General features: G+C 63.7%; 38 protein-coding genes. 27 read left to right on the top strand and 11 right to left on the bottom strand.

Annotation, left to right across the window (positions count from 1 at the left end):
* Positions 1-87 precede the first annotated feature (87 nt).
* From IAE40_RS23055 to edd, 4 genes are all read right to left on the bottom strand, one after another.
* Positions 88-1,554 (bottom strand): ATP-binding protein, encoded by a 1,467-nt coding sequence (locus tag IAE40_RS23055; RefSeq protein WP_269669785.1) that lies wholly within the window; start codon positions 1,552-1,554, stop codon positions 88-90.
* The gene (locus IAE40_RS23050; protein WP_232233528.1) at positions 1,535-2,233 is read right to left on the bottom strand and encodes a response regulator; all 699 of its coding nucleotides are present in this window, start codon (positions 2,231-2,233) and stop codon (positions 1,535-1,537) included. Before IAE40_RS23050 ends, IAE40_RS23055 begins: the two co-directional genes overlap by 20 nt.
* Before the next feature lie 168 nt (positions 2,234-2,401).
* Positions 2,402-3,361 carry a glucokinase gene (locus IAE40_RS23045; protein WP_153772645.1) on the bottom strand — a complete coding sequence of 320 codons (960 nt, stop codon included), beginning with the start codon at positions 3,359-3,361 and terminating at the stop codon, positions 2,402-2,404.
* Positions 3,358-5,184 carry a phosphogluconate dehydratase gene (gene edd, locus IAE40_RS23040; protein ID WP_153772646.1) on the bottom strand — a complete coding sequence of 609 codons (1,827 nt, stop codon included), beginning with the start codon at positions 5,182-5,184 and terminating at the stop codon, positions 3,358-3,360. Before edd ends, IAE40_RS23045 begins: the two co-directional genes overlap by 4 nt.
* Before the next feature lie 270 nt (positions 5,185-5,454).
* Here edd and gap point away from each other — a divergent pair, with 270 nt between their 5' ends.
* From gap to IAE40_RS23005, 7 genes are all read left to right on the top strand, one after another.
* The gene (gene gap / locus IAE40_RS23035) at positions 5,455-6,456 is read left to right on the top strand and encodes a type I glyceraldehyde-3-phosphate dehydrogenase (protein WP_200603926.1); all 1,002 of its coding nucleotides are present in this window, start codon (positions 5,455-5,457) and stop codon (positions 6,454-6,456) included.
* Between the two features lie 116 nt (positions 6,457-6,572).
* On the top strand, positions 6,573-7,085 hold the full coding sequence (locus IAE40_RS23030) for an RNA polymerase sigma factor (RefSeq protein WP_054895146.1): 513 nt from the start codon (positions 6,573-6,575) through the stop codon (positions 7,083-7,085).
* 148 nt (positions 7,086-7,233) lie between these two features.
* On the top strand, positions 7,234-8,136 hold the full coding sequence (locus IAE40_RS23025; protein ID WP_231100319.1) for a FecR family protein: 903 nt from the start codon (positions 7,234-7,236) through the stop codon (positions 8,134-8,136).
* A 184-nt stretch (positions 8,137-8,320) separates the two neighbouring features.
* Positions 8,321-10,909, top strand: a complete 2,589-nt coding sequence (locus IAE40_RS23020) for a TonB-dependent receptor (protein ID WP_153772648.1) — start codon at positions 8,321-8,323, stop codon at positions 10,907-10,909.
* Positions 10,910-11,058: 149 nt separating this feature from the next.
* Positions 11,059-11,664 (top strand): biliverdin-producing heme oxygenase, encoded by a 606-nt coding sequence (locus IAE40_RS23015; RefSeq protein ID WP_151925712.1) that lies wholly within the window; start codon positions 11,059-11,061, stop codon positions 11,662-11,664.
* A gap of 52 nt (positions 11,665-11,716) precedes the next feature.
* Positions 11,717-12,130 carry a YbaN family protein gene (locus IAE40_RS23010; RefSeq protein WP_054895168.1) on the top strand — a complete coding sequence of 138 codons (414 nt, stop codon included), beginning with the start codon at positions 11,717-11,719 and terminating at the stop codon, positions 12,128-12,130.
* Between the two features lie 57 nt (positions 12,131-12,187).
* Positions 12,188-13,537 (top strand): CoA transferase, encoded by a 1,350-nt coding sequence (locus IAE40_RS23005; protein ID WP_197892203.1) that lies wholly within the window; start codon positions 12,188-12,190, stop codon positions 13,535-13,537.
* 60 nt (positions 13,538-13,597) lie between these two features.
* On the opposite strand, the gene arcD (IAE40_RS23000) is transcribed toward IAE40_RS23005, so the two are convergent.
* Complete coding sequence (gene arcD / locus IAE40_RS23000) at positions 13,598-15,025, bottom strand: arginine-ornithine antiporter (protein ID WP_197892202.1); 1,428 nt, start codon at positions 15,023-15,025, stop codon at positions 13,598-13,600.
* Positions 15,026-15,458: 433 nt separating this feature from the next.
* Here arcD (IAE40_RS23000) and arcD (IAE40_RS22995) point away from each other — a divergent pair, with 433 nt between their 5' ends.
* From arcD (IAE40_RS22995) to IAE40_RS22935, 13 genes are all read left to right on the top strand, one after another.
* Entirely contained in the window at positions 15,459-16,886 is a 1,428-nt protein-coding gene (gene arcD / locus IAE40_RS22995; RefSeq protein WP_054925695.1) for an arginine-ornithine antiporter, read from the top strand.
* A 30-nt stretch (positions 16,887-16,916) separates the two neighbouring features.
* Positions 16,917-18,170 (top strand): arginine deiminase, encoded by a 1,254-nt coding sequence (gene arcA / locus IAE40_RS22990; protein ID WP_054895516.1) that lies wholly within the window; start codon positions 16,917-16,919, stop codon positions 18,168-18,170.
* Between the two features lie 68 nt (positions 18,171-18,238).
* Positions 18,239-19,249, top strand: a complete 1,011-nt coding sequence (locus IAE40_RS22985) for an ornithine carbamoyltransferase (RefSeq protein WP_054895515.1) — start codon at positions 18,239-18,241, stop codon at positions 19,247-19,249.
* A 154-nt stretch (positions 19,250-19,403) separates the two neighbouring features.
* Positions 19,404-20,333: a carbamate kinase gene (gene arcC, locus IAE40_RS22980; RefSeq protein WP_197892201.1), complete on the top strand. Its 930-nt coding sequence runs from the start codon at positions 19,404-19,406 to the stop codon at positions 20,331-20,333.
* Between the two features lie 56 nt (positions 20,334-20,389).
* On the top strand, positions 20,390-20,764 hold the full coding sequence (locus IAE40_RS22975; RefSeq protein WP_063543211.1) for a DUF5064 family protein: 375 nt from the start codon (positions 20,390-20,392) through the stop codon (positions 20,762-20,764).
* 147 nt (positions 20,765-20,911) lie between these two features.
* Positions 20,912-22,420 carry a sigma-54-dependent transcriptional regulator gene (locus IAE40_RS22970; protein ID WP_065863229.1) on the top strand — a complete coding sequence of 503 codons (1,509 nt, stop codon included), beginning with the start codon at positions 20,912-20,914 and terminating at the stop codon, positions 22,418-22,420.
* 187 nt (positions 22,421-22,607) lie between these two features.
* Positions 22,608-23,813 carry a sodium/glutamate symporter gene (gene gltS / locus IAE40_RS22965; protein ID WP_200603925.1) on the top strand — a complete coding sequence of 402 codons (1,206 nt, stop codon included), beginning with the start codon at positions 22,608-22,610 and terminating at the stop codon, positions 23,811-23,813.
* A 275-nt stretch (positions 23,814-24,088) separates the two neighbouring features.
* A complete protein-coding gene (gcvH, locus tag IAE40_RS22960; RefSeq protein ID WP_200603924.1) occupies positions 24,089-24,472 on the top strand; it encodes a glycine cleavage system protein GcvH in 384 nt (127 codons plus the stop codon).
* Between the two features lie 11 nt (positions 24,473-24,483).
* Positions 24,484-27,339 carry an aminomethyl-transferring glycine dehydrogenase gene (gene gcvP / locus IAE40_RS22955; RefSeq protein WP_200603923.1) on the top strand — a complete coding sequence of 952 codons (2,856 nt, stop codon included), beginning with the start codon at positions 24,484-24,486 and terminating at the stop codon, positions 27,337-27,339.
* Between the two features lie 127 nt (positions 27,340-27,466).
* Positions 27,467-28,843: an L-serine ammonia-lyase gene (locus IAE40_RS22950; protein ID WP_054895509.1), complete on the top strand. Its 1,377-nt coding sequence runs from the start codon at positions 27,467-27,469 to the stop codon at positions 28,841-28,843.
* Positions 28,844-28,869: 26 nt separating this feature from the next.
* Positions 28,870-29,991: a glycine cleavage system aminomethyltransferase GcvT gene (gcvT, locus tag IAE40_RS22945; protein ID WP_200603922.1), complete on the top strand. Its 1,122-nt coding sequence runs from the start codon at positions 28,870-28,872 to the stop codon at positions 29,989-29,991.
* A 343-nt stretch (positions 29,992-30,334) separates the two neighbouring features.
* A complete protein-coding gene (locus tag IAE40_RS22940) occupies positions 30,335-30,547 on the top strand; it encodes a cold-shock protein (protein ID WP_046854299.1) in 213 nt (70 codons plus the stop codon).
* A 92-nt stretch (positions 30,548-30,639) separates the two neighbouring features.
* Positions 30,640-31,128, top strand: coding sequence for an RDD family protein (locus IAE40_RS22935; protein WP_153772658.1), 489 nt, complete (start codon positions 30,640-30,642; stop codon positions 31,126-31,128).
* A gap of 79 nt (positions 31,129-31,207) precedes the next feature.
* Here IAE40_RS22935 and lptG read toward each other — a convergent pair whose 3' ends face one another.
* Positions 31,208-32,269: an LPS export ABC transporter permease LptG gene (gene lptG / locus IAE40_RS22930; RefSeq protein WP_054895506.1), complete on the bottom strand. Its 1,062-nt coding sequence runs from the start codon at positions 32,267-32,269 to the stop codon at positions 31,208-31,210.
* The gene (lptF, locus tag IAE40_RS22925; RefSeq protein ID WP_153772659.1) at positions 32,262-33,377 is read right to left on the bottom strand and encodes an LPS export ABC transporter permease LptF; all 1,116 of its coding nucleotides are present in this window, start codon (positions 33,375-33,377) and stop codon (positions 32,262-32,264) included. Before lptF ends, lptG begins: the two co-directional genes overlap by 8 nt.
* A gap of 354 nt (positions 33,378-33,731) precedes the next feature.
* Between lptF and IAE40_RS22920 the strand changes: the two genes are divergently transcribed.
* The 5 genes from IAE40_RS22920 (at position 33,732) to rlmF (ending at position 40,370) form a co-directional block, all read left to right on the top strand.
* Positions 33,732-35,225, top strand: a complete 1,494-nt coding sequence (locus IAE40_RS22920) for a leucyl aminopeptidase (RefSeq protein ID WP_197892182.1) — start codon at positions 33,732-33,734, stop codon at positions 35,223-35,225.
* Positions 35,226-35,362: 137 nt separating this feature from the next.
* The gene (locus IAE40_RS22915; protein ID WP_054895503.1) at positions 35,363-35,791 is read left to right on the top strand and encodes a DNA polymerase III subunit chi; all 429 of its coding nucleotides are present in this window, start codon (positions 35,363-35,365) and stop codon (positions 35,789-35,791) included.
* A gap of 5 nt (positions 35,792-35,796) precedes the next feature.
* Positions 35,797-36,165, top strand: a complete 369-nt coding sequence (locus IAE40_RS22910) for a DNA polymerase III subunit chi (RefSeq protein WP_065863236.1) — start codon at positions 35,797-35,799, stop codon at positions 36,163-36,165.
* Positions 36,166-36,397: 232 nt separating this feature from the next.
* Complete coding sequence (locus IAE40_RS22905) at positions 36,398-39,244, top strand: valine--tRNA ligase (RefSeq protein ID WP_200603921.1); 2,847 nt, start codon at positions 36,398-36,400, stop codon at positions 39,242-39,244.
* A gap of 169 nt (positions 39,245-39,413) precedes the next feature.
* Complete coding sequence (rlmF, locus tag IAE40_RS22900) at positions 39,414-40,370, top strand: 23S rRNA (adenine(1618)-N(6))-methyltransferase RlmF (RefSeq protein WP_063543193.1); 957 nt, start codon at positions 39,414-39,416, stop codon at positions 40,368-40,370.
* A 50-nt stretch (positions 40,371-40,420) separates the two neighbouring features.
* Here the strand turns inward: rlmF and IAE40_RS22895 are convergent, their stop codons facing one another.
* Both IAE40_RS22895 and IAE40_RS22890 read right to left on the bottom strand, forming a co-directional pair.
* A complete protein-coding gene (locus IAE40_RS22895) occupies positions 40,421-40,702 on the bottom strand; it encodes an HU family DNA-binding protein (protein WP_054894359.1) in 282 nt (93 codons plus the stop codon).
* 23 nt (positions 40,703-40,725) lie between these two features.
* Positions 40,726-41,007 (bottom strand): hypothetical protein, encoded by a 282-nt coding sequence (locus IAE40_RS22890; protein WP_151925722.1) that lies wholly within the window; start codon positions 41,005-41,007, stop codon positions 40,726-40,728.
* A gap of 85 nt (positions 41,008-41,092) precedes the next feature.
* On the opposite strand from IAE40_RS22890, the gene yejK reads away from it, so the two are divergent.
* Complete coding sequence (gene yejK, locus IAE40_RS22885; RefSeq protein ID WP_063543191.1) at positions 41,093-42,100, top strand: nucleoid-associated protein YejK; 1,008 nt, start codon at positions 41,093-41,095, stop codon at positions 42,098-42,100.
* Here yejK and IAE40_RS22880 read toward each other — a convergent pair.
* Positions 42,081-42,419 (bottom strand): GIY-YIG nuclease family protein, encoded by a 339-nt coding sequence (locus IAE40_RS22880; protein ID WP_054894361.1) that lies wholly within the window; start codon positions 42,417-42,419, stop codon positions 42,081-42,083. The two genes, yejK and IAE40_RS22880, sit on opposite strands and share 20 nt — an antisense overlap.
* 36 nt (positions 42,420-42,455) lie before the next feature.
* Here IAE40_RS22880 and IAE40_RS22875 point away from each other — a divergent pair, with 36 nt between their 5' ends.
* Positions 42,456-43,325, top strand: coding sequence for a hypothetical protein (locus IAE40_RS22875; RefSeq protein WP_200603920.1), 870 nt, complete (start codon positions 42,456-42,458; stop codon positions 43,323-43,325).
* An 8-nt stretch (positions 43,326-43,333) separates the two neighbouring features.
* Here IAE40_RS22875 and IAE40_RS22870 read toward each other — a convergent pair whose 3' ends face one another.
* Positions 43,334-43,801 carry a nuclear transport factor 2 family protein gene (locus IAE40_RS22870; protein ID WP_200603919.1) on the bottom strand — a complete coding sequence of 156 codons (468 nt, stop codon included), beginning with the start codon at positions 43,799-43,801 and terminating at the stop codon, positions 43,334-43,336.
* Positions 43,802-43,977 lie beyond the last annotated feature (176 nt).

Below are 43,977 nucleotides of genomic sequence, written 5' to 3'. Positions count from 1 at the left end.
ACGTACGGCGCCCCCCGGGGGGGGGGCGGGGGGGGGGGGCCCCCCCCGGGGGGGGGGGGGGCGCCCCCCGCGATAGGGCTGGCCCAATCAATCGATATTCCGGGGCAGGAACAAGGTCACCCTCAACCCACCCTCACGCAGGTTCAACAAACTCACCTCCCCACCATGGCTGTGGGCGATGTTACGCGCAATCCCCAGCCCCAGCCCATACCCCTGCTGCTGCCCCGCCAGGCGGAAATGCGGCTCGAACACCTGCTCCAGGCGCTGCTCCGGCACGCCGGGGCCCTGGTCGTCGACTTGCAGCACGAAGGCCTCTGCGTTGTCGATGATGCGCAGGTGCGCACGCTCGCCGTACTTGATGGCGTTGTCGATCAGGTTGCCGATGCAGCGCCGCAACGCCAGCGGCTTGCCCGGATAAGACGCCAGCACACGCCCTTCGACCGTGATTCGACCATCACGCAGGTAGGGTTCGACGAGGATTTCCAGCACCTGGTTGAGGTCGATCGGTTCGATGTTCTCGTGGATGTCGGTATCTTTCACGCACTGCAAAGCGCCCTTGACCAGCAGCTCCAGCTCGTCGAGATCGCGGCTGAACTTGGCTTGCAGGTGCTCGTCTTCGAGCAGTTCCACCCGCAGGCGCAGGCGGGTGATCGGCGTGCGCAGGTCGTGGGAGATGGCGCTGAACAGCTGCGAGCGTTCGGTCAGGTAGCGGCTGATACGCTCACGCATGGCATTGAACGCGCGCCCTACCTCGACCACCTCGCTGCCGCCACCTTCGGCCACCGGCGGCACGTCGGCCCCCAGTGACATCTCCCGCGCTGCCCGCGCCAGGCGCTTGAGCGGCCAGCTCTGCCAGTGCACCAGCAAGCCGATGAACAACAGCAGCAACAGGGTGGTCAGGGCGATGAAGCCGATCTGCTGGCGCGGCAGACGCTCGGGTTCAAGACCGGTATAGGGCTCGGGCAGCAGCGAGGCGATGTACAGCCACTCGCCTTCGTCCAGGCGGATCTGGGTGACCAGCACCGGCGGATTGAGCGGTTCGAGGGTCAACGCGTAGTGGGCCCAGGAACGTGGCAGCTCGTCGAGCTTCAGGCCGCTGTTGAAGATGCGCAGGTCGTCGGGGCTGACGAACTCGACGGAGATTTCCATCTGCTGGCCCAGGCGTTCGTGCAGCACCTGCTGGAACACCTCGATCACCGCTTGCTTGCGCGGGGTGATGGGCAGCACCGGCATGTCCAGCGGCTTTTCGTTGAGCGAGACGAAAAAGCGCGTACCGCCCATGCTGCGCAGCTGGTCGAGCACCATCGGCCGGTAGGCCACCGGCAGGGAGCGGAAGTAGCTGACGCTGGCGCTCATCGAGTGCGCAAGGCTGCTGGCGCTGGCGCGCAGGCCCTGCAACTGGCTGGCCCGCAGCTGGGCGACCCAGATCACGCTCGACAGCCCCTGGGCGATCAGCACCACCAGCAAGGTGAGCAGCAGCATGCGCCCGAGCAACGAGCGCGGCAGCAGGCGCCAGCGGCGCTCGACAGCCTGCTCAGCCGGCACAGCTGACATTCGCGGCAAGCAGGTAGCCGCTGCCGCGCACGGTGCGGATCAGCCGCGGCGGCTTGTCGGTGTCCCGCAGGCGCTGGCGCAGGCGGCTCACCGCCATGTCGACGATGCGGTCCAGCGGCATCGGCTCACGCCCGCGGGTGGCATTGCCAATGGTGTCGCGGTCGAGGATCTGCTGGGGATGGTCGAGAAACAGCTTGAGCAGGGCGAAGTCGGCACCGGAGAGAATCACTTCTTCGCCATCGCGGTGGAACAGACGATGGCTGACCGTATCCAGGCGCCAGTCTTCGAAGGTAAGCACCGCGCTGGCAGGGGTGGCCGTGGTGAAGTCGCAGCGACGCAGCAGGGCCTTGATTCGCGCCTGCAGTTCGCGCGGGCTGAAAGGTTTGCCCAGGTAATCGTCGGCGCCCAGTTCCAGGCCGATGACACGGTCGGCTTCATCGGAGCTGGCGGTGAGCATGATGATCGGCACCCGCGACTGACGCGGATGCTGACGCACCCAGCGACACAGGCTGAAGCCGTCCTCGTCGGGCAGCATCACGTCGAGGATCACCAGGTCGTAGTTGCCGGCATCCAGCGCGCGGCGAAAGCCCTGGCCGTCGGGTTCGGCATGGACCTGGAGGCCGGAGCGGCTGAGGTAGGTCTGCAGCAACTCGCGAATGTCCTGATCGTCGTCGACCATCAGGATGGTTTTACCGGCAGTGCTCACAATGAATTCCCTTTGGTCGTTACAGGTCTTGATGCCTGTTGTGGCGACATTCTATCGGTGTCGAGGCCATTCGCGGGCAAGCCCGCTCCCACAGTGCCTTGTGGAAACGGGCTTGTCCGCGAATGGCAGCACAACCGACCTTCAGTGGTCCAGCATCTGCTGCAAGGCCACACCGGCTCCAAGCAACCCGGAAAACTCCGCCGTCACCAGCCACACCGGCACACCCGGGAAGTAGCCGCTCATGCAGCCCTTGTCGGCAAAGCTTGCCGCGAACCCGCTGCGCAGGAACAGCTCGGCGAAGCGCGGCACCACACCGCCAACAATATAGACCCCGCCGCGCGCGCCCAGGGTCAGCACATTGTTACCCGCTACACGCCCGAGAAAGCGTGAAAACTGTTCGATCACCGCCAGGGCCTGCGGTTCGCCGCCCAGCGCAGCATCGGTGATCTGCGCAGGGGTCTTGTGACGGGGTGTAGCGCCATCCAGCGCACAGATCGCCTGGTACAGCCGCACCAGCCCACCACCACTGAGCACGGTCTCGGCGCTGACATGGCCGATCTGGCTGTGGATCTGCTGGTGGATCGCCGCCTCACGGGCATTGCCCACCGGCAGGTCGACGTGCCCGCCCTCGCCCGGCAGCGCCATCCAGTGCTGCTCACCGAGGCTCAGCAAGGTGCCGACGCCAAGGCCGGTACCCGCACCGATGACCAGCGCCGGGCGCGCGGCGTCCGCCTGGCCGGGGCACACCTCGACGAACTCGCCAGGCTTGAGGCGGGTCATGCCCAGCGCCATGGCGGAAAAGTCATTGATCAGCGCCAGGCGCTCGACCTGCAGCACCTTGCAGAAGGTCGAGCGGCTCAGGCGCCAATGATTGTTGGTGAAGCGAAATTCGTCGCCATCGACAGGGCCTGCCACCGACAGGCACACGTCCGAGACGTCGCCACGTTCGAGGCCCTGGTCCTTGAGATAGGCCTCGATAGCCTGCTCGGGGCTGGAATAGTCCGCCGTCGCCAGCACCTGCACCGCGTGCAGGTCATTGTCACGCCACAGGGCAAAGCGGGCGTTGGTACCGCCGATGTCACCGACCAGCGAGGCCTTCATTTGAAACGCTCCAGGGCAGAGGTAAAGGCGCTGGCGCCCTGCTCTGCCGGGCTGAACGCGACGCGCATGAAGCCGAACAGCTCGCGCCCGCACCCCAGGTCATTACCCTGGGGTGCATCAGGCTGATCGCGACTGGCCAGTTCCTCGGCCGACACCATCAGTTGCAGCGTGCCTTCGACACCGTCGACGCGCACGATATCACCATCGCGCACCCGTGCCAGCGGGCCGCCGTCATAGGCTTCGGGGCACACGTGGATCGCCGCCGGGATCTTGCCCGAAGCACCGGACATGCGTCCGTCGGTGACCAGCGCGACCTTGTAGCCGCGGTCCTGCAGCACACCGAGGAACGGCGTGAGCTTGTGCAGCTCGGGCATGCCGTTGCAGCGCGGGCCCTGGAAGCGCACCACGGCGACGAAATCGCGCTCCAACTCGCCAGCCTTGAAGGCATCGGCCAGCGACTGCTGATCGTGGAAGACTCGCGCCGGAGCCTCGACCACCTGATGTTCCGGCGCCACGGCAGAGACTTTCATCACCCCGCGCCCCAGGTTGCCTTCCATCACCCGCAACCCGCCCTCGGCCGAGAATGGCCGGGCGACCGGGCGCAGGATGCTTTCGTCCAGGCTGTGCTGCGGCCCTTCGCGCCACACCAGCTTGCCGTCGTCGAGGAACGGTTCCTGGGTGTAGCGGCGCAGACCTTGGCCGGCCACGGTATTGACGTCCTCGTGCAGCAGCCCGGCGTCGAGCAGTTCGCGGATCAGGAAGCTCATGCCGCCTGCGGCCTGGAAGTGGTTGATGTCGGCCTTGCCGTTGGGATAGACGTGAGACAGCGTCGGCACCACCTCGGAGAGGTCGGCCATGTCCTGCCAGGTCAGCTGGATCCCGGCAGCCTGGGCAATCGCCGGGATATGCAGGGTGTGGTTGGTCGAGCCGCCGGTGGCGTGCAGGGCAACGATGGAGTTGACCAGCGCCTTCTCGTCGACGATCTCGCCCAACGGCATGAAGCTGCCGCTGGCCTTGGTCATGCGCGTGACCTGCTGCGCCGCCTCGGCGGTCAGCGCATCGCGCAATGGGGTGTAGGGGTTGACGAACGAGGCGCCCGGCAGGTGCAGGCCCATGACTTCCATCACCAGCTGGTTGGTGTTGGCGGTGCCGTAGAAGGTGCAGGTGCCGGGGCTGTGGTAGGACTTCATCTCCGACTCCAGCAACTCCTCGCGGCTGGCCTTGCCCTCGGCGTAGCGCTGGCGCACGTCGGCCTTTTCCTTGTTGGAGATGCCCGAAGGCATCGGCCCGCCAGGCACGAAGATGGTCGGCAGGTGGCCGAAGCGCAACGCACCCATCATCAGGCCGGGCACGATCTTGTCGCAGATGCCCAGCATCAGCGCGGCATCGAACATGTTGTGCGACAGGGCGATGGCCGTGGACATGGCGATCACTTCGCGGCTGGCGATCGCCAGCTCCATGCCAGGTTCACCCTGGGTCACGCCATCGCACATGGCCGGTACGCCACCGGCGAACTGGCCGACCGAGCCGATATCGCGCAGCGCCTGTTTGATCTGTTCGGGGAAGTGCTGGTACGGCTGGTGCGCCGAGAGCATGTCGTTGTAGGCAGAGACGATGGCCACGTTGGCAGCGTTCATCATCCGCAGGCTGTGCTTGTCCTGGCTGCCGCAACCGGCCACGCCGTGGGCGAAGTTGGCGCACTGCAGGCTGGCGCGCATCGGGCCGTCGCTGGCCGCGCCGCGAATGAGCTCAAGGTAGCGTTCACGGGTGGCACGGCTGCGTTCGGTCAGCCTTGCGGTGACCTCAAGGATGCGCGGATGCATGTACTGGACTCCAGGCTATGTGTAAGGGCGACCTGAACCGGCATTTCCACTCCAAACGATTGCGACCTAGGCTCAAGGCAGGGGCCGGAAAGGTCGTTGGCGTGGAAGGCTCGATCACTCGTTGTAGGTTTACCAAAATATTGCCACTAAAAATGCTTGTTTTCTATCTTGGAGTGAATAATCTTGTAATTCCAATAACAAAACCGTTTCAGTGAAGCCTCATCCCATTTTGTGCCACAGGCTTCACCCGAACTGCCAGAGGTAATGCCAATGACCCTTCGCATCGCGATCAACGGATTCGGCCGCATCGGACGCAACGTCCTGCGCGCACTCTATACCCAAGGCTACCGCCAGGACCTGCAGGTCGTCGCCATCAACGACCTGGGCGACAGCGCGATGAATGCCCACCTGCTCAAGTACGACAGCGTACATGGCACCTTCGATGCCACCGTCGAGGCCGATCATGAAAGCCTGACGGTCAACGGCGATCGCATCGCCGTCAGCGCCATCCGCAACCCCGCCGAACTGCCCTGGAAAGCCGAAGCCATCGATGTGGTGTTCGAATGCACCGGGCTGTTCACCGACCGCGCCAAGGCGGCGGCCCATATCACCGCTGGCGCCGGCAAGGTGATCATCTCGGCGCCGGCCAAGGGCGCCGATGCTACCGTGGTGTATGGCGTCAACCACGACGTGCTGCGCGCCTCGCACCAAGTCATCTCCAACGCCTCGTGCACCACCAATTGCCTGGCGCCGATCGCCCAGGTGCTGCAGCGTGAGTTCGGCATCGAGCAGGGGCTGATGACCACCATCCACGCCTACACCAACGACCAGGTGCTGACCGACGTCTACCACAGCGACCCCTACCGGGCCCGCTCGGCCACCCAATCGATGATCCCGAGCAAGACTGGCGCCGCCGAAGCCGTGGGCCTGGTGCTGCCGGAACTGGCCGGCAAGCTCACCGGCATGGCGGTACGGGTGCCGGTGATCAACGTGTCGCTGGTCGACCTGACCGTCAACCTCAAGCGCGAAGCCAGTGCCGACGAGGTCAACCGCTTGTTCCTCGAAGCCAGCCGCCATTCGCGCGTGCTCGGCTACAACAGCCTGCCGCTGGTCTCGTGCGACTTCAACCACAACCCGCTGTCGTCGATCTTCGATGCCAACCACACCCGCGCCAACGGCCGCATGCTCAAGGTGCTGGCCTGGTACGACAACGAGTGGGGCTTCTCCAACCGCATGCTGGACAACTGCCTGGCGCTGTTCCGGGCAGAATGAAAAGGCCTTGGGGCTGCCTGGCGGCCCCACCTTTACCCCTTCATGACATTTCTCTGCTTGACCTGACGCATGGATGATAAGCATTATCATTCACCCCTCATCGGCCAGGTTTCCCCGTGAGTCAGTCCCGGTTCAACTCTGTCTTCCTCACCCAGCGCCTCACCCTGCTGCGCACCTTGCAGCGCATGGTCGGCAACCCCAGCACGGCGGAAGACCTGCTGCAGGAAACCTACCTGCGGGTTACCCGTGCGCTGGGCGAGCGACCTATCGAACACCTCGAACCCTTCGTGTTCCAGACCGCCCGCAACCTTGCCCTCGACCACTTGCGCGCGCGCCGCGTGCAGTCACGCACACTGGTCGACGACGTGCCCGAGCAAGTGCTGCACAATGTCGCCGCACCGCTGGGCAACAGCGAGGATGCGGTGCATGCCGAGCAACTGCTCAAGCGCCTGAGCGTCAGCCTCGGCCAGCTCACCGCACGCCAGCAGCGCATCTTCATCCTCAGCCGCCTGCACGGTGCCAGCTACCTGGAAATCGCCGAGCAATTGCAAGTCTCGGCCAGCACCGTACAGAAAGAACTGAAGCTGATCATGGCGATCTGCATGGGTGTAGCCGATCGCCTCAAGTGAGCGACCGCTCGCCACCTGGGCAGGTGCTGGCTCTTGCCATGCCTGTCCACAGCGCCGATCATCTGCAAAAAACGCCATGCAAGGATCCCCCGTGAGCAACCCTGCCCCTCGCCCATCGCCCGCCGAGCCAGATGCCCGCGCCCGTGCCATGGACGAAGCGCAGGACTGGTTGATCCGCCTGCAATGCCCCACCGAGCAGGACACCCAGGACTTCGAAGCCTGGCTGGGCGCTGCCGAACAGAACGCCGAAGCCTATGTCGAAGCCGAGGCGCTGTGGAATGGCGCCGCCCTGCGCCATCTGGCGGGCGATCTGCACCAACAGCGCCGCACCTCGCTGCGCGGACGCCTGCGCCGCCACTGGAAACCACTGGCCACCGCAGCCGTGCTGCTGGTCGGGCTGTTCACCTTCGGCAACCTGCCGGTGCGCCTGCAGGCCGATCACTTGACGGTGGTCGGCGAACGCCAGCGCCTGCAGCTGGACGATGGCGCCAAGGTGCTGCTCAACACCAACTCGGCCTTTGCCAGCGACCAGCGCGACGGGCGCCAGGTTGCACGGCTGTTGCAGGGCGAGGCCTATTTCGAAGTGCCCGGCGGCAACCAGCCACCGCTTGAAGTCCAGGCCGGCCCCTTGCGTGCACAGGTGCGCGACACCAACTTCGCCGTACGCTACCTCGATGGCCAGGCGCAGGTACGTGTGCAGCGCGGCGACGTCGACCTGCAGGCCGCCAGCGACCAGCGCATCCGCCTGAGCGCCGGAGACAGCATCAGCGTCGGGCCAGACGGTTTCGGTCAGCGCCAGCGCGCCGACCTGCACAAGGAACTGGCCTGGATCGATGGCCGCCTGGTGTTCGAGAACTGCCCGTTGAGCCAGGTGCTCGCCGAACTGCGCCGCTACTACCCGGGCTGGATCATCAACCGCAACGACCATCTGGAACAGGTGGCCGTTACCGGCAACTACCGCCTGGACCAGCCTCTGGAGACCCTGCGAGCCCTGGCCCATATCACCTCGGCGCAGTTGCACGAATACCCGGCGGTGGTGATTCTCAACTGAGTGGCGCCGCTCCCACAGGGAGTGGGCAGACCTGAGATTTTTGAGCAAGACAGTTGCTCCCACCAATTATTTTTACGCGACTCCCATCCCACGCCCGTCTCGTTATAGCCAATGCAATTGATTCTTGTTCGAAAACAAGAACTGCACTCACCTATAACAGTTCGCGCGACAGGGAGCGCTTCCGATGTCCTCAGGTCCAACCCGCCCTTCCCCCTCTTCCCGACGCATGGGACAACTGTCCCTGCTGACCCTGGCCCTGCTGGCCAGCGGCGCCTGCAGCCTGCCGGCGCTGGCCGCAGAGCCGGCGCAGGCCGCCAGCCCGCGGATGGGCGACTATCGCTTCGCCATCGCCCAGCAGCCACTGGTCTCGGCGATCAACGCGTTCAGTGAAGTCACCGGCTGGCAGGTCGGCTTCTCCGCCGATTTGGCCGAGGGCGTGGCTTCGCCGGGCGTGCAAGGGGCACTGGCACCGGAAGCGGCACTGCAGAAACTGCTGCACGGCACAGGCCTGGGCTTTCGCAAGATCGGCAACGGCAACGTCGTGCTCGAGCGCCAGACCGCAGGCAACGCCATTGCCCTGCAACAGCTGACCGTCAGCGCCACCCGCAGCGCCCAGGACGTGAGTCAGGTACCGAGCACCGTCAGTGTGCAGACCCGCGAGCAACTGGACCGCCAGAACGTCAACGACATCAAGCAACTGGTGCGCTACGAGCCGGGTGTCTCGGTTGGCGGTGTCGGCCAGCGCAGCGGCCTGAACGGCTACAACATCCGTGGCATCGACGGAGAGCGAATCCTCACCCAGGTCGATGGCGTGTCGATCCCCGACAGCTTCTTCTACGGCCCCTACGCCCAGACCCAGCGCAACTACGTCGACCCCGAAATCGTCAAGCGCGTCGAGATCCTGCGTGGTCCGGCCTCGGTGCTGTACGGCAGCAACGCCATCGGCGGCGCGGTGAGCTACTACACCCTCGACCCGGACGACATCATCAAGCCTGGCAAGGACGTGGGCGCGCGCCTGAAGACCGGCTACAGCTCGGCCGACGAAAGCTGGCTGACCTCCGCCACCGTCGCTGGCCGCCAGGGCGACTTCGACGGCCTGCTGCACCTGAGCCAGCGCAACGGCCACGAGACCGAATCCTACGGTGGCCACGGCGGCACCGGCCTTGGCCGCACCGAAGCCAACCCGGAAGACGTGCGCACCACCAACGTACTGGCCAAGCTGGGCTGGAACTACGCCGACGACGCGCGCCTGGGCTTCACCTACGAGCACTACAAGGACGACCGCGACCAGAACATCCTCAGCGCGGTGGGCGGCCCGTTCATCCCTGGCCGTGGTGCGTCGAACATGTATCGGATGCGTGAAGGCAATGACACCGTCACCCGCGAGCGCTTCGGCATCAACCACGAATTCGGCCTCGACAGCCTGGTCGCAGACCACGTGAAGTGGAGCCTCAACTACCAGATCGCCAAGACCGACCAGCGCACCGACGAACTCTATTTCGCCTCCGGTCGCCAGGTGTTCCGTGATCGCCAGACCACCTACAAGGATCGCCAATGGGTGTTCGATGGTCAGTTCGACAAGGCCTTCAGCATCGGTGAGACCGATCACCTGCTCACCTACGGCACCACCCTCAAGCACGAAAAGGTCACCGGCTCGCGCAGCGGCACCGGCACCTGCCTGAACATCGGTGGCACCTGCCGCGCCATCGGCCAGAACAGCGTGAGCGATAGCCAGGCGCTGGTCAGCGACTTCCCGGACCCGACCATCAACACCTACAGCCTGTTCGCCCAGGACGAGATCCGCTGGAACAACTGGACCTTCCTGCCGGGTGCGCGTTACGACTACACCCGCATGGAACCGAAGATGACCGCAGAATTCCTGCGTGGCATCCAGGGCACCGGCGCAGCGCCGTCCAGCGTCGATGACGGCGACAAGAAATGGCACCGCGTCTCGCCCAAGTTCGGCGTCACCTATGCCTTCAACGACAACTACACCTGGTACGGCCAGTACGCCGAGGGTTTCCGTACCCCGACCGCAAAGGCCATGTACGGGCGCTTCGACAACCCGACCCTGGGCTACAGCGTCGAACCCAACCCCAACCTCGAGCCTGAAAAGAGCAAGAGCTACGAGACGGGCGTGCGCGGCAACTTCGAGGCCGGCAACTTCGACGTGGCGGTGTTCTACAACAAGTACCGCGACTTCATCAACGAAGACGCCGTGCAGTCGGCCAACCTGGGCTCGACCTTCCAGGCCAACAACATCAAGCACGCGACCATCAAGGGTGCCGAGTTCAAGGGCCGCCTGAACCTCGATCACTTCGGCGCGCCGCAAGGCCTCTACACCCAAGGCTCGCTGGCCTATGCCCATGGCCGCAACGACGACAATGGCCAGCCGCTGAACAGCGTCAACCCGCTGACCGCGGTGATGGGCCTGGGCTACGAGCAGCAGAACTACGGCGGCCTGCTCAGCTGGACACTGGTCAAGCGCAAGACCCGCGTCGACGACAGCACCTTCTTCGCCCCGGATGGCGCCAGCTCGCAGTTCCGCACGCCGGGCTACGGCGTGCTCGACCTGACCGGTTTCTACAAGGTGACCGAGGATGTGACCGTCAACGCAGGCCTCTACAACCTCACCGACAAGAAGTACTGGCAGTGGGATGATGTGCGCGGCTACGACGGCCTTGGCGAGGCGGCGGTGACCCAGCCGGCCAACCTCGACCGCCTGACCATGCCGGGACGCAACTTCGCCATCAATGTGGTCTGGGATATCTGATCCCGGTACCCGCGGGGGCGGCCTTGTGCCGCTCCCGCAACCTCCTCCCGAACACAAATGCCTCCCACTCCCAGGTGAGGTTTTTTTACTGTCCTGCGTCTTCTCTTTCGTCTTGTACCTAGACAGCCCCATTTCCCAAGGATGCCCCCATGACCAGCCACACCTCCGAGCGCGCCGCCCTGCGCTCGCAACGCCTGAACCAGGTCACTCACGCACCGCACACCGAGCTGGACGCTCTGGTCAAGTCGCACGCGCCGTTCGACAGCCGCGAGAGCTTCGCCCGCTTCGTCGTCGCCCAGTACCTGTTCCAGTCCGAACTGCAGGCGCTCTACACCGACCCGGCACTGATCGCCATCGTCCCTGACCTGGCCGAGCGTTGCCGGGCCGAACAGGCGCGCCTGGACCTGGCCGACCTGAACACCGAAGTACCGGCCCCGGTCGCAGGCGCCCTGGTCAAACCAAGCCTGGGCGAAGCCCTGGGCTGGATCTTCGTCTCCGAAGGCTCCAAACTGGGCGCCGCGTTCCTGATCAAGCGTGCCGTGGCCCTGGACCTGTCCGACAGCTTCGGCGCCCGTCACCTGGGCGAGCCCGCCGGTGGTCGTGCAGAGGGCTGGAAACAGTTCACGCGCATCCTCGACAGCCTGGAACTGTCGGCCGAAGAGGACGCTGCCGCCGAGCGTGGCGCAGTCGCGGCCTTCGAGCGCTTCACCGAGCTGCTCAAGCACGCCTACGCCACGGATGCGGCGCTGGCCTGAGACGCACCTGCCGGCCACCATTCGGGTGGCCGGACCGCTTTGCAGTGAGACCATGACCCGACTTGCCCGCTCCCGACTGTCCCGCCTGCTGTATGCGATCCTGGCTTATGTCAGCCTCGGGATAGGTCTGGTCGCCATCGTCATTCCCGGCCTGCCCACCACCGAGTTCATCCTCCTGGCCGCCTGGGCCGCAACCCGCAGCTCTCCGCGCCTGTCCGCCTGGCTGGAAAACCACCGGCTGTTCGGACCGATCCTGTGGAACTGGCGCAACGGCAAGGTGATCCAGCGCCGCGCCAAGGTCAGCGCGACCATCAGCATGCTGCTGTGCGCAGGGTTGATGCTCACCATGCTCGAGCACCACTGGCCAGTGTTTCTTGCCATCGCCGGCATGACCCTGGGCAACCTGTGGATCTGGTCGCGCCCCGAACAACCCACCGCGCCACTGCCCGCCCAACTGCAACGCTGAGCATTTGCATCCCAGCGCGGGATGTACTGCAATGGGATCCACCAAGGAGGATCCTGCATGCCCCAGTTGCTCGACACCATCGTCCGTGAACTTAACCTCGACCACGCCGCCCTGCGCTGGCACGGCGTTGGTGGGCTGCCCTCGACGTTTGCCGTCACCGACCTGGCCGCCGCGAGCATGGCCGCTGCCGGGCTGGCACTGGCCAGCCTGCTGCAGCGCCAGACCGACAACTGCCCGCTGGTCAGCATCGATCGGCGCCTGGCCTCGTTCTGGTTCGCCACCAGCCTGCGCCCACATGGCTGGCAGCCCCCTCCCCTGTGGGACGCCGTCGCCGGTGACTATCCCACCCGCGATGGCTGGATTCGCCTGCACACCAACGCCCCCCATCATCGTCAGGCCGCACTCGGCGTGCTGGGTAGCCCCGCCGATCGCCAGGCGGTCGCGGCCCAGGTCCTGCGCTGGGACGGTGAGGCGCTGGAAAGCGCCGTGGTCGAAGCCGGAGGCTGTGCGGCGAAGATGCGCAGTTGGGCGCAATGGTGCGAACACCCGCAGGGGCAGGCAGTGAACAAGGAGCCCTTGGTGCTGCGCGAGCAGTTCGACGCGGCAGCGCCATTGGCCTGGCAAGGCTGTGAAACACGTCCGCTGGCCGGTATCAAGGTGCTGGATCTGACGCGTATCCTCGCTGGCCCCACCGCCAGCCGCTTGCTGGCCGCCTTCGGCGCCGAAGTGCTGCGCATCGACCCATTCGGTTGGGATGAGCCGGCGGTGGTCGCCGAAGTCACCCTGGGCAAGCGCTGTGCGCGCCTGGATTTGCGTGCGACGCCTGACCGCGAGGTGTTCGAACGGCTGCTGGGGGAGGCCGACATTCTCCTGCATGGCTATCGCGCCGATGCACTGGAGCATCTGGGTTTTGGCGCGCAGCACAGGCGCCAGCTCAACCCAGGCCTGATCGATGTAAGCCTCAACGCCTACGGCTGGAGCGGCCCCTGGCAAGCACGCCGCGGCTTCGACAGCCTGGTGCAGATGAGCAGCGGCATCGCCCGCGAAGGCATGCGCTGGCAACAAACGGACAGACCTGTACCTTTGCCAGTGCAGGCGCTCGACCATGCAACCGGGTACCTGATGGCAGCCGAAGCGATCCGCGGGCTGGAGCAGCGCCTGGCTCATGGCGCCGGTTACCGGGCACGGCTGTCCTTGGCTCGCACCGCCAAGCTGTTGGTGGAGCATGGAACGATGGCGGATGACTTGCCCCTGGCAGCAGAAACGCCGGAGGATCTCGACCCGCATCTGGAGCAGACGCCCTGGGGGCCCGCGCAAAGGATCAAGGGGCCGTTGAAGGTGGGGCAGGCGTCGATGCACTGGGCACGTGGGGCTTGCGAGCTGGGTTCGGCTCAAGCGCGTTGGTGACGGTTGTGGCCTCATCGCTGCGACTTGTCGCGCGATGAGGTCGCAACAACCGCCACCCACTTACAAACTCAGCGCCCCCGAGTACAGCGCATAAGCCGCTACCCCTGCGCCCACCAGTACCGCCGCGAATATCAGCTTCTCCCAATGGCTGAACAATGCCTGCCCCTGCTCGTGCCTGGCCCGGGCGAACAGGATCACTCCCGGGGCATAGAGCAGGGCCGACAGCAACAGGTACTTGAGCCCCCCGGCATACAGCAGCCACACCGCATACAACAGCGCCAGCAGCGCCACGGCCAGATCCTTGCGCCGCAGCCCCGCCTGCCCGGCATAGCTATCGCCCCGCCAGGCCAGCAGCACGGCATAGGCCGCCGACCAGAAGTACGGCACCAGGATCATCGACGACGCCAGGTAGATCAGGCTGGTATAGGTGCCGGCCGAGAACAGGGTGATCAGCAGGAACCCCTGGATCATGCTGTTGGTCAGCCACAGTGCATTGGCCGGCACATGATTGGCATTTTCCCTGGCCAGAAAACGCGGCATGGTCTTGTCGCGAGCGGTGGCGAAGAGAATCTCGGCACACAGCAAGGCCCATGACAGCAGCGCCCCAAGCAACGAAACCGCCAACCCGATACTGATCAGCATCGCCCCCCAGGGCCCGACGATATGTTCCAGCACCGACGCCAGCGACGGGTTCTGCAACCCCGCCAGTTCAGGCTGGGTCATCACTCCCAGCGACAGCACGTTGACCAGCACCAGTAGCGCCAGCACCCCGAGAAAGCCGATCACCGTGGCCTTGCCGACATCCGAACGGTGTAGCGCACGCCCGGAATAGACACTGGCGCCCTCGATGCCGATGAACACGAACACCGTCACCAGCATCATGTTGCGCACCTGCTCCAGGACACTGCCGAACTTCGGGTTGCCCAGGCCCCAGATATCGCGGGTGAAGATATCCGCGCGGAAGGCGAAGGCCGCGATGACGATGAAGATCAGCAGCGGTACGACCTTGGCCACCGTGGTGACCTGGTTGATGAAGGTCGCTTCCTTGATGCCACGCAGCACCAGGAAATGCACTGCCCACAGCAACAGCGAAGCGCAGCCGATGGCTATCGGCGTATTGCCCTCACCGAATACGGGAAAGTAGAAACCCAGGGTGCTGAACAACAGCACGAAATAGCCGACGTTGCCCAGCCAGGCACTGATCCAGTAGCCCCAGGCCGACGAGAAGCCCATGTAGTCGCCAAAGCCGGCCTTGGCGTAGGCGTAGACGCCCGAATCCAGGTCGGGCTTGCGGTTGGCCAGGGTCTGGAACACGAAGGCCAGCGCCAGCATGCCGACCGCAGTGATGCTCCAGCCGATCAGTACTGCGCCAACATCGGCACGGGCGGCCATGTTCTGCGGCAATGAAAAGATCCCGCCGCCGATCATCGAACCGACCACCAGGGCGATCAGCGCCCCCAGGCGAAGCTTATGTCCCGGTTCGCCCATCTGCAGCTCCCTTACGCCTGTCGCCTGTATGAAACATAACGGCCATTACATATAAATGTTACAGCTTGTTTATTAATCAACGCCATTAAAGCTATAGCACTCATAACGCATTTGTCTATATGACAACGGCCGTCAATACGGACATTGTCGAGCAACTCGCAAATTCGCGACGCCCTGTCGAATGACACGTGAAAAATTTGCGAAACCGCTAAAAACGACTAGCTTCAGATTTCGCGAGCCAAACAGAGCGTTTGCTCTAGAAGTACATGGAGGTGCCAGCGCACAAGGCTTGCAGCAAAGCCGTCGGCACTCTCCAGGAGACCCGAGCAAGAATTTTCTCACGCTGTTGCGCCATGAACTGATCCACATCAGCGAATGACTACAGCGCCGGATTTATTCTGTCGTCAACTTTCTCCTGGCATGGAGTTGTTAAATGTCTGATTCTCCCGGAAAACTTAAACTCGGCGCATTAGTTGCACTTGTCGTGGGCTCGATGATTGGTGGCGGGATCTTCTCCCTGCCGCAAAACATGGCCGCCAGCGCAGGCGTCGGTGCCGTGCTGATCGGCTGGGCCATCACCGCCGTCGGCATGCTCACCCTGGCCTTCGTATTCCAGACCCTGGCCAACCGCAAACCCGACCTCGATGGTGGCGTGTACGCCTATGCCAAGGCCGGCTTTGGCGACTACATGGGCTTCTCGTCAGCCTGGGGCTACTGGATCAGTGCCTGGCTGGGCAACGTCGGCTACTTCGTCCTGCTGTTCAGCACCCTGGGGTACTTCTTCCCGGTCTTCGGTGAAGGCAATACCCCGGCGGCAGTGATCGGCGCATCGCTGCTGCTGTGGGGTGTGCACTTCCTGGTCCTGCGCGGCATCAAGGAGGCGGCGTTCATCAACCTGGTCACCACCGTGGCCAAAGTCGTGCCACTGGCGCTGTTCGCACTGATCTGCCTGTTCGCCTTCAAACTCGATGTGTTCACCGCCGACATCTGGGGCCTGGGCTCGCCCGACCTCGGCAGCGTGATGGATCAGGTGCGCAACATGATGCTGGTCACCGTGTGGGTGTTCATCGGCATCGAGGGCGCAAGCATCTTCTCCTCGCGGGCGGAAAAACGCTCCGACGTGGGCAAGGCCACGGTCATCGGTTTCATCACCGTGCTGCTGTTCCTGGTGCTGGTCAACGTGCTGTCGATGGGCGTGATGACCCAGCCGGAGCTGGCCAAGCTGCAGAACCCGTCGATGGCCGCGGTGCTGGAGCATGTGGTCGGTCACTGGGGCGCGGTGCTGATCAGCGTCGGCCTGATCATCTCGCTGCTGGGGGCACTGCTGTCATGGGTGCTGCTGTGCGCAGAGATCATGTTCGCCGCCGCCAAGGACCACACCATGCCCGAGTTCCTGCGCCGCGAGAACGCCAACCAGGTGCCGGCCAACGCCCTGTGGCTGACCAATGCCATGGTGCAGATCTTCCTGGTCATCACCCTGTTCTCCAACAGCACCTACCTGTCGCTGATCTACCTCGCCACCTCGATGATCCTGGTGCCCTACCTGTGGTCGGCGGCCTACGCAGTACTGCTGGCGGTGCGCAGCGAAACCTACGAACAGGCCCTCGCCGAACGCAAGAAGGACCTGATCATCGGCGGTATCGCCCTGTTGTACGCGATCTGGCTGCTGTATGCCGGAGGCGTGAAGTACCTGCTGCTGTCGGCCCTGCTCTACGCCCCTGGCGCGATCCTGTTCGCCAAGGCCAAGCGCGAGGTCGGCCAACCGATTTTCACCAACGTGGAAAAACTGATCTTCGCCGCTGTGATCGTCGGCGCCCTGGTGGCGGCCTACGGGCTGTACGACGGCTTCCTGACCCTTTGACCACGTCTTCGTATGATTGGAGGAATCATCATGTCCACGGAAAAACAGAAATACGGCGTGCACTCCGAAGCCGGCAAGCTACGCAAGGTGATGGTCTGCGCCCCGGGACTGGCGCACAAGCGACTGACCCCCAGCAACTGCGATGAACTGCTCTTCGACGATGTGATCTGGGTCGACCAGGCCAAGCGTGACCATTTCGACTTCGTCACCAAGATGCGCGAGCGCGGCGTCGATGTGCTGGAAATGCACAACCTGCTGACCGACATCGTGCAGAACAAGGAGGCCCTGGCGTGGATTCTCGATCGCAAGATCACCCCCAATACCGTCGGCGTTGGCCTGACCAATGAAGTGCGCAGCTGGCTCGAAGGCCTCGATCCGCGCCACCTGGCCGAGTTCCTGATCGGCGGCGTGGCCGGCCAGGACCTGCCGCAGAGCGAAGGCGCCGATGTGGTGAAGATGTACAACGACTACCTCGGCCACTCCAGCTTCATCCTGCCGCCCCTGCCCAACACCCAGTTCACCCGCGACACCACCTGCTGGATCTACGGCGGCGTCACGCTGAACCCGATGTACTGGCCGGCACGACGCCAGGAAACCTTGCTGACCACTGCCGTGTACAAGTTCCACAAGGAATTCACCGGCGCCGACTTCCAGGTCTGGTACGGCGACCCTGACAAGGAGCACGGCAGCGCCACCCTGGAAGGCGGCGACGTCATGCCGATCGGCAAGGGCATCGTGCTCATCGGCATGGGCGAGCGCACCTCGCGCCAGGCCATCGGCCAACTGGCGCAGAACCTGTTCGCCAAGGGCGCAGTGGAAAAGGTCATCGTCGCCGGCCTGCCCAAGTCGCGTGCCGCGATGCACCTGGACACCGTGTTCAGCTTCTGCGACCGCGACCTGGTCACGGTCTTCCCGGAAGTGGTACGCGAGATCGTCCCGTTCATCATCCGCCCCGACGAAAGCAAGCCCTACGGCATGGATGTGCGCCGTGAAAACAAGTCGTTCATCGAGGTGGTCGGCGAGCAGCTCGGGGTGAAGCTGCGCGTGGTCGAGACCGGCGGCAACAGCTTCGCCGCCGAACGCGAGCAATGGGATGACGGCAACAACGTGGTGGCCCTGGAGCCAGGCGTGGTCATCGGCTACGACCGCAACACCTACACCAACACATTGCTGCGCAAGGCCGGGATCGAGGTCATCACCATCAGCGCCGGTGAACTGGGCCGAGGCCGCGGCGGCGGCCACTGCATGACCTGCCCGATCGTGCGCGACCCTATCGACTACTAACGCCCTCGATCCGGCCCACGCTTACGAGGCGTGGGCCGGGCACTCACCGCATTCAAGGAGACACTGTCATGGCGTTCAACATCCACAATCGCAACCTGCTCAGCCTCGAGCACCACACGACCCGTGAGCTGCGCTACCTGCTGGACCTCTCCCGCGATCTCAAGCGCGCCAAGTACACCGGCACCGAGCAGCAGCACCTGAAGGGCAACAACATTGCGCTGATCTTCGAGAAGACCTCGACCCGCACCCGCTGCGCCTTCGAAGTCGCCGCCTACGACCAGGGCGCCAACGTCACCTACATCGACCCCAACTCCTCGCAGATCGGCCACAAGGAGAGCATGAAGGACACCGCCCGCGTGCTCGGGCGCATGTACGACGCCATCGAGTACCGCGGCTTCAAGCAGGAGATCGTCGAAGAACTGGCCAAGTTCGCCGGCGTGCCGGTGTTCAACGGCCTGACCGACGAATACCACCCAACCCAGATGATCGCCGACGTGCTGACCATGCGCGAACACAGCGACAAGCCGCTGCACGACATCAGCTACGCCTACCTGGGCGATGCGCGCAACAACATGGGCAACTCGCTGCTGCTGATCGGTGCCAAGCTCGGCATGGACGTGCGTATCGCCGCGCCCAAGGCGCTGTGGCCGCATGACGACCTGGTGCAGCGCTGCAAGCAGTACGCCGAGGAAAGCGGCGCGCGCATCACCCTGACCGAAGACCCGAAGGCGGCGGTCAAAGGCGTCGATTTCGTCCATACCGACGTCTGGGTGTCGATGGGAGAACCTGTGGATGCCTGGGGCGAGCGCATCGAACAACTGCTGCCCTATCAGGTGAACAAGGAACTGATGAAAGCCACCGGTAACCCGCGCAGCAAGTTCATGCACTGCCTGCCGGCGTTCCACAACTCCGAGACCAAGGTCGGCAAGCAGATCGCCGAGAAATACCCGCACCTGGCCAACGGCATCGAAGTGACCGATGACGTGTTCGAGTCGCCAGCGTGCATCGCCTTCGAGCAAGCGGAGAACCGCATGCACACGATCAAGGCGATCCTGGTATCGACCCTGGCTGATCTCTGACGGCAACCCCTGCAGGGGCGGGCTTTTGTGGGAGCGGGTTTACCCGCGAACACCGGCATAGCCGGTGCCATGCACCGCGTCGCTGGCTTCGCGGGTAAACCCGCTCCCACAGGCCTTGCCCGACCCTTGAACATTTTCTGAAGGACATTTCCCCATGCGTATCGTTGTTGCACTGGGCGGCAACGCCCTCCTGCGCCGCGGCGAGCCAATGACCGCCGACAACCAGCGCAGCAATATCCGCACTGCCACCGAGCAGATCGCCAAGATCCACCCCGGCAACGAACTGGTCATCGCCCACGGCAATGGCCCGCAGGTCGGCCTGCTGTCGCTCCAGGGCCAGGCCTACAAACCCGACGAAGCCTACCCGCTGGACGTGCTCGGTGCCGAGACCGAAGGCATGATCGGGTACATGATCGAACAGGAGCTGGGCAACCTGCTCGACTTCGAGGTGCCCTTCGCCACCCTGCTGACGCAAGTCGAGGTCGACGCCAACGACCCGGCCTTCAAGGATCCGACCAAGTTCATCGGCCCGGTCTACGCCAAGGACGAGGCCGAGCGCCTGGCCAAGGAGAAAGGCTGGGTGGTCAAGGCCGACGGCGACAAGTACCGCCGTGTGGTCGCCAGCCCCAAACCCAAGCGCATCTTCGAGATCCGCCCGATCAAGTGGCTGCTGGAAAAAAGCAGCATCGTCATCTGCGCCGGCGGCGGCGGCATCCCCACGATGTACGACGAAAACCGCAAGCTCAAAGGCATCGAGGCGGTGATCGACAAGGACCTGTGCTCGGCGCTGCTGGCCGAGCAACTGGACGCCGACCTGCTGATCATCGCCACCGATGTCGATGCCGCCTACATCGATTTCGGCAAGCCGACGCAAAAAGCCATTGCCCAGGCGCATCCTGACGAGCTGGAAAAACTCGGCTTCGCAGCGGGTTCGATGGGGCCGAAGGTGCAGGCCGCCTGCGATTTCGCCCGCCACACGGGCAAGGTCGCGGTGATCAGCTCGCTGGAAAACATCGAAGAGATCGTCAAGGGCACTGCCGGTACGCGGGTGTCGACCGCCAAGCCAGGTATCAGCTACCGTTGAGTGCAGTTGGCCGGTGCACGGCGCCGGCCATTTTCAACCTTCCGGAGGACGCCATCATGGCCCAGTACCATCCTGGTCATGTTCATATCGAGCGCACGGCGCTGAACAAGAATGACCACAGCTACGACCTCAACATCGAGTACGAAGCCACCCAGGATCCCACGGAAGGCCGCGGTATCCAGTTCCGCATGCATGGCAGCATCGAAGGCAAGTCTGTCGACGAGAAGTTCTTCCTGGCCAAGGACCAGGTACTGCCGAGCTTCCTCATGCAGTTGAGCCGCAAGGCCCAGTCGTACCTGCCGGCGCCGAAGAAATTCGAAAACCTGGGCTCGCCGCACAAGCTCTACGACCATATGTTCGAGGACATCCGCCAGAAGCTGGATGTGAAGTCCGGGGATCCGATCAAGCCTGAACACCTGGGTAATACCTGATACCGCCACCGCCGAGCAGGCCCGCTCGCACAGGCACGCTGGAATACCTGTGCAAGCGGCGGTTCGGCGCACCGACTTGCGCCGCGATTGGGCCTTCCCCCTGGCCAATGGCATACTGGCGCTCTTTCCCCCACGCCCGTTGCCCCCATGCGCATCCACGTCAGCTTCATCGACCGCGTCGGCATCACCCAGGAAGTCCTGGCCCTGCTCGGTGCCCGCAACCTCAACCTCGATGCCGTGGAGATGGTGCCACCGAACGTCTACATCGACGCTCCCACGCTCAGCCCCGCCGTGCTCGAAGAGTTGCACGACGCGCTGTTCGAGGTGCGCGGCGTGCAGTCGGTGGAAGTGGTCGATATCCTCCCCGGCCAGCGCCGCCACCTGCAACTCGACGCCCTGCTCGCGGCCATGAGCGACCCGGTGCTGGCGGTGGACAGCGCTGGCAAGGTGCTGCTGGCCAACCCGGCACTGATCGCCCTGTGCGGACGCGAATCGGCCGGTCGCTCGGTGGGCGAGCTGTTTGGCGACAGCGGGCTGCTCCAGGCCTTGCTCGACAACAACTTCCACTTGCCGATGCGCGAGATGCAGCTCAATGGCCAGAGCCTGCTGCTGGATGCAACGCCAATCACCAACGCCGGCGGCCTGCTCACCCTGTATCCGCCCAATCGCATGGGCGAACGTCTCTCGGCGCTGCACCATGATCACGCCGAAGGCTTCGATGCCCTGCTCGGCGACTCCCCGGCGATCCGCACCCTCAAGGCCCGCGCCCTACGCGTCGCCACACTCGATGCGCCCTTGCTGGTGCACGGCGAGACCGGCACCGGCAAGGAGCTGGTGGCCCGCGCCTGCCACACCATCAGCAGTCGTCACGCAGCACCTTTCCTCGCACTGAACTGCGCCGCGCTACCCGAAAGCCTGGCCGAGAGCGAACTGTTCGGCTATGCCCCGGGCGCCTTCACCGGCGCACAACGTGGCGGCAAGCCAGGGCTGATGGAACTGGCCAACCAGGGCACGGTGTTTCTCGACGAGATCGGCGAGATGTCGCCCTACCTGCAGGCCAAGCTGCTGCGCTTTCTCAGCGACGGCAGCTTTCGCCGGGTCGGTGGCGACCGTGAGGTGAAGGTGGACGTGCGTATCATCAGCGCGACCCACCGCGACCTCGAACGCATGGTCGCCGAAGGCACCTTCCGCGAAGACCTGTTCTACCGCCTGAACGTGCTCAACCTGCAGGTCCCGCCGCTGCGCGAACGCGGCCAGGACATCCTGTCGCTGGCGCACTTCTTCATGCAGCAGGCCTGCACGCAGATCCAGCGCCCTCCGTGCCGCCTGACCCCAGCCACCCATCCGGCACTGCTGGCCAACCCCTGGCCAGGCAACGTGCGCCAGTTGCAGAACGTGATCTTCCGCGCGGCGGCAATCTGCGAGAGCAACCTGGTGGATATCGGTGACCTGGATATCGCCGGTACCTCGGTGGCACGTGGCCAGGATGGCGAGGTGAGCAGCCTGGAGCAGGCAGTGGGCGACTTCGAGCGCGAGCTGCTGCAGCGCCTGTATGCGAGCTACCCTTCGACTCGGCAGCTGGCGGGAAGGCTGCAGACGTCGCATACCGCGATTGCGCAGCGGCTGCGCAAATACGGGATTCCAGGCAGAAACTAAGGCCCATCAGCGCCCGAGCAGCTCGGCATCTTCAGAATTTCCCTACGCCTCGCCCCAGGCGCGTGCCACTTAGAATGTCGGCCGTTTGACCGCACGCGTGCTCCGGGTGCCTCTTCGAAAGGCCCTGCGCACGCTCGAAAGAGTGCCCAGGAGCACCTCTTTCAAAGTGACAATGAGTAGGTTTTCAATGCTCGAGCTCGACTTCTACGGCACTCTCGTGGCCGCTTCACTGGTACTTCTACTTGGACGTTGTCTTGTCGCCCGCGTCGGATTTCTACGCACCTACAACATTCCCGAACCGGTAGCTGGCGGCCTGGTGGTCGCGCTGGTGCTACTGGCGTTGCGCGCGGTTGGCGTGCACATCCAGTTCGATACCACCCTGCAAGCGCCATTGATGCTGGCGTTCTTCGCCACAATCGGGCTGAGCGCCGATATCAGCAGCCTGAAACGAGGTGGGCGCAGCGTCGGCTTGTTCCTGCTGGTCGTCACCGGATTCCTGCTGGTGCAGAACGCCATCGGCATCAGCCTCGCCCAGCTACTGGGCCTCGATCCGCTCATGGGGCTACTGGCGGGCTCGATTTCTCTATCCGGTGGTCATGGCACCGGCGCTGCCTGGGGCTCGACCTTCAGCACTCAGTACGGACTGGCTTCGGCCAGCGAACTGGCCCTGGCCTCTGCCACCTTCGGCCTGGTGCTGGGCGGGCTGATCGGTGGCCCTGTAGCACGGTTGCTGGTCAGCCGCGTCCAGCCCCCAGGGCTGGAACCGGAAACGCCGCGCGTGCCGAAAGGCTTCGAACAGCCCAACAAGGAACGCCTGATAACCCCGTTTTCGATGATCGAAAGCCTGGCGCTGATCTCGATCAGCCTATTGACAGGCACTCTGTTGAACAGCCTGTTGCGCGGCACACCGTTCGAACTTCCGACGTTCGTCTGCGTGCTGTTCGTAGGTGTCGTGCTGAGGAACGGGCTGTCCGCCGGGGGCTTGTACCAGGTGTTCGAGCGCGAAGTTCTGGTGTTGGGCAACGTCGCGCTATCGCTGTTCCTGGCCTTGGCGCTGATGTCCCTGAAACTGTGGGACCTGGCCGCCCTGGCGCTGCCCTTCCTCATCCTGCTGGGTGTACAGACGCTGGTCATGGCACTGTTCGCGATCTTCGTCACCTTCAGGGTCATGGGGCGCAATTATGATGCAGCAGTATTGGCAGCCGGGCATTGCGGGTTCGGACTCGGCGCCACGCCCACTGCCATCGCCAACATGCAAGCCGTGACCCAGCGCTACGGCGCTTCGCAGATCGCCTTTCTCGTCGTGCCCATGGTGGGGGCGTTCTTCATCGATATCGTCAACGTCATCGTGATCAAGCTGTACCTGGCGCTGCCGTTTTTCACTGGCGCATGACCTTGAACGCTCCGTATCGATATTAATACATCGTATTGATATCGATACGGAGCGTTCTGCGTCCACATCCACAAGGGTTTGATCAGACAATCCTTTTCCCGGCATCCCAGCCTGTATTGATTTCATTCCATTGCCAGGGAAAATCTTTCTGGATAAGCAGTCAAGCCATTGAATTTCAATGCTTTTACTCACATGGCCACATTCTTGCTAAGGAAAACCCAACCTCAAGAGCGCGGACCAACCGCGCCCAACGCCCTGCTTCCCGAGGATTTCCCATGAGCGAGTTGCGTTTCACCGAAGATCACGAATGGCTGCGCGTCGAAGCTGACGGCAGCGTCACCGTAGGTATCACCGCCTATGCCCAGAACGCCCTTGGCGATGTGGTCTTCGTGCAACTGCCGGACCTGCAGCAGTATGAAAAAGGCGCCGAAGCCTCCACCGTCGAATCGGTCAAGGCTGCCAGCGGCGTGTACATGCCGCTGACCGGTGAAGTGGTCGCGGTCAACGAAGGTCTCAACGACAAACCTGAGCAGGTCAACGAAGACCCGCTGGGCGAAGGCTGGTTCTTCCGCTTCGTTCCTGCAGACATGAGCGAGGTGACCGCCCTGCTCGACCAGGATGCCTACGACCGCCTGCTCAAAGCCAACGACGACGCCTGAGGACCATGACCATGACCATCAACCTCGGCACCGCCAACGAATTCATCGCCCGTCACATCGGCCCACGCAGCACCGACGAACAGGCCATGCTGACCACCCTGGGCTTCGACTCTCTCGACGCCATGACCGCCGCCGTCATTCCCGACAGCATCAAGGGCACCAGCGTGCTCGGTGACGCCGACGGCCAGAGCGAGGCCGTTGCCCTCGCCGCCCTCAAGGCGATCGCCGGCAAGAACCAACTGTTCAAGAGCTTCATCGGCCAGGGCTACTACAACACCCACACGCCAGCGCCGATCCTGCGCAACCTTCTGGAAAACCCGGCGTGGTACACCGCCTATACCCCTTACCAGCCGGAAATCTCCCAGGGTCGCCTGGAAGCGCTGCTGAACTTCCAGACCCTGATCAGCGACCTCACCGGCCTGCCGATCGCCAACGCCTCGCTGCTCGACGAAGCCACCGCCGCTGCCGAGGCCATGACCTTCTGCAAACGCCTGTCGAAGAACAAGGGCAGCCATGCCTTCTTCGCCTCCGTGCATTGCCACCCGCAGACCCTCGATGTGCTGCGTACCCGTGCAGAGCCGCTGGGCATCGAGGTCGTGGTCGGTGACGAGCGTGAACTGGGCGATGTCAGCGCCTTCTTCGGCGCCCTGCTGCAATACCCGGCTAGCAACGGTGATGTGTTCGACTACCGCGAGCTGGTACAGCGTCTGCACGGCGCCGGTGCCCTGGTGGCCGTGGCCGCCGACCTGCTGGCCCTGACCCTGCTGACCCCTCCGGGCGAATTCGACGCCGATGTGGCCATCGGCAGTGCCCAGCGCTTCGGCGTACCGCTGGGCTTCGGCGGCCCGCACGCGGCCTACTTCGCCACCCGGGATGCGTTCAAGCGTGACATGCCGGGCCGCCTGGTCGGCGTTTCGATCGACCGCTTCGGCAAGACCGCACTGCGCCTGGCCATGCAAACCCGCGAGCAACACATCCGCCGCGAAAAGGCCACCAGCAACATCTGCACCGCGCAGGTCCTGCTGGCGAACATCGCCAGCATGTACGCCGTCTACCATGGCCCGGCGGGCCTCAAGCGCATCGCTGAACGTACCCACGCCCTCACCGCGATTCTCGCTGTGGGTCTGGCCAAGCTCGGCGCCAAGGTCGTTACCGGTGAATTCTTCGACACCCTGACGCTGGCCACCGGTGCCGCCACCGCCAACCTGCACGAGCAAGCGCGCGCCAAGGGCTTGAACCTGCGCCAGGTCGACACCGCACACCTGGGGCTGTCGCTGGACGAAACCAGCACCCAGGCAGATGTCGAGGCGCTCTGGGCATTGTTCGCCAATGGCCAGGCGCTGCCGGACTTCGCTACCCTCGCCGCCAACCACAGCCCGCGCCTGCCAGCTGCACTGGTGCGAGAATCGGCGATCCTCGAGCACCCGGTGTTCAACCGCTACCACAGCGAAACCGAACTGATGCGCTACCTGCGCCGCCTGGCCGACAAGGACCTGGCGCTGGATCGCAGCATGATCCCGCTGGGCTCGTGCACCATGAAGCTCAATGCCGCCAGCGAAATGATTCCGGTCACCTGGGCCGAGTTCGGCAACCTGCACCCCTTCGCCCCGGCCGCCCAGAGCCAGGGCTACCTGCAGATGACCACCGAGCTTGAAGCCATGCTCTGCGCCGCCACCGGCTACGATGCCGTGTCGCTGCAGCCCAACGCCGGTTCCCAGGGCGAGTACGCAGGCCTGCTGGCGATCCGCGCCTACCACCGTAGCCGCGGCGAAAGCCACCGCGACATCTGCCTGATCCCGTCGTCGGCACACGGTACCAACCCGGCCACCGCACACATGGCCGGCATGCGCGTGGTGGTCACCGCCTGCGACGCCCGGGGCAACGTCGACATCGACGACCTGCGCGCCAAGGCCCTCGAACACCGCGAGCGCCTGGCCGCGATCATGATCACCTACCCCTCGACCCACGGCGTGTTCGAGGAAGCGATCGGCGAGATCTGCGCGATCATTCACGACAACGGCGGCCAGGTGTACATCGATGGCGCCAACATGAACGCCATGGTCGGCCTGTGCGCTCCGGGCAAGTTCGGTGGCGACGTGTCGCACCTCAACCTGCACAAGACCTTCTGCATCCCCCACGGTGGTGGCGGCCCGGGCGTCGGCCCGATCGGCGTCAAGTCGCACCTGGCGCCGTTCCTGCCCGGCCATGCCGCGCTGGAAAACACTGCCGGTGCGGTCTGCGCTGCACCGTTCGGCAGCGCCAGCATCCTGCCGATCACCTGGATGTACATTCGCATGATGGGTGGCGCAGGCCTCAAGCGTGCGTCGCAGATGGCGATCCTCAACGCCAACTACATCGCCCGTCGCCTGGAAGAGCACTATCCTGTGCTGTACACCGGTGGCAACGGCCTGGTCGCCCACGAATGCATCCTCGACCTGCGTCCGCTCAAGGACACCAGCGGCATCAGCGTCGATGACGTGGCCAAGCGTTTGATCGACTTCGGCTTCCATGCTCCGACCATGTCGTTCCCGGTGGCGGGCACGCTGATGATCGAACCGACCGAAAGCGAGTCCAAGGAAGAACTGGACCGTTTCTGCGATGCGATGATCCAGATCCGCGAAGAGATTCGCGCCGTGGAGAACGGCAGCCTGGACAAGGACGACAACCCGCTCAAGAACGCCCCGCACACCGCGGCGGAACTGGTCGGCGAATGGTCCCACGGCTATAGCCGCGAGCAGGCGGTTTATCCGCTGCCGAGCCTGGTCGAGAGCAAGTACTGGCCACCGGTCGGCCGGGTCGACAACGTGTACGGCGACCGCAACCTGGTCTGCGCCTGCCCGTCGATCGAGAGCTATCAGGACGTCTGATAGCTTCTTGGCCTTGTGGGAGCGGGTTTACCCGCGAATGCAATGTTGGACTCACCGCCGCATTCGCGGGTAAACCCGCTCCCACAGGCTCTCCTCATCAACCCGCCGAACTTGGCAGGAGGTCAGCATGTCACTCAGCGTCTTCGACCTGTTCAAGATCGGCATCGGCCCCTCCAGTTCGCACACGGTCGGCCCGATGCGTGCCGCCGCGCGCTTCGCCGAGGGCTTGCGCCGCGATGGCCTGCTGGCCAGCACGGCCAGCGTCAAGGCCGAGCTCTACGGCTCGCTCGGTGCGACCGGCAAGGGTCACGGCAGCGACAAGGCTGTGCTCCTGGGGCTCGAGGGGGAACACCCCGACACCGTCGACACCGAATCCATCCCCGAACGCCTGCAGGCAATCCGCGCCAGCGGCCACCTGCACCTGCTTGGCGAACACCGGATCGACTTCGTCGAGAAACAGCACCTGGCGATGATCCGCAAGCCACTTGACTACCACCCCAATGGCATGATTTTTCGTGCCTTCGATGCTGCCGGGCTGCAGATTCGCAGCCGCGAGTACTACTCGGTAGGCGGCGGCTTCGTCGTCGACCAGGACGCAGCCGGCCAGGACCGCATCGTCGAAGACAACACCGCCCTGCCCTACCCCTTCACGACGGCCAGGCAACTGCTCGGCCATTGCGTCGAGCAGCACCTGTCGTTCAGCCAGGTGATGCTCGCCAACGAAGCCGCCTGGCGCCCCGAACAGGAAACCCGAGCCGGCCTGCTGCGCATCTGGCAGGTCATGCAGGATTGCGTCGAAGCGGGCTGTCGCCATGAGGGCATCCTGCCGGGCGGCCTCAAGGTCAAGCGCCGCGCCCCTGCCTTGCACCGCCAGCTCAGCCGACACCCGGAAGCCAGCCTGCGCGATGCGCTGTCGGTACTCGATTGGGTCAACCTCTACGCCTTGGCGGTCAACGAGGAAAACGCCTATGGCGGACGCGTCGTCACCGCACCGACCAACGGCGCGGCGGGTATCGTCCCGGCGGTGCTGCACTACTACATGCGTTTCGTTCCCGGCGCCAGCGAAGACGGCGTGGTGCGTTTTCTGCTCACCGCGGCCGCCATCGGCATCCTCTACAAGGAGAACGCCTCGATTTCCGGCGCCGAGGTCGGCTGCCAGGGCGAAGTGGGGGTGGCCTGCTCGATGGCGGCGGGCGCCCTCTGCGAAGTCATGGGCGGCACCCCGCAACAGGTGGAGAACGCCGCCGAGATCGGCATGGAACACAACCTGGGCCTGACCTGCGACCCGATCGGTGGGCTGGTCCAGGTGCCCTGCATCGAGCGCAACGCCATGGGCTCGGTCAAGGCGATCAATGCGGTGCGCATGGCCCTGCGCGGTGACGGGCAGCACTTCGTCTCGCTCGACAAGGTCATCCGCACCATGCGCCAGACCGGCGCCGACATGAAAAGCAAGTACAAGGAGACCGCCCGCGGCGGTCTGGCCGTCAACATCATCGAATGTTGACCCGAACAAAAACCAAGGAGTTACCGATGTCCGATACGTTGCTCAAGACCCCGCTGCACGCCCTTCACCTGGAGCTGGGCGCGCGCATGGTGCCGTTCGCAGGCTTCGACATGCCCGTGCAGTATCCGCTGGGTGTGCTCAAGGAACACCTGCATACCCGCGAGCAGGCCGGTCTGTTCGATGTGTCGCACATGGGCCAGATCGTGCTGCGTGGCAGCGACGCGGCCAAGGCTTTGGAAAGCCTGGTGCCAGTAGACATCATCGACCTGCCGGTGGGCATGCAGCGCTACGCCATGTTCACCAATGAGCAAGGAGGCATCCTCGACGACCTGATGGTGGCCAACCTGGGCGACGACACACTGTTCCTGGTGGTCAATGCCGCCTGCAAGGATCAGGACCTGGCTCACCTGCAAAAGCACATCGGCCAGCGCTGCGAGATCCAGCCTTTGTTCGAGGAGCGCGCCCTGCTCGCCTTGCAGGGCCCGGCTGCGGTCAAGGTGCTGGAACGCCTGGCGCCGGAAGTGGCCGGCATGACCTTCATGCAGTTCCGCCCGTTGCAGTTGCAGGGTGAGGACTGCTTCGTCAGCCGCTCGGGCTACACCGGCGAGGACGGTTACGAAATCTCGGTACCGGCCACTGCTGCCGAAGCTCTGGCGCGACGCCTGCTGGCCGAGCCTGAGGTGCAGCCAATCGGCCTGGGTGCCCGCGACTCGCTGCGCCTGGAAGCCGGCCTGTGCCTGTACGGCCACGACATGGACACCGAGACTACGCCGATCGAGGCCAGCCTGTTGTGGGCGATCTCCAAGGTTCGTCGCGCCGACGGAGCACGGGCCGGTGGTTTCCCGGGCGCCACCCGCGTATTTGCCCAACAGCAGCAGGGCGTGAGCCGCAAACGCGTGGGCCTGCTGCCACAGGAACGCACGCCGGTTCGCGAGGGCGCCGAGATTGTCGATGCGCACGGCACGCCGGTCGGCAAGGTGTGCAGCGGTGGTTTCGGCCCGACCCTCGGCGCACCCGTGGCAATGGGGTATGTCGATAACGAACATGCCGCGCTGGAAACGCCGTTGTTTGCGGTCGTGCGCGGCAAACAAGTTGCCCTGAAAGTCAGCAAAATGCCTTTCGTGGCGCAACGTTACTACCGAGGTTGAAAGCAATCTCACAACAGCGCGCTTATTCGATTACGAACCTGCGCAATAACTTTTGAACATGGCGCCAGGCCAGGCGCCATGCCGTTTCCGACAATTTTGTCGGTAATCGGCAAAAGCCTTGATCCCTGCACCGTGCGGGGCTTGTTTTTGTCGCTGGAGTTGGCGTAGAGTCTTCTCACTGTGTTTGCATGGGTCGCAACAGTTCGTGACCTGGGCCAGTAGCCGCAATTTGCTACAACCCGTTCGACGTCTCTTACTTTCCTGCAACCCAGCCCAGTACTCTTTCGCCTGTGATGCGAAAGAAACTGAAATCACTATCTAAAGATTCATAGGAAATAAGAAAATGGCTGAGCGTCAGAACGGTACCGTCAAGTGGTTCAATGACGAGAAAGGTTACGGCTTCATCACCCCAGAGAGCGGTCCGGATCTGTTCGTTCACTTCCGTGCCATCCAAGGCAACGGCTTCAAGAGCCTGAAAGAAGGCCAGAAAGTCACCTTCGTTGCAGTGCAGGGCCAGAAAGGCATGCAGGCTGACGAAGTACAAGCAGAAGGCTGATTTCTGTGAAAAAGCCCCTGCGTTGACGCGCAGGGGCTTTTTTGTGCCTGCAATTTCATAGAATGAGGACTTTCCACCCGGAGCCCTCCTGCATGTCCAAGCGTTCTCTCACCCCCCAGGGCGATTTCCCGCCCGCAGGCCTGGGGCGCCGTCTGGCGGCAATGTTCTATGACTTCCTCCTGTGCACCGCCCTGCTGATCGTCACGGCAGGTCTCTACAAGTTGGTGCAGATGTCGATCATCGGCGAGGCTCGCATGCGTGAGCTGACCGACGCCGGCGCGCTCGATGGCGATCCGCTGTTGTCCACCGTCCTGTTGTTTGCCCTGTTCGGCTTCTTTGCCAAGTTCTGGACCCACGGCGGCCAGACCCTGGGCATGCAGGTGTGGGGCGTGCGTGTACAGAATGCCGACGGCAGCGCGATCAGTTTGTGGCAGGCGCTGTTGCGCTTCGTGGTGTCTATTGCTTCGTGGTTGTGCCTGGGGCTGGGGTTCATCTGGTCGTTGATCGACAAGCGCAAGCGCAGCTGGCATGACATCTACTCGGAAACCCAGTTGGTGCGGATTCCGAAGCAGAAGAAATGACCCTGGGCTGCGATAAAGCCAACTTCGAGCCACAAAAAAGCCGACCCTGGGGTCGGCTTTCTCATTCACGCCTGGCTCATCACCCTGCCCGACGCAACAACCACACACCGGCCAGTGCGCAGATCCCGGCTGGAATCACCACCGCCAACAGCGGCGGGAAGCCGAACACCTGGCTTGACGGCCCCAGCAGGTCCTGGGCGATGCGGAACACGAAGCCCACCAGCACGCCGGTAAACACGCGCTGACCCAGGGTCACCGAGCGCAGCGGACCGAAGATGAAGGAAATCGCCATCAGGACCAGTGCAGCGGTCACCGCGGGTTGCAGGATCTTGGTCCAGAACGCCAGCCAGTAACGGGCGTTGTTCAGGCCCTGGTCGGCCAGGTAGTGGATGTATTCCCACAACCCGGTGATCGACAACGACTCGGGAGGCAGCACCACGGTATTGAGCAATTCCGGCGTCACCGACACGTCCCAGATTTCTTCCGGTGCCTGCACCACTTCGGTGTGGTCGCCACGGAAGAACGTGGTGCTGACGTCGTGCAGCACCCAGCGCTGATCCTGGTACAGCGCGCGACGGGCGAAGCTGGAAGCGACGATCTTGCGTTGTTCGTCGAAACGGTAGCGGGTCACACCGAGCAGCAAGCCGTTGGGCTGTACCGAGTTGATGTGCACGAACTCTTCGCCCTGGCGGTGCCACATGCCGCGCTTGGAGCTTTGCGCCTCACCACCGCCCTGCGCCAGCGAGCGCTCGGCCTGGGCCTTGTTCTCGGTGACCGGTGCGACGTATTCGCCAATCAGCAGACCGACCAGCATCAGCACCAGCATCGGCTTCATCACCGCCCAGACGATACGACCGATGGACACGCCCGCAGCACGCATGATGGTCAGCTCGCTGCTGCTGGCCAGGCTGCCCAGGCCGATCAGGCAGCCGATCAGCGCAGCCATCGGCAGCATGTCATACAGCCGACGCGGCGCGGTGAGCAGCACGTAGCTGCCGGCGTCGAGCAGGGTATAGGTATCGCTCAAATCGCCCATCTCGTCGATGAAGGCGAACAGCGAGGCCAGGCCGAGGATGATCCCCAGCACGGCCAGGATGGCCAGCAGTACGCTCTGGCCGATATAGCGGTCGATCTTAACCATGGGCCACCCCCGCACGGCGCGCGGCCATCTTCAGGCGCAGCGGCTCCCAGTACATCAGCGCCAGGCCGATGAGCAGGAACAACGCGTGCACCCACCAGATGCCCAGGGAGATCGGCAACTTGCCCTTCTCGAGGGCGCCGCGAACGGAAATCAGCATCGTCAGGTAGGCCATGTACAGGAGGATCGCCGGCAGCAACTTGAGGAAGCGGCCCTGGCGCGGGTTGACCTTGGCCAGCGGCACGGCCAGCAGGGTCACGATGAATACCAGCAGCGGCAGCGACAGGCGCCATTGCAGTTCGGCGCGCTCACGCAGGCCGTCATGCCCGAACAGGTCGGTGGTCGGGATGGCTTCACGCTCGGTGACTTCCTCGCTGACCTCAGGCTTGGGCAGCAGCACACCGTAGGTGTCGTACTTGATCGCCCGATAGTCGGCCTGGCCGGGGTTGCCGTCGTAACGGTAACCGTTTTCCAGGATCAGGTAGCGGTTGCCATCAGGCTGCACCTCCTGATGGCCTTTTTCCGCCACCAGCACCGACGGTGCGCGGTCCTTGGTCTTGTCCTGGTTGAAGCGCTTCTCGGAAATGAACACCCCGCCCAGATTGACGCGGTCGTCGGACATCTGCTCGGTGTAGGTGACGCGCGTGCCGTCACGCAGGGTCTGGAAACGACCCGGCACGAGCGTATCGAACTCGGTCAGGGCATCCTGCTGGGCGATGATCTTCTGCACCTGGGCCACACCTTGGGGGGCCAGGCTCAAGCTCAGCCAGGCAACCACCAGCGCAACCAGCGCAGCCGGCGCCAGCGTCAGCGTCAGCAGACGCTGCTGACTCATGCCGGTGGCCGAGAGCACGGTCATCTCGCTTTCGAGATACAGGCGCCCGTAGGCCAGCAGGATACCGAGGAACAGGCCCAGCGGCAGGATCAGTTGCAGGAAGCCCGGCAGGCGGAAGCCCATGATCAGGAACAGCACGCCCGGGTCGAGCGCACCCTGGGCCGCCTGGGCCAGGTATTTGATGAAGCGCCCGCTCATGATGATCACCAACAGCACTGCGCTGACGGCGCTCAAGGTCACCAGGACCTCGCGGGACAGATAACGAAAGACGATCAAACCAGACACTCCTGGGTTGTCAGGGGCGGATTGCCAGACAATGACTGAGTAAAGCCAAGACCTATGCCGGTTCGCCTCAAGCGAACCTCCATGTAAAAGTGCGCGCATTATCCTGTGATTGGGCGCGCCTGTCACTTGGCGGCGCATGACAGCGGACGTCATGACCGTAAAAGTGCGACAAAGCCCCGCCATTGAAGCAGGCGCTGCCCTGCAAAAGCATAGACCGGGGTTGTCAGCAAGGCGGCGGCAGGCTCAAACTGGCCGCTTTTCAACTGGCACGCAAGCACGCGGCCAGGCCTGTCGCACTCACCCTGCGGCAGTGGCCAACAACAGAGATCATTCGGGGACCCTGACATGGAACTGGTTGTAAAGACCGTAGCCGCAGCATCCGTGAAAACCGCCACCCTGGTCGTGCCGGTCGGCGAAGGCCGCAAGCTTGGCACCGTGGCCAAGGCCGTTGATCAGGCGACCGATGGCGCCATCAGCGCCATCCTCAAGCGCGGCGACCTGGCCGGCAAGCCGGGCCAGACCCTGCTGCTGCAGAGCCTGCCGGGCCTCAAGGCCGAGCGCGTGCTGCTGGTTGGCAGCGGCAAGGATGAAGCCCTGGGCGATCGTGCCTGGCGCAAGCTGATCGCCAGCGTTGCCGGGGTGCTGCGCAACCTGGCAGGCGGTGACGCCGTGCTGGCCCTGGACGACATCGCCGTGGCCAACCGCGACGGTCATTACGGCAAATATCGCCTGCTGGCCGAAACCCTGCTCGACGGCAGCTACGTGTTCGACCGTTTCAAGAGCCAGAAGGCCGAACCGCGCGCCCTGAAGAAAGTCACCCTGCTCGCCGACAAAGCCGGCCAGGCTGACGTCGAGCGTGCGGTCAAGCATGCCACCGCCATCACCACCGGCATGAGCCTGACCCGCGACCTGGGCAACCTGCCGCCAAACGTCTGCCACCCGAGCTTCCTCGCCGAGCAGGCCAAGGAACTGGGCAAGGCGCACAAGGGCCTCAAGGTCGAAGTGCTCGACGAGAAGAAGATCAAGGACCTGGGCATGGGCGCGTTCTACGCCGTAGGCCAGGGCAGCGATCAGCCGCCACGCCTGATCGTCATGCAATACCAAGGTGCCAAGAAGACCGACAAGCCGTTCGTGCTGGTCGGCAAGGGCATCACCTTCGATACCGGCGGCATCAGCCTCAAACCCGGTGCCGGCATGGATGAAATGAAGTACGACATGGGCGGCGCCGCCAGCGTGTTCGGCACCCTGCGTGCAGTGCTCGAGCTGCAGTTGCCGATCAACCTGGTGTGCCTGCTGGCCTGCGCCGAGAACATGCCCAGCGGCGGCGCAACCCGCCCGGGCGACATCGTCACCACCATGAGCGGGCAGACCGTCGAGATCCTCAACACCGACGCCGAAGGCCGCCTGGTGCTGTGCGACACGCTGACCTATGCCGAGCGCTTCAAACCGCAGGCGGTGATCGACATCGCCACCCTCACCGGCGCCTGCATCGTCGCCCTGGGCAGCCACACTTCGGGCCTGATGGGCAACAGCGACGACCTGGTCGGCCAGTTGCTCGACGCTGGCAAGCGTGCCGACGACCGCGCCTGGCAACTGCCGCTGTTCGACGAGTACCAGGAACAACTGGACAGCCCGTTCGCCGACATCGCCAACATCGGCGGCCCTAAAGCCGGCACCATCACCGCGGGCTGCTTCCTGTCGCGCTTCACCAAGAACTACAGCTGGGCCCACCTGGACATCGCCGGTACCGCATGGGTCAGCGGTGGCAAGGACAAGGGTGCCACCGGCCGTCCTGTTCCGCTGCTGACCCAGTACCTGCTGGATCGCGCGGGCGTCTGATGGCGTAAGACCATGGCGGCCCTGTCGCGGGCAATCCCGCTCCCACAGATCAGCACTGCATCGAACCTGTGGGAGCGGGCTCGCCCCTCGACAGGGCCGTCACGGCCCCTCCACCTCCAAGCTCAACGTACCTGACCATGAGCAAAGTCGATTTCTACATCCTGCCCACCGACTCGCTGTCGGCGCGGCTGGATTTCGCCTGCAAGCTGTGCGAAAAGGCCTGGCGCCTCGGCCACCGGGTCTACCTGCATTGCCAGGACGACGAACAGCGAAACGCCCTGGATGAACGCCTGTGGCACTTCAAGGGCGAGGCTTTCGTGCCCCATGACCTGGCCGAGCAACACGCCGATGCCAGGGTCGCATTGGGTCTGGGCGACACTGCTGGCGAGCACCGCGACCTGCTGATCAACCTGGGCGGTGATGTGCCAGGGTTCGTCGGCCAGTTCGAGCGGGTCGCAGAGATCGTTGTCGAGGAGGCGTCCATTCGCCAGTTGGCCCGCGAGCGATTCCGTTTCTACCGCGAACAGGGCTATGCTCTGCAAGACCACCGCTTACAGCGACTTTGACGACGATGGACAAACCCTCCTCACTGACACAATCCGCCCACCTGCTCGACGATCTCGAGTCGATCCGCCAGTTGCTTGGCGACGCCGACCTGCAGCCGCCGCTGCTGACCGAAACGGTCGAGCAGATTCCCCTGCTGCTCGATGAGCCGGCCGGCAACGCGACAACCGCCGTCGAACCTGCCCAGGCCAGCGCGCCGGAAGAAGATGCCCAGACTCGCCGCCAGGACACCCTGCTGCACCTGGACACCGAACTGCGCGCTGCGGCGCAATCGATCATGCAGGATGTGATCAACGACTTCGTTCCGCACATCGAGACCGAGGTCAAGCGTCGCCTCGAAGCGCGGATGGAACGGTTGATCAAGCGTTCCGAGTAAACACGAACATTCACGGTGCGGCCTTCGCGGGTAAATCGCAGCGGCGAACCGCCGCTCCCACAGGCACGGCGCCGCTCGCGGGGCAGTGGAAAACCTGTGGGAGCGGGTTTACCCGCGAAGGCCGCACCTCGTCCGCAAGGCATGCACAACGCTCGCAGCTTGTCGCCTGAAACTCCCGGCTCCGTTATACTCTTCGGCTTTTCCGTATTTATGCCTAAGGGTCCCGCCGCGCATGGATAAGACCTACCAGCCGCACGCCATCGAAACTTCCTGGTACAACACCTGGGAGTCCGAGAACTATTTCGCCCCGCAAGGTGCAGGCGAGTCCTACACCATCATGATCCCACCGCCGAACGTGACCGGCAGCCTGCACATGGGTCATGGGTTCAACAACGCGATCATGGACGCCCTGATCCGCTTCCGCCGCATGCAGGGGCGCGACACCCTGTGGCAGCCGGGCACCGACCACGCCGGCATCGCCACGCAGATGCTGGTGGAGCGCCAGCTCGAGGCGAAAGGCCAGAACCGCCACGACCTGGGCCGCGAAAAGTTCCTGGAGAAGGTCTGGGAGTGGAAGGATCAGTCCGGTGGCAACATCAGCCGCCAGATCCGTCGCCTGGGTTCGTCGGTCGACTGGAGCCGCGAACGCTTCACCATGGATGACGGCCTGTCCGAAGCCGTCAAGGAAGCCTTCGTGCGCCTGCATGAGGACGGCCTGATCTACCGCGGCAAGCGTCTGGTCAACTGGGACACCAAGCTGCACACCGCGATTTCCGACCTCGAAGTGGAAAACCACGACGAGAAAGGCCACCTGTGGAACCTGCGCTACCCGCTGGCCGATGGCGCCACCACGGCCGAAGGCAAGGACCACCTGGTCGTCGCCACCACCCGCCCGGAAACCCTGCTCGGTGACGTCGCCGTTGCCGTCAACCCGACCGACGAGCGCTACCAGGCGCTGATCGGCAAGTTCGTCGAGCTGCCGCTGGTCGGACGCCGCATCCCGATCATCGCCGACGACTACTGCGATCCCGAGTTCGGTACCGGCTGCGTGAAAATCACCCCGGCCCACGACTTCAACGACTATGAAGTCGGCAAGCGCCACAACCTGCCGCTGCTGAACATCTTCGACAAGAACGCCACCGTGCTCGCCGCGGTCCAGGCCTTCAACCTCGATGGCAGCGTCAACGAAAACCTCGACACCTCGCTGCCTGCGCAGTACGCCGGCCTCGACCGCTTCGTGGCGCGCAAGCAAATGGTTGCCGACCTGGATGCGCAGGGGCTGCTGGTCAGCGTCGATGACCACGCCCTGAAAGTGCCGAAAGGCGACCGCTCGGGTACCGTCATCGAGCCGTGGCTGACCGACCAGTGGTACGTCTCCACCAAGCCGCTGGCCGAGCCAGCCATCGCCGCCGTGGAAGACGGTCGCATCCAGTTCGTGCCGAAACAGTACGAGAACATGTACTTCTCCTGGATGCGCGACATCCAGGACTGGTGCATCAGCCGCCAGCTGTGGTGGGGCCACCGCATCCCGGCGTGGTACGACGAGGCCGGCCAGGTCTATGTCGGCCGCAACGAGGAAGAAGTGCGGACCAAGCACGGCCTGGGCAGCGATGTGGTCCTGCGCCAGGACGACGACGTGCTCGACACCTGGTTCAGCTCGGGCCTGTGGACCTTCTCCACGCTCGGCTGGCCGGAGCAGACCGAGTTCCTGAAGAAATTCCACTCCACCGACGTACTGGTCACGGGCTTCGACATCATCTTCTTCTGGGTCGCCCGGATGATCATGCTGACCATGCACCTGATCAAGAACGAGGATGGCACCCCGCAGGTCCCGTTCAAGACCGTGTACGTGCATGGCCTGGTGCGCGATGGCCAAGGCCAGAAGATGTCCAAGTCCAAGGGCAACGTGCTCGACCCGCTGGACATCGTCGACGGCATCACGCTCGAAGCGCTGCTGGAAAAACGTACCAGCGGCCTGATGCAGCCCAAGCTCGCCGAGAAGATCGCCAAGCAGACCAAGGCCGAATTCCCCGAGGGTATCGCCAGCTACGGCACCGATGCCCTGCGCTTCACCTTCTGCTCGCTGGCCTCCACCGGCCGTGACATCAAGTTCGACATGGGCCGCGTCGAAGGCTACCGCAACTTCTGCAACAAGATCTGGAACGCTGCTCGCTACGTGCTGGACAAAGGCGAGGACTGCGGCCAGAACGGCGAGGCCTACGAGCTGTCGCTGGCCGATCGCTGGATCATCTCGCAACTGCAACGCACCGAAGCGGAAGTGACCCGCCAGCTCGAGCAGTTCCGCTTCGACCTGGCCAGCCAGGCGCTGTACGAGTTCGTCTGGAACCAGTACTGCGACTGGTACCTGGAGCTGTCCAAGCCGGTACTGTGGGATGAGAATGCGCCCATCGAGCGCGCCCGCGGTACTCGCCGTACCCTGGTCCGCGTGCTGGAAGTGGTACTGCGCCTGGCGCATCCGTTCATGCCGTTCATCACCGAAGAAATCTGGCAGCGCATCGCGCCGCTGGCGGGCGTCCAGGGCAAGACCATCATGCTGCAGCCTTGGCCGGTGGCCAATGAGAGCCGCATCGATGCCGTCGCCGAAGGCGACATCGAATGGCTCAAGGAGCTGATGGTCGGCCTGCGCAACATCCGCGCCGAGATGAACATCGGCCCGGGCAAGCCCCTGCCGCTGTTCCTGAAGAACGCCAATGCCGACGACCAGCGTCGCCTGCAGGAAAACGAAGCGCTGCTCAAGAAGCTGGCCAAGGTCGAGACCTTCACCGTACTCGGCGAGCAGGACGAAGCGCCGCTGTCGGCCACCGCACTGGTAGGCGATCTGCAGGTACTGGTACCGATGGCCGGCCTGATCGACAAGGACGCCGAGCTTGCACGCCTGAACAAGGAAATCCAGCGCCTGCAGGGTGAGGTCCAGCGTGTCGGCGGCAAGCTGTCCAACGCCGCCTTCGTCGACAAGGCACCGCCTGCGGTGATCGAGAAGGAACGCGCCAAGCTGGCCGAGTCCGAACAGGCCCTGGCCAACTTCACCGAGCAGCATGCGCGGATTGCAGCGCTGTAACCTGACATTGCTGAACTGACCGGCGAGGGCTTCGCCCTCGTTCGCGGCCAAGGCCGCTCCCACAGGAATGGGCTGCCCTCAAGGAGCCCACTATCCTGAGGGAGCGGCCTTGGCCGCAAATGGGCCGCCGTGCGGCCTTTGGCCAGTGCAAGCGACACCGGACACGAGCATGACCCAGAACAAACCCACCCTGCATCCGCGCAATCGCCACCAGGGCCGCTACGACTTCCCCAGCCTGATCAAGGCCCATCCTGATCTGGCCCGGTTCACCATCACCAACCCCCACGGCAAACCCAGCATCGACTTCGCCAACCCCGAGGCCGTGCGCGTGTTCAACCGTGCCTTGCTAAAGGCCCAGTACGGCATCCAGCACTGGGACATCCCCGCGGACTACCTGTGCCCGCCGATCCCAGGACGCGCCGACTACATCCACGTGCTCGCCGACCTGCTGGCCGAAGACAACGGCGGGCAGGTCCCACGCGGCGCCCAGGTGCGCGCGCTGGACGTCGGCGTCGGCGCCAACTGCATCTACCCGCTGCTCGGCCATAGCGACTACCGCTGGCGCTTTCTCGGCTCGGATATCGACGCCACGGCGCTGGCCTCGGCCAAGGCGATCGTCCAGGCCAATGGCCTGAACAAGGCCATCACCCTGCGCCAGCAGGCCAACCGCAAGCACATCCTCAGCGGTCTGCTGCAGGACGACGAGCGCTTCGACCTGACCCTGTGCAACCCGCCCTTCCACGGCTCGCGCGAGGAGGCCACCCGTGGCAGCCAGCGCAAATGGAAGAATCTGGGCAAGCAGGATCCCACCCGCAAGTTGCCAGTGCTGAACTTCGGCGGGCAGAACAACGAGCTGTGGTGCGAGGGGGGCGAGATCCGCTTCGTCACCCAACTGGTGAACGAAAGTGCGCAGTATGGCGAGCGGGTGCTGTGGTTCACCAGCCTGGTGTCCAAGGTCAGCAACCTGCCGGGGATCGAAGCGGCGCTCAAGAAAGCGGGCGTGAAAGCCCAGCGCGTCGTAGAGATGGGCCAGGGCCAGAAACAGAGCCGCATGGTGGCCTGGAGCTTCCAGGACGACGCCATGCGCAGCGCCTGGCATGCCGCGCGAGGCAAGGCGCAGGCGTGAAAAAACCGCGCCCGGACAAGCCGGGCGCGGTTTCAATGAAGCATCGACAATTACTTGTTGATGGCGTCGTTCAGGACCTTGGCTGGTACGAATTTGACGACTTTCTTGGCAGCGATTTCGATGGCAGCGCCAGTCGAAGGGTTACGGCCAGTGCGGGCAGGACGCTCGGAGACTTTCAGCTTGCCGATGCCTGGCAGGGTGATTTCAGCGCCGTTTTCCAGTTGGTCAGCGACGATCTGGCCCAGTTGCTCCAGAGCGTTGCGCGCGGTGGTTTTCGGCGCGTCGATGGCTTCGGCGATGTCGGCAATCAGTTGGTCTTTGGTCAATGCCATGGTGGTGTTCCTTCCCTATCAAATCAGAGGTATGCAGCGTGCTTCATCGTTATCGGGCCTGCACGGAAGGTCCGGCGAGCCTCGCCAATCGCGTATGTAGATACGAAAATCAGCGTTTGGTTCGACACGACGCAAGCGAGCTGCCAGCAATGCGCCACCCCAAGGGGCGCAAGACGGCGCAAAGCTAACACAGGAACCAGGAAATATCCGCTGTCGACCGTGATTTTATTGAGGTTTTTCGGGGGTTTGCCCGAAAAGCGCAGATTTTTGAACAAAAAACGAACAACTGTCATTTCCGCCAACATCTGGCCACTGCATCACCCCTGCCCTGCGGTAAACTGAGCCACTTTGCAGCGCGGTATCGCACCGCCCATCCTTTCAGAGAATTCCATGCCAATCCGTCATTGCATCGTTCACCTGATCGACAAGAAGCCCGACGGCAGCCCCGCCGTGCTCCATGCGCGAGACACCGAACTGGCGGCGTCGGACGCCATCGAGAACCTCCTGGCCGACCTCAACGACAGCTATAACGCCAAACAGGGCAAGGCCTGGGGCTTCTTCCACGGAGAGTCCGGCGCCTACCCGCTCAGTGGCTGGCTCAAGCAGTATCAGGAAGAGGAAAAGGACTTCACCACCTTCAGCCGCATCGCAGTCGAGCACCTGCAGAAGCTGATGGAAGAGTCGAACCTGTCCACAGGCGGTCATGTGCTGTTCGCCCATTATCAGCAAGGCATGACCGAGTACCTGGTCATCGCCCTGCTGCACCACAGCGAAGGTGTGGCGGTGAACGCCGAACTCGACGTCACCCCGTCGCGCCACCTGGACTTGGGGCAACTGCACCTGGCCGCTCGAATCAACCTGTCCGAGTGGAAGAACAATCAGCACTCGAAGCAGTACATTTCCTTCATCAAGGGTAAGAACGGCAAGAAGGTGTCGGACTACTTCCGCGATTTCATCGGCTGTCAGGAAGGTGTCGATGGCCCTGGTGAAACCCGAACCCTGCTCAAGGCGTTCAGCGACTTCGTCGAAAGCGAGGATCTGCCCGAGGAAGCGGCGCGCGAGAAGACCCAGACCCTGGTTGACTATGCCACCAGCCAGACCAAGCAGGGCGAGCCGATCACCCTGGAGGAACTGTCGAGCCTGATCGACGAAGACCGCCCCAAGGCGTTCTTCGACCACATCCGCAACAAGGACTACGGCCTGTCGCCGGAAATTCCTGCGGACAAACGCACCCTGAACCAGTTCCGCCGTTTCACTGGACGTGCCGAGGGTCTGTCGATCAGCTTCGAGGCCCACCTGCTGGGCTCGAAAATCGAGTATGACGAAGAAGCCGGAACCCTGGTGATCAAGGGCCTTCCGACACAACTGATCGATCAGCTCAAGCGCCGCAAGGACTGAGTTCGACCGTCGCCCCACCCTGCGCGAAGGAGGCGACCAGCGCCTCCTTCGCCGATTTGCGCAGCTTTTTCACCAGCCGCTCCTGACGCAGGGCTTCGCCTTTGTCCGGCCACTGCTCGACATAGACCAATGCCTGCGCCGGGCTGGTCTTGAAATATCGCGCGCCCTGCCCTTTCTGATGCTTCTGGAAGCGTCGCTGCGGATCGTCACTGATGCCGCAATACAGCGAGCCATTGGCCGCCCGCACGAGGTACACGTACCAGGGCTTGGCCTCCCGTTCGGGAATATCTTCACTCGCCACAGGGATCCTGAGTGTCATTAGTTTGGAGAGCCCATCCATATCAAGGGCTCTACCATGTTGAAAAAATGTTCCCGGCTGCTAGCCACAGCTGCGCTGCTAACGCCATTCCTGGCCCAGGCGTCGCTCGGCGAGCGAACCGCTGCGCAGATGCAGGAAAACTATGATGCTGCACCGGTTGACTGTGGGGGTTCGGCCATTCCGGCCCACGGTTGTTCGGGCGTACTGATCCGCGCGACCAAACCATCCCCCAAGTATCACACCTGGCATCATAGCCCGAACAACAAGGAAAAAGGCGGCGTCTCGTTCTCCTACCTGCGCACCGACCTGCCGATCACAAGCCTGGCTGCCGACGCCCGCAGCGGCTTTACCCTGTACCCGCGCATGCAGCGCCCGGCAGGGTCGATCAGCTATCAGGTGCTGTGCGCCTGGCCAACCGATGGCGATACCTGGACTCGCGAACAACAAGGCTGTGGCAACAACAGCCAAACCACCTCGACCGAGCGCCTGTGCCATGAGCAAGGCATCACGACCGCGCAGGCCTGGATCGACGAGTTCCGCCGCTCCGGGGACTACAAGCGCCAATGCGCATTCGATGTCCGTGACGTCCGCAAGAGCGAGCGGGCCGACGCCTTCTACCAGAGCCTGACGGCACAGCGAATGTTCGCCTCCGAACTACCATTCCCTTGGAATGAAGTCATCGTTCAAGCCTGGGAAGAGGACCAATCCCACAGACTGCCGATCCAGTCGTTCTTCCACATCGAAGGCATGTGGGGGGCGCTCGAGCAAGCACAGGCGGACCAGAAGGACTGGTACGAGACCTACGGCGCCTACATCCCGATCATCCGCATCCGCATGCCGCAGCAGGCCCATGACAAGGCCACGTTCAGCTATCACAGTAACGAACAGGCGGTTCCCACGTCCTGAAAAGGCGATCAGCGCGCCTGGAATGCCCGCAGGCCCTTGGTGGCCTGCTGGCGGACCTTGTTTCTTACCAGAGGGCTCCACCCCAGTAACAGGCCGGGCGTACCAAGGGCTTGGCGCGACCAACGCCACAGGTCGAAACTGTCGTCATGCTGACAGATCAAACCGTCACGGAACACGAAACGAGCCTGGATATCATTGACCACGGTACGGCCGGTCTGGTTGAACAGGTAAGTGGCGACCCAATGGGCACTACCACCCTGTGCATCCGCGTGCACGCTATCGAAGGTCAGGGAGAAGTCCTTGGCGCGGGTGGTCAGCATCCGCCACATGTCACCCACGTCCTGGCCGCGCAAGGTACCGAAGGCCGGATCGCTGAAAACGATGTCATCGCTGTAGCAGGCCACCATGGCCTCGGCGTCCAGGCGCTGGAAGGCCTGATAAAAACGGGTGATCAGGGCGCTGTTGGCGTCACTCATGGGGCAGGTCCGTCCAGTGAATCGAAAGCTGCACGATAATCCGCGCCCCGCCTTCGCGCCATGGTCATTTGCGCCATGAATGCATCCAGCGTCGCACCGGTTTCACACCCGCTCGCTGACGACCTGCACATGCAGCGCCCGCCCGGCCCCCAGACCGAAGACGATCGCCCCCAGCC

The sequence above is a fragment of the Pseudomonas sp. S44 genome (genome assembly GCF_016624805.1).
Taxonomy (GTDB): Bacteria; Pseudomonadota; Gammaproteobacteria; order Pseudomonadales; family Pseudomonadaceae; genus Aquipseudomonas; species Aquipseudomonas machongensis.
This window is presented reverse-complemented; position numbering and strand designations above follow the sequence as displayed.

Coding starts and splice junctions, on each gene's coding strand:
- IAE40_RS23055 (WP_269669785.1), bottom strand. CDS start 1,554: ATGTCAGCTGTGCCGGCTGAGCAGGCTGTCGAGCGCCGCTGGCGCCTG.
- IAE40_RS23050 (WP_232233528.1), bottom strand. CDS start 2,233: ATGGTCGACGACGATCAGGACATTCGCGAGTTGCTGCAGACCTACCTC.
- IAE40_RS23045 (WP_153772645.1), bottom strand. CDS start 3,361: ATGAAGGCCTCGCTGGTCGGTGACATCGGCGGTACCAACGCCCGCTTT.
- edd (WP_153772646.1), bottom strand. CDS start 5,184: ATGCATCCGCGCATCCTTGAGGTCACCGCAAGGCTGACCGAACGCAGC.
- gap (WP_200603926.1), top strand. CDS start 5,455: ATGACCCTTCGCATCGCGATCAACGGATTCGGCCGCATCGGACGCAAC.
- IAE40_RS23025 (WP_231100319.1), top strand. CDS start 7,234: ATGGACGAAGCGCAGGACTGGTTGATCCGCCTGCAATGCCCCACCGAG.
- IAE40_RS23020 (WP_153772648.1), top strand. CDS start 8,321: ATGTCCTCAGGTCCAACCCGCCCTTCCCCCTCTTCCCGACGCATGGGA.
- IAE40_RS23015 (WP_151925712.1), top strand. CDS start 11,059: ATGACCAGCCACACCTCCGAGCGCGCCGCCCTGCGCTCGCAACGCCTG.
- IAE40_RS23010 (WP_054895168.1), top strand. CDS start 11,717: ATGACCCGACTTGCCCGCTCCCGACTGTCCCGCCTGCTGTATGCGATC.
- IAE40_RS23005 (WP_197892203.1), top strand. CDS start 12,188: ATGCCCCAGTTGCTCGACACCATCGTCCGTGAACTTAACCTCGACCAC.
- arcD (WP_197892202.1), bottom strand. CDS start 15,025: ATGGGCGAACCGGGACATAAGCTTCGCCTGGGGGCGCTGATCGCCCTG.
- arcD (WP_054925695.1), top strand. CDS start 15,459: ATGTCTGATTCTCCCGGAAAACTTAAACTCGGCGCATTAGTTGCACTT.
- arcA (WP_054895516.1), top strand. CDS start 16,917: ATGTCCACGGAAAAACAGAAATACGGCGTGCACTCCGAAGCCGGCAAG.
- IAE40_RS22985 (WP_054895515.1), top strand. CDS start 18,239: ATGGCGTTCAACATCCACAATCGCAACCTGCTCAGCCTCGAGCACCAC.
- arcC (WP_197892201.1), top strand. CDS start 19,404: ATGCGTATCGTTGTTGCACTGGGCGGCAACGCCCTCCTGCGCCGCGGC.
- IAE40_RS22975 (WP_063543211.1), top strand. CDS start 20,390: ATGGCCCAGTACCATCCTGGTCATGTTCATATCGAGCGCACGGCGCTG.
- IAE40_RS22970 (WP_065863229.1), top strand. CDS start 20,912: ATGCGCATCCACGTCAGCTTCATCGACCGCGTCGGCATCACCCAGGAA.
- gltS (WP_200603925.1), top strand. CDS start 22,608: ATGCTCGAGCTCGACTTCTACGGCACTCTCGTGGCCGCTTCACTGGTA.
- gcvH (WP_200603924.1), top strand. CDS start 24,089: ATGAGCGAGTTGCGTTTCACCGAAGATCACGAATGGCTGCGCGTCGAA.
- gcvP (WP_200603923.1), top strand. CDS start 24,484: ATGACCATCAACCTCGGCACCGCCAACGAATTCATCGCCCGTCACATC.
- IAE40_RS22950 (WP_054895509.1), top strand. CDS start 27,467: ATGTCACTCAGCGTCTTCGACCTGTTCAAGATCGGCATCGGCCCCTCC.
- gcvT (WP_200603922.1), top strand. CDS start 28,870: ATGTCCGATACGTTGCTCAAGACCCCGCTGCACGCCCTTCACCTGGAG.
- IAE40_RS22940 (WP_046854299.1), top strand. CDS start 30,335: ATGGCTGAGCGTCAGAACGGTACCGTCAAGTGGTTCAATGACGAGAAA.
- IAE40_RS22935 (WP_153772658.1), top strand. CDS start 30,640: ATGTCCAAGCGTTCTCTCACCCCCCAGGGCGATTTCCCGCCCGCAGGC.
- lptG (WP_054895506.1), bottom strand. CDS start 32,269: ATGGTTAAGATCGACCGCTATATCGGCCAGAGCGTACTGCTGGCCATC.
- IAE40_RS22920 (WP_197892182.1), top strand. CDS start 33,732: ATGGAACTGGTTGTAAAGACCGTAGCCGCAGCATCCGTGAAAACCGCC.
- IAE40_RS22915 (WP_054895503.1), top strand. CDS start 35,363: ATGAGCAAAGTCGATTTCTACATCCTGCCCACCGACTCGCTGTCGGCG.
- IAE40_RS22910 (WP_065863236.1), top strand. CDS start 35,797: ATGGACAAACCCTCCTCACTGACACAATCCGCCCACCTGCTCGACGAT.
- IAE40_RS22905 (WP_200603921.1), top strand. CDS start 36,398: ATGGATAAGACCTACCAGCCGCACGCCATCGAAACTTCCTGGTACAAC.
- rlmF (WP_063543193.1), top strand. CDS start 39,414: ATGACCCAGAACAAACCCACCCTGCATCCGCGCAATCGCCACCAGGGC.
- IAE40_RS22895 (WP_054894359.1), bottom strand. CDS start 40,702: ATGGCATTGACCAAAGACCAACTGATTGCCGACATCGCCGAAGCCATC.
- IAE40_RS22890 (WP_151925722.1), bottom strand. CDS start 41,007: ATGTTGGCGGAAATGACAGTTGTTCGTTTTTTGTTCAAAAATCTGCGC.
- yejK (WP_063543191.1), top strand. CDS start 41,093: ATGCCAATCCGTCATTGCATCGTTCACCTGATCGACAAGAAGCCCGAC.
- IAE40_RS22880 (WP_054894361.1), bottom strand. CDS start 42,419: ATGACACTCAGGATCCCTGTGGCGAGTGAAGATATTCCCGAACGGGAG.
- IAE40_RS22875 (WP_200603920.1), top strand. CDS start 42,456: ATGTTGAAAAAATGTTCCCGGCTGCTAGCCACAGCTGCGCTGCTAACG.
- IAE40_RS22870 (WP_200603919.1), bottom strand. CDS start 43,801: ATGAGTGACGCCAACAGCGCCCTGATCACCCGTTTTTATCAGGCCTTC.